Source organism: Kaistella palustris DSM 21579 (assembly GCF_000422265.1).
In the GTDB taxonomy this organism is placed as follows: Bacteria; Bacteroidota; Bacteroidia; order Flavobacteriales; family Weeksellaceae; genus Kaistella; species Kaistella palustris.
This window is the reverse complement of sequence record NZ_AULL01000001.1, coordinates 1-57,671: the sequence shown is the minus strand read 5'-3', so window position 1 is coordinate 57,671 and position 57,671 is coordinate 1. Positions and strand designations below refer to the sequence as shown.

At 34.6% G+C, this 57,671-nt stretch carries 52 protein-coding genes (1 of these 52 running past the window's edge); 29 read left to right on the top strand and 23 right to left on the bottom strand.

The window, feature by feature from the left end:
• From H562_RS0100295 to xerA, 6 genes are all read right to left on the bottom strand, one after another.
• A protein-coding gene (locus H562_RS0100295; RefSeq protein WP_027375688.1) for a DUF6624 domain-containing protein crosses the window boundary here: on the bottom strand, positions 1 to 184 show its beginning. It extends 353 nt beyond the left edge of the window; the window shows 184 of its 537 coding nt (coding positions 1-184); the start codon lies at positions 182 to 184; its stop codon lies beyond the left edge, outside the window.
• Positions 185 to 480: 296 nt separating this feature from the next.
• The gene (gene merA / locus H562_RS0100290) at positions 481 to 2,133 is read right to left on the bottom strand and encodes a mercury(II) reductase (protein ID WP_027375687.1); all 1,653 of its coding nucleotides are present in this window, start codon (positions 2,131 to 2,133) and stop codon (positions 481 to 483) included.
• The gene (locus tag H562_RS0100285; RefSeq protein ID WP_027375686.1) at positions 2,130 to 2,489 is read right to left on the bottom strand and encodes a heavy-metal-associated domain-containing protein; all 360 of its coding nucleotides are present in this window, start codon (positions 2,487 to 2,489) and stop codon (positions 2,130 to 2,132) included. Before H562_RS0100285 ends, merA begins: the two co-directional genes overlap by 4 nt.
• Positions 2,490 to 2,536: 47 nt before the next feature.
• Positions 2,537 to 3,142: a mercuric transport protein MerTP gene (gene merTP / locus H562_RS0100280; RefSeq protein WP_027375685.1), complete on the bottom strand. Its 606-nt coding sequence runs from the start codon at positions 3,140 to 3,142 to the stop codon at positions 2,537 to 2,539.
• Positions 3,139 to 3,516, bottom strand: coding sequence for an ArsR/SmtB family transcription factor (locus H562_RS0100275; protein ID WP_027375684.1), 378 nt, complete (start codon positions 3,514 to 3,516; stop codon positions 3,139 to 3,141). Before H562_RS0100275 ends, merTP begins: the two co-directional genes overlap by 4 nt.
• Positions 3,517 to 3,821: 305 nt before the next feature.
• Entirely contained in the window at positions 3,822 to 4,862 is a 1,041-nt protein-coding gene (gene xerA, locus H562_RS0100270; RefSeq protein WP_027375683.1) for a site-specific tyrosine recombinase/integron integrase, read from the bottom strand.
• 606 nt (positions 4,863 to 5,468) lie between these two features.
• On the opposite strand from xerA, the gene H562_RS0100255 reads away from it, so the two are divergent.
• From H562_RS0100255 to H562_RS14375, 9 genes are all read left to right on the top strand, one after another.
• On the top strand, positions 5,469 to 5,756 hold the full coding sequence (locus H562_RS0100255; RefSeq protein ID WP_027375682.1) for a DUF6876 family protein: 288 nt from the start codon (positions 5,469 to 5,471) through the stop codon (positions 5,754 to 5,756).
• 57 nt (positions 5,757 to 5,813) lie between these two features.
• Positions 5,814 to 6,107, top strand: coding sequence for a hypothetical protein (locus tag H562_RS0100250; RefSeq protein ID WP_219729253.1), 294 nt, complete (start codon positions 5,814 to 5,816; stop codon positions 6,105 to 6,107).
• A 123-nt stretch (positions 6,108 to 6,230) separates the two neighbouring features.
• Positions 6,231 to 6,740: a hypothetical protein gene (locus tag H562_RS0100245; protein WP_027375680.1), complete on the top strand. Its 510-nt coding sequence runs from the start codon at positions 6,231 to 6,233 to the stop codon at positions 6,738 to 6,740.
• Positions 6,741 to 6,929: 189 nt separating this feature from the next.
• Entirely contained in the window at positions 6,930 to 7,688 is a 759-nt protein-coding gene (locus H562_RS0100240; RefSeq protein WP_027375679.1) for a ParA family protein, read from the top strand.
• Entirely contained in the window at positions 7,685 to 8,242 is a 558-nt protein-coding gene (locus H562_RS0100235) for a hypothetical protein (RefSeq protein ID WP_027375678.1), read from the top strand. The genes H562_RS0100240 and H562_RS0100235 overlap by 4 nt, the downstream gene beginning before the upstream one ends.
• A 326-nt stretch (positions 8,243 to 8,568) precedes the next feature.
• Positions 8,569 to 9,699, top strand: coding sequence for a hypothetical protein (locus tag H562_RS0100225; protein WP_027375676.1), 1,131 nt, complete (start codon positions 8,569 to 8,571; stop codon positions 9,697 to 9,699).
• Between the two features lie 1,144 nt (positions 9,700 to 10,843).
• Positions 10,844 to 12,514 (top strand): T9SS type A sorting domain-containing protein, encoded by a 1,671-nt coding sequence (locus H562_RS0100220; protein WP_027375675.1) that lies wholly within the window; start codon positions 10,844 to 10,846, stop codon positions 12,512 to 12,514.
• Positions 12,511 to 15,906: an RHS repeat domain-containing protein gene (locus H562_RS0100215; RefSeq protein WP_027375674.1), complete on the top strand. Its 3,396-nt coding sequence runs from the start codon at positions 12,511 to 12,513 to the stop codon at positions 15,904 to 15,906. The genes H562_RS0100220 and H562_RS0100215 overlap by 4 nt, the downstream gene beginning before the upstream one ends.
• A 4-nt stretch (positions 15,907 to 15,910) precedes the next feature.
• Positions 15,911 to 19,378, top strand: coding sequence for a DUF6443 domain-containing protein (locus H562_RS14375; RefSeq protein WP_051190339.1), 3,468 nt, complete (start codon positions 15,911 to 15,913; stop codon positions 19,376 to 19,378).
• Positions 19,379 to 20,063: 685 nt separating this feature from the next.
• Here the strand turns inward: H562_RS14375 and H562_RS0100200 are convergent.
• Positions 20,064 to 20,468 (bottom strand): hypothetical protein, encoded by a 405-nt coding sequence (locus H562_RS0100200; RefSeq protein ID WP_027375672.1) that lies wholly within the window; start codon positions 20,466 to 20,468, stop codon positions 20,064 to 20,066.
• 28 nt (positions 20,469 to 20,496) lie between these two features.
• On the opposite strand from H562_RS0100200, the gene H562_RS15725 reads away from it, so the two are divergent.
• Both H562_RS15725 and H562_RS0100185 read left to right on the top strand, forming a co-directional pair.
• Entirely contained in the window at positions 20,497 to 20,643 is a 147-nt protein-coding gene (locus tag H562_RS15725) for a helix-turn-helix domain-containing protein (protein ID WP_219729252.1), read from the top strand.
• 166 nt (positions 20,644 to 20,809) lie between these two features.
• Entirely contained in the window at positions 20,810 to 21,703 is an 894-nt protein-coding gene (locus H562_RS0100185; protein ID WP_027375671.1) for a DDE-type integrase/transposase/recombinase, read from the top strand.
• A 41-nt stretch (positions 21,704 to 21,744) separates the two neighbouring features.
• Here the strand turns inward: H562_RS0100185 and H562_RS0100180 are convergent, their stop codons facing one another.
• Together H562_RS0100180 and H562_RS0100175 are read right to left on the bottom strand one after the other, a co-directional pair.
• Complete coding sequence (locus H562_RS0100180; protein ID WP_027375670.1) at positions 21,745 to 22,257, bottom strand: DDE-type integrase/transposase/recombinase; 513 nt, start codon at positions 22,255 to 22,257, stop codon at positions 21,745 to 21,747.
• Complete coding sequence (locus tag H562_RS0100175) at positions 22,238 to 22,687, bottom strand: hypothetical protein (protein WP_027375669.1); 450 nt, start codon at positions 22,685 to 22,687, stop codon at positions 22,238 to 22,240. Before H562_RS0100175 ends, H562_RS0100180 begins: the two co-directional genes overlap by 20 nt.
• 263 nt (positions 22,688 to 22,950) lie before the next feature.
• Between H562_RS0100175 and H562_RS0100170 the strand changes: the two genes are divergently transcribed.
• The 3 genes from H562_RS0100170 to H562_RS0100160 all read left to right on the top strand — a co-directional run bounded on the left by H562_RS0100170 (position 22,951) and on the right by H562_RS0100160 (position 25,654).
• On the top strand, positions 22,951 to 23,502 hold the full coding sequence (locus H562_RS0100170; protein ID WP_027375668.1) for a recombinase family protein: 552 nt from the start codon (positions 22,951 to 22,953) through the stop codon (positions 23,500 to 23,502).
• Positions 23,503 to 23,749: 247 nt separating this feature from the next.
• Positions 23,750 to 24,751 (top strand): PDDEXK nuclease domain-containing protein, encoded by a 1,002-nt coding sequence (locus H562_RS0100165; protein WP_027375667.1) that lies wholly within the window; start codon positions 23,750 to 23,752, stop codon positions 24,749 to 24,751.
• A 132-nt stretch (positions 24,752 to 24,883) separates the two neighbouring features.
• Positions 24,884 to 25,654 (top strand): hypothetical protein, encoded by a 771-nt coding sequence (locus tag H562_RS0100160; RefSeq protein ID WP_156831933.1) that lies wholly within the window; start codon positions 24,884 to 24,886, stop codon positions 25,652 to 25,654.
• A gap of 184 nt (positions 25,655 to 25,838) precedes the next feature.
• On the opposite strand, the gene H562_RS15265 is transcribed toward H562_RS0100160, so the two are convergent.
• The 4 genes from H562_RS15265 to H562_RS0100140 form a co-directional block, all read right to left on the bottom strand.
• The gene (locus H562_RS15265; protein ID WP_027375665.1) at positions 25,839 to 26,513 is read right to left on the bottom strand and encodes a hypothetical protein; all 675 of its coding nucleotides are present in this window, start codon (positions 26,511 to 26,513) and stop codon (positions 25,839 to 25,841) included.
• Positions 26,510 to 29,491: an HsdM family class I SAM-dependent methyltransferase gene (locus H562_RS0100150; RefSeq protein WP_027375664.1), complete on the bottom strand. Its 2,982-nt coding sequence runs from the start codon at positions 29,489 to 29,491 to the stop codon at positions 26,510 to 26,512. The genes H562_RS15265 and H562_RS0100150 overlap by 4 nt, the downstream gene beginning before the upstream one ends.
• A 151-nt stretch (positions 29,492 to 29,642) precedes the next feature.
• A complete protein-coding gene (locus H562_RS0100145; protein WP_027375663.1) occupies positions 29,643 to 30,428 on the bottom strand; it encodes a DUF2971 domain-containing protein in 786 nt (261 codons plus the stop codon).
• 2 nt (positions 30,429 to 30,430) lie between these two features.
• Positions 30,431 to 33,550, bottom strand: coding sequence for an Eco57I restriction-modification methylase domain-containing protein (locus H562_RS0100140; RefSeq protein WP_027375662.1), 3,120 nt, complete (start codon positions 33,548 to 33,550; stop codon positions 30,431 to 30,433).
• Positions 33,551 to 34,802: 1,252 nt separating this feature from the next.
• Here H562_RS0100140 and H562_RS0100130 point away from each other — a divergent pair.
• The 14 genes from H562_RS0100130 (at position 34,803) to H562_RS0100060 (ending at position 48,500) form a co-directional block, all read left to right on the top strand.
• Entirely contained in the window at positions 34,803 to 35,771 is a 969-nt protein-coding gene (locus H562_RS0100130; protein ID WP_027375661.1) for a zincin-like metallopeptidase domain-containing protein, read from the top strand.
• 369 nt (positions 35,772 to 36,140) lie between these two features.
• Complete coding sequence (locus tag H562_RS0100120) at positions 36,141 to 36,701, top strand: hypothetical protein (protein WP_156831932.1); 561 nt, start codon at positions 36,141 to 36,143, stop codon at positions 36,699 to 36,701.
• Entirely contained in the window at positions 36,701 to 38,101 is a 1,401-nt protein-coding gene (locus H562_RS0100115; protein ID WP_027375659.1) for a DUF5712 family protein, read from the top strand. The genes H562_RS0100120 and H562_RS0100115 overlap by 1 nt, the downstream gene beginning before the upstream one ends.
• 2 nt (positions 38,102 to 38,103) lie before the next feature.
• Complete coding sequence (locus tag H562_RS0100110; protein ID WP_084466278.1) at positions 38,104 to 39,738, top strand: type IV secretory system conjugative DNA transfer family protein; 1,635 nt, start codon at positions 38,104 to 38,106, stop codon at positions 39,736 to 39,738.
• Positions 39,739 to 39,814: 76 nt separating this feature from the next.
• The gene (locus tag H562_RS14365; protein ID WP_051190337.1) at positions 39,815 to 40,105 is read left to right on the top strand and encodes a hypothetical protein; all 291 of its coding nucleotides are present in this window, start codon (positions 39,815 to 39,817) and stop codon (positions 40,103 to 40,105) included.
• 20 nt (positions 40,106 to 40,125) lie between these two features.
• Entirely contained in the window at positions 40,126 to 40,389 is a 264-nt protein-coding gene (locus H562_RS0100100) for a hypothetical protein (RefSeq protein ID WP_027375657.1), read from the top strand.
• Entirely contained in the window at positions 40,379 to 42,784 is a 2,406-nt protein-coding gene (locus H562_RS0100095; RefSeq protein WP_084466277.1) for a TraG family conjugative transposon ATPase, read from the top strand. The genes H562_RS0100100 and H562_RS0100095 overlap by 11 nt, the downstream gene beginning before the upstream one ends.
• Position 42,785: 1 nt before the next feature.
• Complete coding sequence (locus H562_RS0100090; RefSeq protein ID WP_034690249.1) at positions 42,786 to 43,268, top strand: Sec20 domain-containing protein; 483 nt, start codon at positions 42,786 to 42,788, stop codon at positions 43,266 to 43,268.
• On the top strand, positions 43,268 to 44,068 hold the full coding sequence (locus tag H562_RS0100085) for a hypothetical protein (protein WP_027375654.1): 801 nt from the start codon (positions 43,268 to 43,270) through the stop codon (positions 44,066 to 44,068). The genes H562_RS0100090 and H562_RS0100085 overlap by 1 nt, the downstream gene beginning before the upstream one ends.
• Positions 44,069 to 44,071: 3 nt before the next feature.
• Complete coding sequence (locus H562_RS0100080) at positions 44,072 to 44,776, top strand: hypothetical protein (protein WP_027375653.1); 705 nt, start codon at positions 44,072 to 44,074, stop codon at positions 44,774 to 44,776.
• Positions 44,773 to 45,795, top strand: a complete 1,023-nt coding sequence (traM, locus tag H562_RS0100075) for a conjugative transposon protein TraM (protein ID WP_027375652.1) — start codon at positions 44,773 to 44,775, stop codon at positions 45,793 to 45,795. The genes H562_RS0100080 and traM overlap by 4 nt, the downstream gene beginning before the upstream one ends.
• A 1-nt stretch (position 45,796) precedes the next feature.
• A complete protein-coding gene (locus tag H562_RS0100070) occupies positions 45,797 to 46,435 on the top strand; it encodes a DUF4138 domain-containing protein (RefSeq protein WP_084466276.1) in 639 nt (212 codons plus the stop codon).
• Positions 46,436 to 46,453: 18 nt separating this feature from the next.
• Positions 46,454 to 47,023 (top strand): hypothetical protein, encoded by a 570-nt coding sequence (locus H562_RS0100065; RefSeq protein ID WP_156831929.1) that lies wholly within the window; start codon positions 46,454 to 46,456, stop codon positions 47,021 to 47,023.
• A gap of 10 nt (positions 47,024 to 47,033) precedes the next feature.
• On the top strand, positions 47,034 to 48,500 hold the full coding sequence (locus H562_RS0100060; protein WP_156831928.1) for a hypothetical protein: 1,467 nt from the start codon (positions 47,034 to 47,036) through the stop codon (positions 48,498 to 48,500).
• Between the two features lie 89 nt (positions 48,501 to 48,589).
• On the opposite strand, the gene H562_RS0100055 is transcribed toward H562_RS0100060, so the two are convergent.
• From H562_RS0100055 to H562_RS14355, 4 genes are all read right to left on the bottom strand, one after another.
• On the bottom strand, positions 48,590 to 49,483 hold the full coding sequence (locus H562_RS0100055; protein ID WP_027375648.1) for a hypothetical protein: 894 nt from the start codon (positions 49,481 to 49,483) through the stop codon (positions 48,590 to 48,592).
• On the bottom strand, positions 49,422 to 49,979 hold the full coding sequence (locus H562_RS0100050) for a hypothetical protein (protein ID WP_027375647.1): 558 nt from the start codon (positions 49,977 to 49,979) through the stop codon (positions 49,422 to 49,424). The genes H562_RS0100055 and H562_RS0100050 overlap by 62 nt, the downstream gene beginning before the upstream one ends.
• Before the next feature lie 265 nt (positions 49,980 to 50,244).
• The gene (locus tag H562_RS14360) at positions 50,245 to 50,919 is read right to left on the bottom strand and encodes a hypothetical protein (RefSeq protein WP_034690243.1); all 675 of its coding nucleotides are present in this window, start codon (positions 50,917 to 50,919) and stop codon (positions 50,245 to 50,247) included.
• Positions 50,920 to 51,099: 180 nt separating this feature from the next.
• Positions 51,100 to 52,032, bottom strand: coding sequence for a lytic transglycosylase domain-containing protein (locus tag H562_RS14355; RefSeq protein ID WP_051190336.1), 933 nt, complete (start codon positions 52,030 to 52,032; stop codon positions 51,100 to 51,102).
• Positions 52,033 to 52,195: 163 nt separating this feature from the next.
• On the opposite strand from H562_RS14355, the gene H562_RS0100035 reads away from it, so the two are divergent.
• Complete coding sequence (locus H562_RS0100035; RefSeq protein ID WP_027375646.1) at positions 52,196 to 52,441, top strand: hypothetical protein; 246 nt, start codon at positions 52,196 to 52,198, stop codon at positions 52,439 to 52,441.
• Positions 52,442 to 52,767: 326 nt separating this feature from the next.
• Here the strand turns inward: H562_RS0100035 and H562_RS0100030 are convergent, their stop codons facing one another.
• The 6 genes from H562_RS0100030 to H562_RS0100005 all read right to left on the bottom strand — a co-directional run bounded on the left by H562_RS0100030 (position 52,768) and on the right by H562_RS0100005 (position 57,534).
• Positions 52,768 to 53,262, bottom strand: a complete 495-nt coding sequence (locus H562_RS0100030; RefSeq protein WP_027375645.1) for a hypothetical protein — start codon at positions 53,260 to 53,262, stop codon at positions 52,768 to 52,770.
• 167 nt (positions 53,263 to 53,429) lie between these two features.
• On the bottom strand, positions 53,430 to 53,894 hold the full coding sequence (locus H562_RS0100025; RefSeq protein WP_027375644.1) for a DUF2628 domain-containing protein: 465 nt from the start codon (positions 53,892 to 53,894) through the stop codon (positions 53,430 to 53,432).
• 640 nt (positions 53,895 to 54,534) lie between these two features.
• A complete protein-coding gene (locus H562_RS0100020) occupies positions 54,535 to 55,041 on the bottom strand; it encodes a hypothetical protein (RefSeq protein ID WP_027375643.1) in 507 nt (168 codons plus the stop codon).
• Between the two features lie 155 nt (positions 55,042 to 55,196).
• Entirely contained in the window at positions 55,197 to 55,841 is a 645-nt protein-coding gene (locus H562_RS0100015; RefSeq protein WP_027375642.1) for a hypothetical protein, read from the bottom strand.
• A gap of 161 nt (positions 55,842 to 56,002) precedes the next feature.
• Positions 56,003 to 56,683 carry a hypothetical protein gene (locus H562_RS0100010; protein ID WP_156831927.1) on the bottom strand — a complete coding sequence of 227 codons (681 nt, stop codon included), beginning with the start codon at positions 56,681 to 56,683 and terminating at the stop codon, positions 56,003 to 56,005.
• A gap of 407 nt (positions 56,684 to 57,090) precedes the next feature.
• Positions 57,091 to 57,534, bottom strand: a complete 444-nt coding sequence (locus H562_RS0100005) for a hypothetical protein (RefSeq protein WP_027375640.1) — start codon at positions 57,532 to 57,534, stop codon at positions 57,091 to 57,093.
• Between the last annotated feature and the right edge of the window lie 137 nt (positions 57,535 to 57,671).

The window sequence follows — 57,671 nt, the reverse complement described above, 5'->3', positions numbered from 1 at the left end:
TGATTTTTGTAACAATTTTAGTATTATTTCTGTCAATTGCATTTTGTTTCTCAGGAATATATGGATTTCTAAATTTCTGGTCTTCAATTAAAACTTTTTCCAAAGTTTTTCTTACTTCAGTATATTTTTCTTTCTTTTTACAACCAATGATAAATAGAGCCAAAATTGTTAAAATTATCTTCATTGTAGACGATTGTTTTTTGTGAGATAGCAGGTAACGGTTTCGTGTATGAGCAGTAGCGGATTTGAAAGTACAAACCTTTCAGTTTAGCACAAAGCTTATTAAAAGCACAGACCTTGATTTTACCACTTCACCCGCTATTGCTTATACACAATGTTGTGCGTTCGCCCTTTATTTTCAGTCGGTTTAGTCAATTTTCAAAGGTAGGATTTTTTGGGGTAGGGAAGGCACTCTCTCTTGCAAGTTTTGGTCAAGCGTTGGCTGGTGCGACTTGCAAGAGTGTGTGCCTTTGGGGCGGATTAACTGGCACAGCAACTTAATTTTGATACGTCTTTTCCGAAAGTTATTGCTGCTAATTTTATACCTTCTCCCAAAGTCAAATAAGGGTAGAAACTGTCTGCTAAGTCTTTCACCATTATTCCGTATTTGATTGCCATACTTAATTGTTGTATGAGTTCTCCACCTTCGGGTGCGACTACTCTTGCACCTATAAGTTTGTCAGTTTCCGAGTTACGAATGAGTTTGATGAAACCCCTTGTGTCGTTGGCTGCTATGGCTCTCGGTACGTCTTTCAATTCCAATTTTGACACTTCAAACGGAATGCCTTTTGATTCTGCCTGTGCTTCATCTAAACCTGCCCCTGCAATTTGTGGGTCAGTAAACACCACCCAAGGTAAAGAAGAATAATCGGCTTTATTATCTGTTCCTGAGAACGCATTTTCAACGGCAATTTTACCTTCAAAAGCGGCTGTATAAACAAATGCAGGGGTGTTGGTTACGTCACCTGCTGCGTAAATGTTAGGTAGATTGGTTTCCATTTTTTCATTCACAGCGATATGTCCGCTTTTGGTGAGTTCCAAACCAATGTTATCTAACCCTAATTGGCTTGTATTGGCTTTTGTGCCTGTGGCAATTACTACCTTACCTTTTTCTATAATTTGCGTAAATGAACCGTCAGGACATTTACAGTGAATGATGGTTTCATTCGCTTGTTTCTCGAATTTCACGGCTCTGAAATTAGGTAAGATTTCAATGCCTTCTTTTCGCATTTGGGTTTCCAATGCTTCACTGATGTCTGGGGTTTGTGTCCGTAGAACACGGTCGGTAAATTCAATGATTCGGACTTTAACGCCTAAACGATTGTACGCCATTGCAATTTCCAAACCTATGTAACCTGCTCCCATAATGGTCAAGCTTTCGGGTTTTTCTTCCAAGTCGAAAAGGGAAACGTTGGTCAAGTAGTCAATTTTGTCCAATCCTTCAATAGTCGGAATGTTGGTCGTAGCTCCCGCAGCAATTAAAAATTTGAAGGCTTTGTATTCCTTGCCATCAACCAAAATGGTTTTGTTGTCTTTGAATTTTGCCCAACCTTTTAGCATAGTCAGGTTTTCAAAATCGCTTACCACATCCATATATTTTTTCTCTTGAAGTGTGGCTACTAATTTTTTCTTGTCTTTGATGATTTGAGCGAAATCAATATCAACTCCTTTTGGCTTGATGCCTTCAAAGTTGGAATGTGTAGCGTGATAAGCCGACTCGCCTGCACGAATAAGATTTTTAGAAGGCACACAACCCACGTTGACACAAGTACCGCCAAAGTCCAAACCACCGTTTACCATTAAGGTCGATAATCCTAAACTTTCGGCTTTGATTGCTGCCGAAAATGCAGCCGAACCGCCACCGATAATGATTAAATCAAATTGATTAATTCCGCTGTTTCCATTATCAGGGATTTCACTTTTTACACGATAGTTTTTTGTGCCGTTGATGGTATTAATGATTTCTTCTTTGCTGGTTTTGGTAGGGTCAAAAGAACATTCGCAAGTAGCTTTTGGATAGCTCACATTAGCTTCTTTTACACCTTCATTTTTGGAAAGTAATTTTTCAATGCCTGTTGCACAATGGTCGCAGGTCATTCCTATGATGTCAAGTTTTATTATTTCTTTGTTCATAATGATTTCTCTTTTTGATTTTCCTTAATGATTTCGGCTTTATAGCCTGTCTGCTCAATAACCTTGATGATAGCGTCAGGATTTGTTTTCTTTGGGTCGTATTGGATGGTTGCCAAATCGCCCGGATATTCCACTTTGTGTTCAATAATGCCGTCCACTTCTTTGAGGGCATTTGAAATATGGTTGGAACAACCTGCACAAGTCATTCCCGTGATTTTCAGTTGCAGGGTCTTACCTTCTTGCTGTGTTGTATTTGCTGTTTGTGCTTTATTGTCAGTCGGTTTGCAACATTGTGCATTGAGCTGAGCAATTCCAATTAGGAACAAAGCACTCAATAGAATTAAATTCTTTTTCATTGTGTAATTATTTAATTAAGTTCTTAAATACAAAAGGCAAAAAAATACTATTTCTTGCCAACCACTTTGTAACCTGTACCGTTGATGGCTTCTTCAATTTGAGCGATACTCACTTTGGTTTGGTCAAATTCTACTTTGGCAATCGCTTCTTCATAAATCGCATCTACCTTAACAATGCCTGGCAATTTGTTCACATCATTTTCTACGTGTGAAGCACAACCATTGCAAGTCATTCCTTTTACATCAAAAGTTACCGTTTGGATGTCAGAAGCATTGACGATTACAACTTCCTTGTTGTCGTTTGAAGGATAGAAAATGTGTGCATAGTTTGGAAAAGCGAGCATCAAGGCTGCAAACACGGTTACAATTCCCAAGAATGTTTTGGTCTGCATAAAGGGTTTTTTTTCGTCTTCTTCGCAATCACATTGGATTTCTTCGGCTGTTCGTGGTTTGAGTTTCTGATACCAAGCAAAGCCCAATACCAAAACGGTGATACCGATTAGATAAGGTCTTGCTGGTTCCATCCATGAAAAGGTAGATGCCACTCCTGAAGCTCCTGAAATAAGAGCCAATACAGGTGTAATGCAGCAAAGTGATGCTGCTACTGCCGAAAGCACACCCGCTCCGACAAGTCTGTTGTTTTTCTTGTTCATACTGTTTCCTTTTTTGAATTGTTTATGATGTGTTTAAAAAATGGACGAAGTAAAGTAAGTTGCTCCTGTTTCAAAGAGTAGAAAATGGTTTGTCCTTCTCTTCTACCTTCAATGACGTTTCCGTCTTTTAGTTTTCTGAGGTGTTGCGAAACGGCAGGGATGCTCATTCCGAGAATGTCTGAAAGGTCGCAAGGACAAAGTTCGTTTTCTTCTTCTAAGAGAAATAAGATTTTTAACCTTACTTCGTTTCCTGCCAATGCTAAAAGTCCACTCAGTTGACTGAATGCCTTGTCGTTGGTTTGAAGTATTTCTCTACAATTGTCTATTTGAACCTTGTCGGCAAACACACGGATACACGATTGATTGTTTTCCATAATTTCCTTGTTTAGGATTTAATAACGCAGCAAAAATACAAATAGTTTTCTTATTTAAGCAAATACTTAATTATAGTTTTTAACAATTCTTCTTTGTCAGCGGTGGGTGATTTAGCTCTTTTGGTTTTTTAGCGTTGGCTTTGAGTGTCGGAAAAACCAAATGTGCTAAATGTGCGGTGGGTTTTTAGGGTGACGCACAACTCGTTTATATGTCTTACTTCGTCAGACAAATACAACCTTTTTGGTAGGGATTTGTCTGATTATGGTAAGACTTATTTCTAGTCACTAAGATATCTATTTTTTCGTTATAAATCGTCAAACGGACTTTTTATCTGTTGTAAGCTTTTTGTGCTTACGTGGGTGTAAATTTCAGTTGTTCTGCTGCTGTTATGTCCAAGTAGTTCTTGAATGTAGCGTAAATCAGTTCCACCTTCTAATAGATGAGTAGCGTAACTATGGCGAAGCCAATGTAAGGTCACGGGCTTTTTGATGTTGGCTTTTTGCAATGCTTGTTTTAATACACTTTGAAGGCTTTTGGGAGAATAAATAGTACCGGGTTCTTGACCTTCAAATAAATAGGTTTTTGGTTTGTAAAGCTGATAATATGTCCTCAATAATTCTAAAATTTTTGGAGATAATGGTGTAATTCTGTCTTTTTTTCCTTTTGCTTGCTTGATCAGAACAATATTCCTTTTAGAATCGATGTCAAGTGGTCTTAATTGGAGTAATTCGCTGCATCGCAGACCACAACTGTATATCAAGGAAAGCATCATTTTGTGCTTTATATTGGCATGTGCATCCAAAATATTCTTTACTTCTTCTTTACTCAAAACATTTGGTAATGTTTTAGGCTTTTTTGGACGGTCTATTTTATCTACTTCTATTTTGGTTTTACGTACTGTTCTAAAGTATAACTTTATAGCACTAATCACTTGGTTCTGGTAAGATGCAGATAATTTATTTTTCAAAATGTAATCATTATTATAATCAAGTACATCTGCATTAGTAATTTCACAAATATTTTTCGCCTGGTTATAAACCAAAAAGGATCTTAATGCGTCAGAGTACGTTTTGATTGTATTTGGACTATATCTTTTCGATGAGAGCCAACGAATGAACTGTTTCAGATGTTCTTGCCCCTCTTGTGAAATCTTGGTGTCTTTCTGAATGATGTGGAAACGTTCTCTGTTTTCTTTTGTATCCGGGACGTGCCAAAGCTTTTTTTGTTGACTCCATCTTGCACCATGAATAAGTTTTATCCGCTGGATCAATTCTTTGTCCTTCTCGAATTCTACCGCAATTCGTTCTTCATCTCTATGGTTAATTAATTTTGCAGACCAATTCATAATGCTCTGATTTTGAGAAATAAAGATAATCAAATTTACAATAACAAATATTTTTATATGGTTTTCTATTTTGATTTTTTTTCAGATAAATAGTATACAACGTTTCGCAAAATTCATGTTCATCTTAGGTAAAACCGAAGGTAAATTTTTAGCTGACATTAGGTTTAAAATATAGGAGAACGAATCGGCTTTTCTTCCCTCCTATTTCTGGCGTTTTTCTGTATGCAAAATTAAAAATGGAAGTCTTCCTAAAAAAATGAATTTGGGAATCCATCAATATCTAATCTTCGATTAATTTAAATATTGACGAACCCACCTCCCCTACTGGCAAATTTATTTCTGGCTTTCACGATGTTTCAGTTTTAGAAATCATTCCTTTTTTAAAATCATTTAGCAAAGAAAAAGACACCTCAATTATACGAATAAAGATAATAGCGCAGCGTTCATTTATATTTTTAAAAGCCTCAAATTTTTCCATCTAAAGGTTAATTTAAGAGCATTATAAAAAAAATAATGTAAAAGAAAGTATCCTCATTACCAAATAAATAACTAATCAATTAAACACATTAATAACTAAATAAATAATTAACTTAAAAAATATCGATTATGAGAAATCTATTTATCACCACTACCCTAGATCTTTACTTAAAGTCAAAAAATGCCTTTGCAATTGTTGACCAAATCATAGAACTGCAAAAAAATCCAGAAGTATTCAATGAAGATTTTCAAGTTTGGAAAATTACAAAGATTGATGAAATTACATTTTCTATGGAACTCCAAAATGGAAATCTGAATGTAATTATTATACATTATTTTCAGTCGACTGCAATTAAAATTTTTGAGCTCACAGTTTGGTTTGAGAATTCAACATTATATTTTCCTAGTGAACGTTAATATTATAAATTAAATGACGTAAACAATAAATAATTAAATAACTAAATAAATAAAAATATGGACTTTGCAATGTACAAAGCACTTGAACAAGACTTGAAAAATTATGTGGTTTTACAACGTGGTTATCTTGGCTATCATAAAAAGACAAAAACCCCAATGATTATTTTTTCTATTGGACGATTTCGAGAAAGGTTTGATTACCGATGCAAAATATTCCAAATTGAAGGGAAAGAACAAAATCTATGTGATGTTATTTATTCGGAAAACGAAGTTGATCTTACACCTATTAAACTTGAAGATTTTATCAAGTATTACAATAAGGTACAAGGTGAACAGCTCTCCCTATTTTAACGAAATAACTAAATATGTTATTGAAGTAAAAACTAAATATTTGTAAAACTAAATAATTAAACGACTAATCAAATACAGTATAATCATATAAAAATCAGTTATTTTTATAGATCTAAATTTACTATGAAAACATTTGAAGTATTTACAGAAAAGAAAAGAACAGAAAACGCAATTTTAGTTTCAGCTTTTGTTGATGAAGTAGGTAAGGAGGAAACTTTCTTTGTCCCCCTATCTAAGTTAGAAATTCAAGACAAAAAATTATTAATCGATGATGATTTTTGGAGCAGTAAATTAAATGACATCAAAAATCCTGCACCAGAAAAAATGATTACAATGATTTCGGCATTATATGATAAAGGGGAGAAATCAACTAAAGTTGCGGTTAAGGCGAGATTAAAAAGTTTTGACAAAGTAAATGAAGTTTGGCTTTTCTTACCTAACAGTAAGATTTCTTCGATGGAGGAAATGACCGAGATTGAAGAGGAACCGCAGTATAAAATTACTTTGCCCGAATGGGTCTATAATAGCGCTTTAAAAAGTGCTTTAGAATATCAGCTAACTAATTTCTGTAATAAAGATTTTGCGGATGATCAGAAATATAGCGTCGAGGATTTTACAATATTGGAAGATTAGAACTTTTAAAAAAAAAAGAAGATATAATAGTCTTCATTTTTTTTAATAAATAAATAACTAAATGAATAAAAAAAGTAATGAATACTTAACTAAATTTATTATATTTACTGAACCAAAAGATAATTGGTTCAGTAAAGCCTTATCGATAAAGGGGAATTGTCGCCAATTGCATTAAAATTAATACCTTAAATGAAAACAAAAGTTATATCCGTATTAACACAAAAAGGTGGAGTAGGGAAGACCACAACCACCATACACTTAGCAGCCAGTTTTGCAAAAAAGGGGAGTAAGGTTTTGGTGATTGATTTTGACAGTCAGAAAAATCTTTCATTAGGCTACAAGCTCGATGAAGATTTTCCCTACACGGTTGTGGATTTTTTGGAACAAAAGGAAGGTTTGGAGTTTACTCAAAAAAGTGAACATAATAACGTGTATGTTTTGGCAGGTTCCGAAAAGCTTGAAAGTTATAAAATCGACCGATATGCTTTAAAGGAAAGTCTAAAGCTATTAGAAGATTATTTTGATTATGTTCTGATCGACTGTCCACCTAAACCGCTTAATGATGCACTTAGTTTAGGAGAGGTAGCTGTTTGTGCCTCCGATTATGTTTTAAGTCCAATTAAGGATGATGAATATTCTTTAGCCGGAATTACTTCATTAATTCCATCATTGCTAAATCTTAAAGCCAAACATGATCTGGATTTTGAATATCTAGGATTCTTCTTTAATGCTGTTTTGATTAACTCTAGTGATTTCCGTTCTTATTATAATGACTTTTTAACCAATGAATTTACGAGAGATTATTTATTAAAAACTTTTATTCGGCAAGATGTCAATATTAAAAAAGCAATAAAAGAAGGAAAAACAATATTTCAAATCGATAACAAAAGTAGAGCAAGTAAAGATTTTAAAGACCTGGTAAAAGAATTAAAAAAGAAGATGATATGAAAGATAAAGTTTTGACAAATTTTGGTAAAAAGAAAGAGAGTAGTGGTCAATCTTTAAAGCTTCAAAATGTATTTCAAAAAATGCAGGTAGAACCTGTAGAAAAACAAATTGAAGTAATTGAAGAAGTTATTCCGAAGCCTGATAAGAAGTCAAAGGTAAAAGAGAAATCATTTAATTTTTCTTTTGTCTCCGAAGCCGAAAACATCAATTATATCCGAAGATTGGAATTCGAGAAAAGAAGACAAGGTTCTGAATTTTCCTACTTTACTTCCTCTGATGTAGTAAAGGAAGGAATAGCATTGCTGAGAAAGAAAGGTCCGAAATTAAAAAATCGACCTGAAGGCATGATTCCAACTCGTCGAGGACGCGTGTCAAATGGGACTGAATTGAAGGATAAAGTTACCACATCATTTAGCTTAATTAAGGACGAAGTGGATTACATTTACGATTACATTTATACCAAAAGTGGTGACATTTTGGGAAGCTTCACCAAAGAAGCTTTTATGAATGATATGATTAAGGTATTAAAGAGTAAATACGGAGAATTAGAATAAAAAAGGACACCTGATAAATCAAGCGTCCTTAAACATATTTCTATGTTTTTTCCTAAATCAAAGATACATAATTTTATGAAAACAAGCGAAAGTCAAGGCTTTTTCTGTGTAGTATATTTTACCGACACCAAAAAGACAGCCTATTACCATAAGGTATATACCCCATCAAAACTTGCCAGTACTCTTCAGAACTGGTTATGGATTAAGGTTTTTATAGATAAAAGTACCTATTATGCGAATACTAAAACAACGGATTATCACTGTATTTTTGATAAAAATAACCCCGTAACTGAATTTTCCTTCCGACCATTTTTAAAAAGATCTTCATGAAAGCGAAAGATAATAATAAAAGCGTAACCAAAACTTTAGATTCGTATGAAGCACAATTAGTAACGCTCTATCCGAATGAATTAATAGACTTTTTAGGTGGGGTGGAACCACTTAAGAAAATTAACATCTTCGGCCATCGTATTATTTTCGTAATGATGGAGATGATGAAGTCTGCACAGGTCCACAAAATAAGTATCGACGAAGCCAAAGAAATCATCTCCAATGATATGGTTTATAAGGATGGAAGAATTACATCTTTGGAAGATATTAAAGCAGATCAAATTGAAAAAAGAAGAATATTAGAATCCGGGAAGAAACTGGCCGTAATAGAAGAAAGTTTTTTTGCGGATAATTTCAGCATGCTTCAAATGATCATTCCAACGCAGGCACTGAATGATAACGGAAATATAAAAGTAAAAGATAACAGCGTTTTTCATGAACAGCTAAAAATTTTAAAAACGTTGGGAAATCACACGGTGAAATCAAATACCGGTGGAGAGGTATTAATAACTAATTTCATAGAAACACCAATTTTTAACAAAGGACAAAATTATATACGCTTCTACATATCTAAAGCCACCTCCAGGATGCTGCTTAATAATATTGACGGATATTCTAAAGTGTATAGGAGTATTTTATTTTCAACTCCATCGACAATGCCTTTAAACATTTACCTTTATCTAAAGAAAAAGTTTGGGAAAATGAATGGGGGTAATATAAAAATCTCAAAGTTTGTAGAAGACCTGTCATTAGCAAATCATTATTTAAAAAAGTCCAAGCTGACCATTTTCTTAAATGGCATCCAGAAAAAACTAAACGAAATCGGGAACATATCTTTTGGTTATAAAATTACAGAGGACACATTAACCTTTTCTCTTTATGAAACTAAAAATACGGTCTTCATCGAATATCCATCTGCAGATGATTACCGCTCAAAGAATGCTTTAAAATACATCAAAAAATCGAGAAAGCTAAATGACAAGCAGCTGGTTTATATTGAAGGTAAGTTTAAAGAGCACAGTTATGAAAAAATGAGTGAAATAACGAGGAGCCGATTAGACAAAGGTGTTGTGGGTAATGAATATTTAAAGTGGTTTGTAGATAAATGTAGTGAGTTGGGGCTTTAACATTATTACCCCCACTCAATGTTCCAATACACTAAAAAAGGCAAAACAAGCGGAATGCATCATTAACAGGGAATATCTTATAATACCCCCACTGTCTGTCCCGATCGAATAAATAGTACATATGAATTGAGTTTACTTGTAACAATAAAGCTGATTAAATTTCGTGAGAAGTAAAATATCGTATTTAAAGATTAATGAATGGCAAAAATTGATACTGTAGAATTGCCTGGATTAAACCGCATAATTAATTAAAACTCAATAGTAGTGCGGCGTGCACGCGTATAAGTAAAATTAATATACCAAATAAAGAAAAAATATAATAGTAGAAAAATCCTGTTAATGATAGTATTACCCCCATCCAATGTTCCTAACAATCGTACCCCCACCGAATGTTCTTAACAATAATTACCCCCATCAGATTTCTTTAGTGCTCCCACCGAAAGTTCTATTACTCCCACTCAATGTTCTATTACCCCCACTGTACTTCCTTAATACCCCCACTCAATATCACCATTACCCCCACCGTATTTCCTATTTAAAACTGAGAAATATAGGATTTATAGGCGTTTAGAATGATTTTGTGGGATTACTAATATTATAATGTATTTAATACTATTATCTATTAATTTAAAATAAGGAGTTAGCCCTAGGCTAACCAATTTTTATTTGATCTAAACTTATTTTTATAGTCGGAAAAAACATTAAAATTTATTACGCTTGTAAATTTAAAAGAAAAAGTTGCGAAAAAAAGAAAAAATGACCAAATTCCTCCTCGCAATAATGCAATCGGTGCTCATATTTCTAACACAGAATATTTAGAAGGTTTTCAATATATTACTATCATAAATTTTGTCGCACAAGCATTTAAACAAACTGATGATAATATACTATCGGCAAACACTGCTGGGGAAGAAGAAGTATTTGTTAAAAGTGAAGAATTAATAATTACATCAATTCATTGAAAATTAAAAAAAAGAAAAAGGCAGCTAAAAGAATTTTCACATGTGTATTTCCAGATTTAATATGCTATCTATCCAGCACACTGTTCATTTAATCTTAAGGAATTAGTAACTTATTTAACATTTATTAAATAAATATAGTTTATGTCATAAGATTTGTTAACTTTACTTTTATAAATTAGAATATGAAAAAACTTTACTCCGCATTATTTCTTGTATTTATTCTCTATACTATTTCCGCCCAAGATGTTCTGTGGCAAAAAGATGTACAATCCTCTACACAGGACTTTCTCTCAACAATGTCCACTACTTTGGACAGGCAAATTGTACTTTCCGGAAGTGTAATTCAAAAATCAAAAATATCAGGGGTTAGCTCTGGTGGAGCAACTGCTACAAATGCAGGATATGATTACCGCTTACTCAAACTTTCACAAGAAGGAAATATTCTTTGGGATAAACACTTTGGTGGATCAAAACATGATTATTTAGTTTCGACTACAACTACCAGAGAAGGTGGGTTTTTATTAACCGGAACTTCCTATTCCAACCAATCCCTTGATAAAATAGATAATAATATCGGAGGTTCAGATGTTTGGTTGATTCGGCTGAATGAAGCAGGACAAGAACTGTGGCAAATAACATTAGGAACAAAAAATAACGATGAAGCTTCGGCAGTGACACAATCTTTAGATGATGGTTTCTTTGTCGCCGGAAATATAAATTCTAATAAAAATTTGTTCGGTTCAAAAGATGTTTTTATTTCCAAATTAGATAAAACGGGAAAACTCATCAATACCACTATTCTTGGAGGAAATTCTCTAGATGAAGTACAAGAAATGATTGCGACTCCGGATGGAGGGAGCATCCTTTTGATATATTCCACCTCGGGGAAAACAGAAAATAAAATTTTCAATACTTTAGAAAAAGACGAACCAAATACTGAAAATAAAGCAGTTGATTTATTGACTTCTCAAAAAGGAGAAACAGAAGCCAAAACTATTATAGGTAAAACAGAAGAGAATTTTGGCGAGGGAGATTACTGGATTGTAAAATTAGACAAAAACGCAAATGTTGAATGGCAAAAGACTTATGGTGGGAGTGCTGACGATCATCCCAAAACCATAGTATTTACTGACAAAGGATATTTAATTGGAGGAGAAAGCAGAAGTAATTCTTCAGGCAATAAAAGAGAAAACGTAGAAGAAGGCACAGATTTGTGGTTGATCTCTTTGGATATAAATGGAAATGAGTTGTGGCAAAAATCATACAGTTTCGGAAACCGAGATGTGTTAATGAGTGCTAATGTCATTAGAAAAACAAACAAAGACAACTTTAGCGAAGACAGAGGATTTTTATTAGGCGGTTACACCCAAGCGGAAGGAAAAATAGAAAGCGATGATGAGAAGTTCTGGATGCTTTATATCAATGCAGACGGAAAAGAAGAATGGCGTAAACATGTGGAAGGAAAATCTAAAAAGAAAGAAGAACGCTTGGTCTCAGCGAAATTACAGACGGATGGAACATTTCTCTTGGCTGGAACAAGTGCGGAAGAATTGGGACAAGAAAACTGGAAAATTATAAAACTGGGTGATAAAGATTTGGATAATCTTACTGAAAAGCAAGAAGTCCGGATTTACCCGAATCCTGTGGAGGATTATTGTTATGTAGAAATTGGTTTTGAATTTACAGGTGAAGCGGAGATTACGCTGTATGATATAAGTGGCAGACAACTTCAAGCAATTAAAACAATGCATAAAATTACTAAAATAAATACTAGTGTCTTGCCGCAGGGAGTTTATATTTTAAAAGCACAAACTCCTAATAAATCTGTTAATTCTAAAATTGTAAGGAAATGAGAAAAATAATTACTGCTTTTCTACTTGTAATCTTATCTACTAGCGAGCTTTTTGCGCAAGGTATTCCACCTGCCCCTATTACTAAGACGATTGATATGTTTCCTAAGACACCTGATGTGGCAGCGTTAACTAAACATATAGATATTCCTCCGGGCAATTTTACAGGTGTTGCAAATTTTACGATTCCGATATATACGATAAATATTGACGGTGTTAAAATTCCTATTGAATTACTCTACACTACAACGGGTATTAAAGTTGGTGAAATAGCTAGTAGAGTTGGTTTGGGCTGGGCTTTAAGCACTGGTCCATCTTTAACACGACAGGTCATTGGTAGCTTGGATAACACGACAGAAAAACCCGTATTCCAAAATATAAATCAAATACCGTTTATGTGTGCTTACGATTACAATACAGGCAGTTATTCTTTTAATAGTCCCTGTGGGATAGCATTAAGCGCTTTAGGTTATTATCCATATTTGCAGCCCATAAACCCAGATTCTAATCCTGATATTTTCTCATACAATTTAGTAGATAGTAGTGGACGATTTATATTAGACTATAATGGTATAGCGGGAATACCTATGCCTTACAATTTGACTAAAATAACACCCCTTTTATACTATGGGAAGATTAATGGGATGAAAATGGTTGACGAAAAAGGAGTAGTCTATAAGTTTAAAGATGATATTGTTACAAATGCGCTACGAAATACATCCACCTGTAATCTTTTTAATGAAGAAGATGCTGTACCAAATATGAAGCTCGACACCATTACTACACTTTCGAATAGAAAAATTATTTATAATTATAATAAACCTATAGTCACAAATTATATAACATCAATTTCTGAAAATAAGATTATAGATACAAATAGATCATCAATTGGTGGTTTTTCAGCCGAATATTATCCTGCCCAACGTTGTATAAATAAAACTGCTTCTACAGAGCATGTGCTTTCTGATATTATTTTTGATGGTGGCAAAATATTATTTTATTATAATAATGATGCAGAGGGTTATACTGAAAATATAAGACAAGATTTAATAGGAGAAGTTTATTTAACCCGCATAAAAGTAATGAGTGAAAGTAATAAAATTATTAAGGACTTCACCTTAAATTATTCTTATTTCGATTCATCAAATGACTTCGCTCCGGAACTTTATGCAAACATTTTGTCTAATTCTCCTGAAATTTTTAAACGATTAAAGCTTATAGAAGTAAAGGACAACCTTAATGCAGCTCAATATACATTAGAGTATTACGAAGAAGACAATTTACCTAACAGAATGTCTTTTGCTCAAGATTATTGGGGAGTATACAATGGAAAACATGAGAATCAAAGCCCCCTTCCTACGATCAAGACACATGATTTACATAGCAATAAAATAAAAGTGTTTTTAGGTGCAGACAAAAACCCTGACATTACTTTTGGGGTAATAGGAAATTTAGAAAAAATAACATATCCTACGGGAGGCTTTTCTAAGATTACTTACGAGGCTGATGATTATATAAAGAAAATTTACGTAGATCCAGTTTATAAATATACAAAAGACTCAATTAGAGCAATTGAAGGTGAAGGCGCGGTGGCGTTTGAAATACCAACAGACACAACTTTTAATAAAAGAATTACACTTTTTTCTCCAGGTAAAGATGAGATTCCCCCTAGACCTCATACTCGATCTTCTTGCGGCTGGAATTTATGGAAAAAAATTAATGGACAATATATTAACATAGAACAGAATCACTTCACAGATGAAGATAGAGTTGACGAGCCTGGTTTCTATAAATTAGAAATTCAAGTAAACACAGGTGCTAAACAACCGCCAGAAAAATGTGAGGTTCAATATGATTGGATTACCGAACAAGTGATCAATAATTCTGAGACTGTAAAAACAGGTACTATACGAATAAAGCAAATTGAAAGTGAATCGGAAGACAACGGAAAAATAGTTAGAAAATATTTTTACGTAAATCCTTCAACAAATCAGTCGAGCGGTATAAATAGGGGAGAAGAATTATTTGCTTCAGTTTCGTACAGTGAAGTTAATGTTGGCCCAAGCCTACCAGCGATGTACGGTGTAGGAAGAACTTTGAAAGTTTTATCTATCAGTAACAATCCAGGGTGGCAAATTAATACAGTTAATGGTAAAGCAATTGGTTACGAATATGTACAAGAAATTTATCAATCATATTTAGATCCTACAAAAAATTATAAAAAAAGTTTTAAATTTAACATTGCAGAAACATCTGTTATATATCAATATGAGCCTTTTAGTCCAGTAAATATTTCTTGGCCTCAAAAAAATTTAGATGATGGACTACTACTCGAAGAAAAATTTTTTAATAATGTTGAAGATACAATTCGTCTAGTTAAGAATGAATATGAATACGACTCTTATTTTAATCAATTTGCTTCAATGAATCCTTATCCTACAGCATATAATTCACTGATTGCTAAAGGAATGGATATACGAATTAAGCGAATTGATACTGATTATTTAGGTGGACAAATTATTCATTTTAATCGTAGAGATTTTGATATAAGAAATATGTGGATTAAAAATGTAAAAAGTACTACAACTGATTACGTAAATAATCAACCAACTATCTCTACCGAGCAAACGACAGCATATTCAACAAACACAGGACAAAACAGGCACACTTTTCCCGAAAGTCAAACAAGTACAGTGATAGGTAGCGGGGATATTTCAACATCGAATTTCAAATATCCTTCGGATTTAGCATCTACAGATACGGTAGTTGCACAAATGGTTTCAGCCAACATAATCAGTGACCCATTGGAAAAAGAAATAATCAAAAACGGAAACGTAGTTTCTAAAATAAAGACAATTTTTGCTAAAAATACAGAAACAAATAATTTGATATTACCTGTTGCAGTTTTCAGTAAAGATTTAAATTCATCAACGATGGAAAGTCAATTCACTTACGACCTCTATGACACCAACGGCAATCTTCTCCAATACACTACAAAATCAGGAGTCTCCACTGTAATTATCTGGGGCTATAACCAAACCCAACCCATTGCAAAAGTCGAAGGGGCAACTTATCCAGGTCAAGTTCCATTAAAGACAACAGATATTGCGCAATACTTAATTGACGCTATTGTTAATGCTTCAAATTTAGATGATGCTGACCCGTCTGAAGAAAGTAACTTTATTATCGCTCTGGATAATTTTAGAAAGAATGAAATATTAAAAGATTATCAAATTACGACTTATACTTATGATCCATTAATTGGAGTAACCAGTATTACTCCACCTTCCGGAATTCGTGAAATTTACAAATATGACACCGCCAACAGATTGCAATCTGTAATAGATGTGGACGGCAATATTTTGAAAGAATACCAATACCATTACAAACCATAAAATTATGCAGAGAATTTTATCCCTTTTTGGTTTATTGGTGATGGGAAGTGTGTCTTTCGCTCAATTATCACAAACCGAAAATTACGTTTACAGCAAAACAAATCTCCGTGCAGACGGTTCTAAAAAGGTAGAATCCGTCACCTATTTCGATGGTTTGGGAAGACCAAAACAATCCATCGCCATCAAAGCTTCGCCTACTGGAAAAGATGTAGTGATGCCAATAACTTACGATGGTTTTGGCAGACAAGTAGATTCTTGGCTTCCTGTACCAATGAGTTCCCTAAGTGGGACTATTCAAAATGGCGTAGAATCTTCGGCTACTGCATTCTATCAAAATTTAGTGAATGACAGTTCTCCCTTTTCTCACAAAGTTTTAGAAAACTCGCCCTTAGACAGAATTACCGCGCAAATAAATCCCGGCGCAGCTTGGGCAAACAAACCCATCAATTTTTCCTATGAAGCCAATGCCACAAACGAGGTCATCAAATTTACCACAGCCACCACTTGGGTGGAGAATAGAACCAACTCGGTTTTAACAAATTCTGGATTTTATGCGGAAGCAACTCTATACAAAAACACGGTACAAGATGAAGACGGTAACACAACCATAGAATTTAAAAACGGCGAAGGGCAAACATTATTAGTACGAAAAATGCTTAATGGTACTCCCGTAGATACTTATTACGTGTATAACGAGTATAATCAACTTGCATTTGTGCTTTCACCGTTAGCGATAAGCATTATAAGTTTATCGGATACGTTAAATGATCTCTGCTACCAATACCGCTACGATGGACGGGGAAGATTAGTTGAGAAAAAACTTCCCGGCAAAGGTTGGGAATATATGGTCTATGATAAAGCCGATCGACTGATATTGACCCAAGATGCATTGTTGCGCGCGAACAGCAAATGGCTGTTTACAAAATACGATCAGTTTGGACGTGTTAGCTATACGGGTATGATCGAGGGGGGAACAAGATTGAGTCATCAGGATGCAATTAAGGATTTAGTGATAGTGGAATCACGTGATGATAATGGTGGATTCACTCAGAATGGAATTACAGTTCAATATACCAAAGGATATTATAGCAATATTGCTACGGTGCTTTCCGTTAATTATTACGATAAATATCCCGCAGGTACACCCTTACCTTCGGGAAGTCAAATCTTTGGGATTGATATTCTAAAAGATACTTTTCCTACCGGAGTTACTCAATCCGCGCAATCCCTGCCCACTGCTTCCATGGTAAAAAATATAGAGAACGATGGCTGGACAAAAAACTATTCCTTTTACGACCGAAAAGGAAGACCCATCGGAAGTTACACCGCCAATCACCTCGGTGGTTTTACCAGAACAGAAACCGAATTGGATTTTGCCGGCCTTCCTAAAAAAACCTATACTTTTCACCAAAGAAAATCTACTGATGCCATTCTACAGGTGAGGGAAAGATTTGAGTACAATCAATTTAATAATGCGTTGATCAATCATTACCATGAAGTGGTGGGGAAATCGCCCGAAGAATTGTTAACCCACAATACCTACAACGAGATCGGGCAACTGGAAAAGAAAAACGTAGGCAACAATATCCAGGAAATAGATTATTCCTACAATATTCGTGGTTGGATGACCGGTATTAATTTAGATGCCAATGAAAATCTGATTGCGACCAAACTTTTTAGTTATAAAATCAAATACAACCTTATCGCGCCATCATCTCCTGTCTTGCCGAAATTTAACGGTAACATAGCGGAAATTGATTGGATTAAAAAGGATGGTACTGCAAAAAGGTACAGTTATAATTACGATCAGTTAAACCGGCTTTTAGATGGTATTTATCAGGATCCGGACGATGCCTTACCGCTAACGTATATAAATAGTGAAAGTGTAGAATACGATGTTAACGGTAATATTACTTATTTATACAGAAATGCTAAACATGGAAAAAGGTATACTCCTATTCAAATTGATAATCTAACATATCAGTACGAAAATGGAAATAAAAGCAACCGCTTGCAAAGCATCACAGACGCTACCCATAACACAATCGGTTATGAAGGCGGGGGTGGCGCTAACCTATATGACGTAAATGGTAATATGACTAATATGCCGGATAAAGGCATTACCAATATTGCGTACAATTTCCTAAACCTGCCTAAAACGATTGTACAAAAAGGCAACACCAGCAGTTTCCTTTACCGCGCAGATGGTGTAAAATTGAAGAAAGCGTACACGTTGGTGAACCAAAGCGGAACCCACCTGATCAACACCGAATATTTAGACGGCTTCCAGTATTCCACGCCGAATGTTGAACCTATAAGACTGGCTTTGGAGGAACAGGATGACAGCACGGTAAGTATGTCCAGAGCGGGGAATGAAGAAACTTTTTCTGCTTTGGAGGAAAGAACAATTGCAGTTCCCGGTTATCCGCAGCAGGAAAATATGATCTTATCCTTTTTCCCTACCGCAGAAGGATTTTACGATTATGAAAATTTTAGGTATATTTATCAGTATAAAGACCACCTCGGAAATGTGCGGGTGAGCTATGTGAAAAACAGCGCAGGCGAAATTCAGGTGATGGACTCTAATGATTACTATCCTTTTGGGATGAGTTTCATTAAAAATAATTCAAATTCCTATTATGATCCAATGGCGATACCGTATAATTACAAGTTTCAGGAACAAGAACTTCAAGAGACTGGGTTTTATGCATTTAAGTGGCGACAGTATATGCCGGATGTGGGAAGATTCTTTAATATTGATCCTGTGGCAGAGAAATACAATACTTGGTCACCCTACACTTTTAGCGGAAACAGAGTAATTGATGCGAGAGAGCTGGAAGGACTTGAGCCCTATATTGTTACAGGGCGTGCATTTATTCCAGATAGAAAAGTTCCTAATCCAAAACCATTTTCGAATACTAAATCTTTTTCGGGAGATGACAGAAATTCATATAACGTAAATGCAACTTCATATAGAACAGAGCAGAAAGTAAGAGTTGATTTTGATAATAATAAGGTTACGTTATTAAATAATAAAGCAAGTGGCTCTACAGGATTTGATAAAAACGGAAAAACTGTTGAGCATTCTGAAGCTGGCAAAGCGGGACCAACACCAACTTATACTCCTGGAACTATGAAAAAGGGTTCAACAACTATTCATATGGAAGTAGATGCATCAAATAAACTAGTTGATGGAGCGCCTGCAATAAACTATGATGTAAATGTTACTTTAACCCAGCAAAATAATGGTTCATTCAATTATAATATTGAAGGTAAAACAGATGGTTTTCCTGCTTATGAATTTTTTATTACTGATGAAAAAACAAATAATTCTTATTTAATACACGGCAGTAATCCTGCTCAAACAGGAGATACACCAGTTTCATTATTTCCTCCAATGGAAAAAAAGGTTGATAACGCGGGAAATAGTAATTATACGACACCTACTGACGAAAAGAAATTTGGAAAATGATAAAAAAGAATCTGATTATAAAACTTTTAGGAGTATTATTTTTTATTGCAGGAATTATTTTAAATATTAATATGTTTCTAAAAGAAGCGTGGGCTACTTACTATTTTATATTAATCTGCTTATTAGGAATTGTCTTAGTCTTAATGTCTTTCTTTGCAAAAAGCCTATCATATTTTATTCAAATTATAATAGGTTTAATCTCAATTATAATAGTTCTTTATTTACTGTTATAGATTTTGAAAACGGCGGCTCCGTCTGATAGCAGTGATTTTAATCTTCTTTTTCTAAATTTTATAAAACGCAGTATTAATAAGGGTTTGTAAACATGAAATTTCTTTAAAAGGAAAAACGAAATAGCAAAAGCCAACTTTTAGGAGTTGGCTTTGTTTATAAAAGATTTTCATTTTTCAGAATTTCTGTAATATCTTTTTGCGGGCTCCGTTTGATAACAATAAATTTTAATCAATTTTTCTAAATTTTCTAAAAAGGCAGTATCAATAGATGTTTATAAACTAGTAAATTCTGTAAAAGATAAAACGAAAATTCGTTTTTGGTAATTTTCTAAACAAAAATGAAGATTTTCATTTTAAATATTGGCTTTTTTTAAAAATTGTAAAACCATTTTGAAAAAGTTACTTCTTAAACATTTGAATGAAAGATTAGTGAAATTGCCCGTTTCATTAGTTTATGGGCACACTTTACCACAAACAAAGGCTTTATTGGCTTCTATTCTTTCTATATTTAATTTTGAAAAGAAGATTTTAGTATCTTTTAATTCGGGGTTTCCATACACTTCATCGGGTGTATAAATTTTGTGAAAATAATGTGGCTTTTCGCTGTTATATTCTGTAATAGATTGGCTTATGTAATCTTCTAATTCAATAGAACTTAACTCTATATTTTTCAAATAGGTCTGTTTCAAAATCCTATTATTTCCTTCTATCAAGCTGTTAGAAAACAAAACATCTTTTAAAGCAATTTTTTTGTGAACATCAATTTGGCAATTCTTTATAAAATTTTGAACGGTAGAATTATTATTTTCACTTCCACCATCTACAATCCTAATAGCATACTTAATACCTGGACACAAAATATAGTAATAACATTAAATTTGTGTCATGAGTTTACACCGAAAGAATTGGGATCAGAAAGAGAAAGAAGAAATACTGCTGTTTGTGCAGCAGCACGGCATCAGCCGGGCCTCGCGGGAGTTCAATGTTTCAACTGCTGCGATTTATAACTGGAAGAAAAAGTTTGAGAGCTGAACGCAGCGGGTCTGGAAACAGGGGCCAAAACTGCTGTGGAGCGAGAACTGGCGCAACTTAAAAGAGAAAACAGCGAGCTTAAAAAAATGGTCGCTGAGCGCGAACTGGCCATCCGCGTAAAAGATGCGCTTTTAAAAAAAAATGCATTTCTAAAGAAGAAAAAATAATGGTGCTGGATGATTTTCTTGAGCAGGAGTTCCCCTTAAGGCCCCTGCTGCGTATTTTAGCTCTGCCCAAAAGTTCGTATTATTATAAACCCACCGGCAACAAGGCGGGAAAGCGGCCTGTGAACTATTTTTATAAGCAGGGCGATGCGGTAAGCAAAGAGCAGCTGGTGAGCGACATCAAAGAGCTTCTCTCGCATGAGTTCGTGGATTATGGCTATTACAAGACTTATATTCACTTAAAGCAGGAGCTGGGCTATGCAATCGGTTCCTCCAGAACCTACCGCATCATGAAAGAGCACAATTTACTGAAGTTCCAAAGAGATCAGATTAAAAGAGTCAACCGCAACTGGGTAAAAGAGCTGGTGCCAGTGGTCAGCAAAGCTTTTGAGTTTCTGGAGTTCGATATCAAGTTCGTTTATATACAGGGGAAAAGAACCAATGTCATGGTGCTGACGGTGCTGGATGTGTTCAGCCGCTGGAATCTGGGACAGTATATTGCCTACCGTATCCGAAAACAGGATGTGATTACGCTCTTTCAGCGCATCATACAGCAGTATCCCATGCCAGGGCGCTTTATTGTGAGAAACGATAACGGAAGCCAGTTCATCGCGGCCGAGGTACAGGCCTATTTTGCAGAGAAAAACATCATCCAGGAGTTCACCAAGCCTGCTACACCGCAGCAAAATGCACATATTGAAAGCTATCACTCCATCATGGAAAGTGCTGTATGTCAGCGGTTCGAATTTGAAAATAAAGAGGATTTCATTAATACACTCAGCCGGTTCCGGGATTTTTATAACTTTACCAGAATCCACGGTGGCCTCAAATATCGCTCACCTGCCAGTTTCCTGCAGAAACAAGGATATGATCTTGCTTCATTAACAGCAATATAAGAACAAAAAATATTTAGAAAAAATAGTCCAGGTTTTGGCGTTTAAGACACAATCAGATCCAAACTTTGCGTACCAATTTTTAAATCTTCTTTCTGTAAATATTGCTCATCAATGGCTCGTTTCAAACTCTCTAATCTTATTGCTCCAGAAAGTTGTTCACAAACATCCCAAGCCAAAACCTTTCTTGAAAAATTGTCCATTACCGTATAAATGAACATCATTTTATTGTCCGTGGTTTTGTATCTGGTAACATCCATATGCCAAATTTCATTCGGCTTTGCTGCCCTCACGGAAACTCTATTTCTTTTTTTATAGAATTTCTTACGCTTCAAACCTAACCCCAACAATTTTGCATAATGATACCAACTTTGTCTGGACATAAAAATTTTGCCATCTTTCACCGCTTTGCCCCAAACTGAACCGCTGCTCCAATGCAAGTATCTTTTATCTGCCAATAATAACTTCATAACATTAATTTCTTTTTGGCTGATCTGTCGGCTTACTCGTTTATAACAAAGCCAAATGAGAGATTCTTTACATTCGTATTTCTTCATTTTTCTGCCACTGCCCAAATTGATTTGAAGATATTTTTAAGAATTTTAAAACTAACTTTTTATTTCCATAAACTTCTATCAATTTTCCAATAAGTGGAGTCAGAAAATTATAATTAGATTTAATGAATTTCTGAAATTTTTTCTCGCCAAAGATATTTAGGATAGTTAAATACAATTTGCAAAACGCTACAAATAGTTCTCTGCTTTTTTGTAAACGTAGATCGGCAATTATTTTCAAATCTTCCAAAGTGCATTGCGCCATTTCCTCAAATTCCGCACCAGAATAGTAATTAACATTTTTGTTTTTCCAGTAAACTGATGTGTTTGCAGGAATTTTTTCTAAATATGCTTTCGGAAATATTTGTTTCTCTATTCCCAAAGAAAAGCAAAGCTTGATGTTTGTGTGATAGGAGGTGTAGTTTTGCGGCATAAAATATTCGTTTGAATGTTTTGTAATACTATTATCAAATTTTTAACCTTTGTGTGGAAATATATTTAAATGATTTTTATCCAAAATAATTTGGGGTAAACAGTCGCAGAAACCTTCATTTATGCAAGATGTTAGTGACTTAAAAGAAAGTACTCTGTAGCGGTTGCATAATTGTATCGCAAAATTATTTTGTTTTGCGATATATTTTTGCGAATTATTTCAGTCTTAAATTATAAATTAGCCTTTTAAAAATTTTTTAAAATATGCTGATAGGTTACGCGCGAGTTTCAACACAGATCCAGGATAATACGATACAAATAGAAGCTTTAAAAAATATGGGGTGCGAAATGATTTTTGAAGAAATTATTTCTGGTGGAAGATGGGATCGCCCAAAATTACAGGAGTTACTAAATTACATAAGAAAAGGAGATACTATTGTCGTTTGGAAATTAGACCGGTTATCTCGATCTCTAAAGGATCTTCTGTTTATTATGGAGCAGATTGAAAGAAAAAAAGCAGGTTTCAGAAGTTTAACCGAGTCAATTGATACTACAACGTCTGCCGGGAAGATGATGATGCAAATGGTGGGCGTATTTGCAGAGTTTGAAAGAAATATATTGAAAGAAAGAACTCAAAGAGGTTTGGAATATGCGAGGAAACAGGGTAGAGTAGGCGGTAGAAGGCCAAAATTAAAACCAATCCAAATGCAAGAAATTATTCAGTTGCATGCTGCCGGAAAATCAGCTCCAGAACTTTCACAATTATTTAATGTTCACCAAGCGACCATTTACAGATTAATTAAGAAGAAAACATAATTAATTTGACTTGAAAAAATTTCGTAAAATTCCAATTTGAATTCTGGTTGGGTTTTTTCTATGTCTTTAAATGATGTTTTTTTCGGCGGTTTAACGATGATATTTAGAAGTCAATTTATCTCTTCTGTAAGATTTAATCCTTACATTTGAAAGGATTAAATTAAATTGTCATTGTTACTAAATTGTTGTTGAAGATTCTCCTCCAGGGAATCTTCAATCATTATTAGATATTTTTTTAGCAGAAATTATGGTTAACAGAACCCCCGCAAAGACGGATAAAGACTTCGAACATTTGCTGCAGTTTATTAAGCAGAAACAACTTCAGGTATTTCAGAAAGTTAATACTGCCCTTATTGATTTGTATTGGGATCTTGGGCAAACCTTAAGTAAAAAAGTAAAGAACAATGAGTGGGGTAAAAGTATAGTAACAGATTTCGCTAAATACATTACTTCAAATGCTCCGGATATTAAAGGTTTCAGTGATAAGAACCTTTGGAGGATGAAGCAGTTTTACGAAACCTATGTTGATCACCCGGAACTCTCAGCGCTGCTGAGAGAAATCCCCTGGACACACAATACTATCATTTTTTCCCGTTGCAAAAGCGCGGAGGAAAGAATGTTTTATATTAAACGTTGTATTTGTGAAAATTATTCTACCAGAAATTTAGAAAGGCAGATTAATGCCTCGCTATATGAAAGAACACAATTGGGAGATGAGAAACTCTCAGCAGTGATGAGAGAATTGGAACCCAGTACAAAACACATTTTTAAAAACAGCTATGTATTGGAATTCTTAGGACTGCCGGAGGAACATACCGAGAATGATTTGCAGAAGGAGTTGGTAAAGCAAATTAAGAAATTCATTATCGAGTTGGGAAAAGACTTTCTGTTCATCGACCAGGAATATAAGCTACAGGTGGGTAATAGTGACTTTTATATTGATTTGTTGTTTTATCATCGCGAATTGCAATGTTTAGTAGCATTGGAACTGAAAACGGACAAGTTCAAACCAGAACATATGGGCCAGCTCAATTTCTATTTAGAAGCGCTGGATCGGGATGTACGAAAACCTCATGAAAATCCGAGTATTGGTATTTTATTGTGTCGAGACAAAGACGAAGAAGTCGTTGAATATGCACTCTCTCGAAATTTGAAACCCAGTATGGTTGCAGAATACCATTTGCAGTTACCTGATAAAAAAATGTTGCAGGAAAGGCTCCATCAGATCTTAGATCGTAAGGAAAGTTAGTGAGTAGGGAAGATTAATGGCTACTTGAAAATAAGTAAACCCGATCGATTGTGAATTTCTAAAATAGAAGCTTAGTCAGTTACGTTTTTATACTAGATGAGTTATAATTTATTTAAAGTTGGGGTAAATGACATGATAGAAAAAGAAAAAATATTTCAAGAAATTGACGAAATTATAAGAAGCATTGATCAGTTTAAAAGTTCTTTGTTTGAGGGAGAACTCCACAAACGCCAAAATAAATTATTTTCTCCTTTTTTAAATGATGATGAAGTTTTAAAGAAGCTTTCATACTTAATTGCATACAGTCAAAATGCAAATTCGGAACTCGTAGAGCAAGTTTTGAAAACCGGTAAGTTCGACGAGGCCTTTCGAAGTTTTAAAATTGACGAAGTTGTCAAACTTAATCCTTGTGATATTGCAGAAATTCACTGGACTTCTATACAGGGAATAAGACAACAGGCAAAATTATTTCATATTGTTAGTTTGGCCCGGAAAATTGAAAAAATTGGTTCGTTCTCTGAAACTTTGAATAATAACCAAATCCCCAAAACCATTAATAGCGAAAACGATATTATACAATTTTGGACTGGTTTTGACCAACTCTTGAAAATCCTTAAAACTAATAAAATTCCATTTTTTCAATCTACAACTTCCTTGCTTCATCTTTTACTTGATATTGGTTACGATTGTGTAAAGCCAGATTTGGTGGTAATGAAAGTTGCTAAAAAATTGAATATTGTTGATAGCGTTGCCGGAGACAAGAATTTCAGGAAAACCGTTCGATTTATTCAGGAATATTCAATAAGTCGAAAAATTAGACCGTCTGTTGTTGACTTTTATTTTCTAATTGATGAAGGTCAAATGGGAGCGAAAAAATTTGTGACTGAAGATTTTTATAGATAGAAATTTAATACTATAATTAATTCCACAAAAAGTATTTTATTTTTCCGATTAAAGTGCTTCAATAAAATAATGTAGACCGTTTAATATTATTTTCATTTTATATTAGAAGTATATTAGTATAAATAGGTTATATGTATCTTTATCAAATTCGGTAATTGAATTATTAAATTTATTATACCTTTATTTATAATATTTTTATCCAAAAATGATCAAGATAAACAGTATCTGCTATTCTTTTCGCTTCGGATTTATAATGATTGTGATACAAATGCATTTCTTCCAATTTTAATAATTCGCTTTTTTCCCAGGTCGGAAAAAGTTCTGTTATCCAGATATTGACTTTTTCAAACCAATCTTGGTACTCATTTTTTTCTATAAAGCCTATCATACCACAGTGCGTGTGTCCCGCCCCATGTTTTCCTAATTTAAAGCGTTCTATTCCTCCATTTGGGTTGCCATCAGATGTTTTACCTATTACGTATTCCTTTTCACGATCTTTGGATGGCGTAGGTAAACGTTTTGCTTCCATTATAAATGTCGGTCTATGATCTTTTCCTTCTTCTACTATTGAATAAAAAATATCAGGAATTCCTCTTGTACCGTCATGGATATCCCGATATTGTGCGGCCGCAGTTAGAGATAAAAACAGTTTTTGCAGTTGAAAATTATTTTGTCCAATAAAAACCTGGGTCAAACTATCTTCATTCCACTTTTTTTTGTTGTGACTGCTAATCGCATTTGTAAATGGTTCAGCTGTATCAGCAATACTTTTTAATATCTTCTCATGTAGATCTGCCGGAGATACATTGATAGTAAAAGAATTTCTAGGAAATTCTTGGGGGAAATCATCAACTATCATTGCACTTCCTGATTTAATAACAGATCACCAAAAGTCTTGTCTGCATCTCTATAAGCAATATGAGAAAGCCAGTATCTTTTTTGATTTGGTTTTACAAAAACAATGGTATTATCAGAATGGTAGTACCGTAGAATTCTTTTTGAATTTAATCTGCTCGAAATTTCAAATTCTGAAATGACATCAATATTTTCTATAGTATCTTTTTTCCATTTGATATTCTTTTTTGTGGCCGTCTTTTGAAATTTGAAAACTACACAGATGTAGGAACTATCATATAACTCATTAACTTCATGCAACTGAAATGTTTTTTCCTTGTCGTGCTGCATTTCATTTAGTAATCTGCAGTAAGCATCGCTATAAAATTCTATACTATCCTTAAATTCTTTTTCAGCAATTTTATTTAAGATTTTTGAGCGTTCGCCATGTCGAAGAAAGTCTTGGTAATATACATTGACATCATTAATTATATTTAAATCTATTTCATTCAGAAACTCATCCCTATTTTCAATATAAGGTAATTGCATGTAATCCTTTTTGAGTATCGCAGTATTTAAATTTATTAATAACTGACTACTTGTACTATATATGAAAAACCGATAAAAATCTGAATTAGATTGGAAATTCAAATAGATACTTCTTAATAGATCTTTATTATTACTATTACTTTTTATCGAAATTAATTTATCTTTGAATGTGAAGGATTCTTTAGTATTCAAAAAAACTGGTAATTTTTCATCACCAATATTTTCCCAGATAATTAAGTTAGGTATTTCAAAGAAAAATTTTTTAGGAACTTTTGAAAACACAACATCACTGTCTATTACATCTAATGCTCCGTAATCAATTCCATTCGATGTAATCCCTGAAGTAGGTAACGTTTTAAGTGAATACATGTATTGTGGCTGTATTGTTCCTTCATTTGCTTTTATATATCCTTCAACAGATTCACAATCATTTTTTTTAAGATATTCCTGAAAAGAATTTAATACATTTGATTTGCTGACTAAACTTATTATTCTTCCACCTCCTAAAAGATTATTTTTCCAAATAAAGGGATTATTAATAGCATCATTTCTCTTTACAAAATGAAAATCATAATCGTCCACTTCAAAGACGATGCGTTCTTTTACGGCTTTCGTTCTTCTGAATACAAGATGTAAAATATTTTTGCTAAAATTCGGTTTTTCATTTCGAATAAAAATAGCGGCACTGGCTACATCTGCTCCATCCCAAAGACTATTATTTCTACCAAGTGGTGTGAAATCAAGGATTTGTAAAACATTGTAGTTTGAAAATAATTTTTCTTTATATTCTATAGAACTACTATTGTATAAGAGACTGGAAGATTTAATTATTAAACATTGCAAACCTCCCACCTCCAAAAACTCCAATGCTTCTGATAAAAATTTTAAGGCTATTTGTCCTTGTGGAATTTCTATGTTTTCCCTCTCCCACATTCTACTATAAGCATCAAGGGCACCTCGATCAAATGGTGGATTTCCTATAATTCTGGAAAACTTTTTATTCCTTATTTTACTAAAGGCAGATTTCTGTTGCAGTAGGCTTTCGGTTAAATTTTCTTTTTCAAGAAGGTGTTCTATAAAAAAATCACAATGTAAAACTTGATTTTCTGTAAGATCTGTAAATTTTAATTCATCAATAATTTGTTTCGGCGAGAGTTCATCACATAAGGCTAAACAAAGGCTGAATGCCGCCAATTTCGTGGCTTGGTATTCCTTATCAACACCGTATATACTGTTGAGTATATTTTTAAGAGTTTTTATTTTAGGTTTTTTCAGATCGTTTTGCAAACGCCACCATTGTACTAATCTCTTAAATGCCAAAACCAAGAATATTCCAGAACCGCATGCGGGATCCAAAACTGTAAATTTCTTAATGTTTACCTTATTATAGTCGTGTAAAGGCATTATTTCATCAACCAGTAATTGCGCAAGATGAGACGGTGTATAGTAAATTCCTTCTTGCTTCTTTTTTTCTTTCTGATTAAATAAGGCATCATCTCCACCTGCTAAAAATTCCTCATATATTCGGCTTATCAGTTCCACTGGAATATAACTGAATTCGTAAAATCGAATCAATTCCAGTACCTGATTATGGCTTTCTTCTGGTCTTTTGTATGCTTTTAATGCTTCCACTAAACTATTTAAATTTAGACCAGGAATTATTTTTTTTTCTTCAGTATTCCAGTCAAAGAGATTTCCATTTAGATCCCGTTGAAGATCTTCTAACAGAGCAACAAAATTACCATTAGATAAAACATCTACAAACTCTGAACAATTGCCATACTTTTGAAAATATTTCTGATTAAAAGAACTATTACCGTCAGGATCTTTTCTTTCTTCCAAATATTTGATCATTATCGATTGAATAATGATTTTTTTTATAACCTGTTCGTCAGCATCAGAATTTGAAAAAGCAATTTGCCGGGTAATTTCTCTTATCCATTGGATAAGAATATCATAAGAAGAAGCATTGAATTTAAAATCATTTTTTACACTGTTTTCAGCCCAAAATGCTCCAGTTTTAATTTTTACAGCAAAATTACTATTATAGAGTTGTTGTGCTTTTACAGCCAGTTTTATGGTTGCGAGATAAACTGGCTTATTTCTTGCCGTTGTATGTTGGGTACAATCCAGAATGATAACCTCTGTTTTATGGAATACACAAACTATCGGAACCGCGCCATTACTCCAGACTTTTTTTTGAATTTCGCTCAAATGATTTTCGCTCAAATCTGCGTGAGTACAATCATAGATATATATTTGTGCTTTTTGCCTACTAACTTCATTTCTAAAAAAAACTGCTGTAGCATCAAATTTATGAGCCTTTTCCAATTGTAATTTAATTGACGAATCTTCAATTGCAGTATAATTATCCGTAAAAAAAAGGCACTCGTTTATCTCTTGATGAAAACCAAGAGAATCAAGTCCGTCCTTAAAAGTTTGAGATAAAATCAAAAATATAGATTATCTACAAAGATAGAATTTTACATTACATGTTGACCATCTCGGACAATTCTGTTTTCCAACTATTTACAGGATTCTGTTCATTCCCAAAGGTTATTAAAGACTCGATTTAGTGAAGAGCGTGTCAATATGTATGTACTATTTAAAAATTAACAATTTTAAGATTAAAAGTTTCAGGATTTAATTGAGCGCGTTTCAGTTCAATGTTTTTAAATGGAATTTTATTTAATCGTAATTTAGATAGAATCTTATTTATATCTTTAGTTTTAAGATTACAACCGAAAACCATTTCCTTTAGAAAACTTGCATCATATTTAATCGATTCATAAAAAATGGATGTTTTATCAGATTTTAATATGGCTCTAAATTCTTTTTCATATTCCCAATCAACAGATTTGCTTGTTAGCCAATGCCTAATTATTTTACCCGACTCACTTTTACCCTCCACTTCATGAATTTCTTTTTCATATCTTACAGGTTGGATAGAAAACTTACCATTGTCTATTGGAAACTCAAACCCACAACACATTCCGCTATGTTTATCTGCATAATGAGACCACATTAAAAGATTGTCGTTTTTTTCGGAGAAACAACAAATTTTAAACTTGTCTCTCTCTTCTCTCATTATTGCATCTTGTTGCAGACGAAGTTTATTAATATCAAATTTTCTTTTTTCTTTTCTATTGAATTTAAGGTTAACAATTGTTTGTTTTAAAGTACAATCATCATAAATGACTTTTAACATCTTTTCGCTACAATCAAAGGGATCGTTAAATTTTATTGGATTAGTAAAATTTAAAGTACCTTCCATCAGAATATAATCAACAGTTGTGCAACAGTTTGAATAATGGTAAAGTCTTTTCCCTTTTAAAACCTGGCTAAAATCTTCGGTTTGTCTTTTATCTAAATCTTTTTCTGTAATTATCATAATCAACTATTTTCAACTATTTTAATTTCCTCCTCACTCAACCCGTAAAGTTCATAAACCATACGATCTATTTCCTGATCGGTAGAAGTGATTTGAGATTGGATTTGTATTGCTTTATTTTTCTCTTGGTCAAAGTACTGTTCCCAATCTGCCTTTTGGGAAAGGGAGAGTTCTACCTTTTGTTTTTTTAGTTCTTTTAGGAATTCATCATAAGATAAATGATACCAACTTTGTAATTTTTTCGGTAGGATTTCTAATGAAAATTCTCTTTTTAAATTTCTTTGAAATTTAGTTTCTTTTGAATTAAGCTCTTCTTTTAAATTAATTATTTTCTCTACAAGTGGTGTAATCAAATCCTCTATGTTTTTTGAATAAAACTTAATTGGTAATCTGCGCATGTAACTTAAGCCATATTTTCTTGCATCTCCCATTTTAATTGGGCATACATCCTTAATTATCCATGATAAAAGTTTTGAGTTAAGTACTCCTAAAATGAACCTAATTTTTTGCTCATTTTCAAAATATATTGAGTGGCTTGTTCCACCTCCAAAACTTAACGACTGATTATCGTAAATAAAATTTGGATGATTACCAACATCAAAAAATATTAGTTTTTTCTTTCTAATTTCATTTGGTGGCACTCTTCTCATTATTGAATACCATTCGATACCTTTTTCTTTAATTGTTGTTCGACTATCTTTACGATTTTCTAAAATTTCTTTGTTTTTATGTAAATAGGAATAAGCATTTGGATATTTACTCTTTACTTCATTTTCAAGTAAAATGTTGTTTTCAGAATCGTAAGGATATATAATGTACTTATCAATGTTTTCAATGCAATATCGCTTATAATTTTCAGGCTTGACGAATGGAAATATTATATCATTTTCAATCTCATGATTTTTTACTTCTTCAGCACTAAGAATAAAACTATTATCATTTCCTGTAATGATTCCATAGGTGAAGTCAGCGACATTCTCTAATAGTTGGCTGTCTTTATAAATCTTATCTTTTAAAGGTCTGTCTCTACTAAATTCCCATGGTTCGTCAGTATAATCAGAATAACAAAACTTATCCCATTTAATTTCATTCACCACCGAATCTGTATTTTCAACTTCTTTATATTCAAATATTAAAGAATTCGATTTACTAAAGTTTAAAATTGAGACATAAGTAGATAATCCTTCGAATACAGTAACTTTTGAAAGATCAAGATTTCTTTTCAGTTTACCATGAATTAATTCTCTGATTTTTCTCCCATATTCGGCTTTAAAAAACTGATTTGAAGTAATGAAACTAATAACCCCCCTTTCATTTATTAATTTTAAGGATTGTTCGATAAATAAAATAGAAATATCTACTCTTTTAAATGCAGAACTCATGTTACTTTTTAACCAGTCAATCACGGAATAATCTAAATTTTGTACCCTTACATAAGGCGGATTCCCAATTACGACATCAAAACCACCTTTCTCAAAAACCTGGGGGAATTCTTTTTCCCAATTAAATGCTTTGTCGCCGGCAACTTCAGGATCGTTAATTAATGAGTTTCCACACTTGATGTTATCATTCAAACTATTGAGTTTCCTGTTGGGTTCTGCGGTTCTTAACCAAAGAGAAAGTTTCGCAATCTCAACTGATTCTTCGTTTAGATCGACACCAAAAAGATTGTGTTCTAAAATACGCTCAGAATGATAACTAAAAATAATTGGAACGTTGAGTAATTTGGCTTCCAACTCGTCAACATATTGGTGTTCTTCAATCAGAAAATTCAGGGCTTCATTTAGAAATGCACCCGAACCACATGCAGGATCTACAATGGTAATTTGCAGTAACCAATTACGGTATTGATCTAATTTACTTAAAAGGTTTTCCTTTGTTTTCTGTTGGCGTTTCTTATCAGTGAAATATTCTTCTTCTACAATTTGAAATTCGGTTTTCTTTTCCTCACAGAGTTTACCAACCGTATTTTCGACAATGTATTTGGTGATGTATTTTGGAGTATAGAAAACTCCGTCCTTCTTTCTTTTGGTTTTGGATTTGTCTATTTCCGTTCCTTCCAACTGAGCCTTAATCTCATCTATTTCATTGAGAGAGTTTTCGAAGATATGTCCAAGAATATTGACATCTACTTCACTCGCAAAATCGTATTGAGATAATCTGAAAGTGTGTTGGTAGAGTAGGTCGTCATCAATCTTAATCTGATCTAAGATCTCATCTTCTTTGAATAAACCACCGTTGTAAGCAAAGACATCGTGATTCTTTCCTTTGAAACCTGTATTCAGATATCCAAAGTATTTTTTATAACGGTTATAAAGGGGGTCGTAAGCGTCTAAATCTTTCAGTTTATCCCACTGCTCCAAAATCTGTCTTACAGAGTTGGGTGGGAGTAAACCCCGATCTTCTCCAAACAATAAGAACAGAAATCTATCTAATAATTTTTGTGATTTCTGAAAAAGGAGTAAAGGATCATATTCAGGATTAAGCAGTGTTAAGTTTTGAAATAATTCCCTTTTGAAAACAGAGTAATCTTTGTACAGTTTCTTGGTAACAATATCTTCCTGATTAAGAGATTCATCTTTTAATTTCTTGGGGATATCGTTTTTAATGTTGTCGAATGATAGGAGCAGATAGAGGAGATTAAAGTCATCCTGTTGAAGGGTGAAAAGATTGAATTCTACGAACCTTACCGAGTCATCAATATATAATCTCAGTTTCTCGAAATTAGATGTTATAACGTACTTACATCCTGTTTGGTTGTTTTTGTAATTAAACGCCTGTTCTTCGACCTTTCCAAGATCCGTGGTATTCGTTCCTTTCAGTTCTATAACACCAACTACGTTTTCATCAATGATAATTGCACCATCCGCCTTTTTACTATCTTTTATGTTTTTGTATTCCGTTGTAAGATTGAAACCAATGGTTGGGTTTAAGGTGTAGCCGAATATTTTGACGAATAAATCTCTCAGAAATCCTTCTTGATATTGTTCCTCTTTAGAGTTCCGAATATTTTCCTGTATCTCAGGATTATGAAAATGAGCACAAAACAAATCCCACTGCTGGATGAGATTTTCTTTGTTCTGCGTCTTTAGGTATTTGGAAATGATCGTTTTCTGAAACATAGTTTAGTTTAGACCTTAAAAATAAACAATCGGCAATCCTTCAACAACTTAATAATTGAAAAAAAGGAATTTCTTGACCATTTCATCAAAAAGCAGAATGTAAATCGTATTTAAGTTGTAAAAAATTTTAAACAGGGGTCCAAAATTATTATTTAGGGGGTTAGAAAAAATGCACATGGAACTACATAAGTGCTTGGGCTAATTTTATAGGTAACCTTGATGAAGCGAATTCTGAGATCCTTGTCGCGAGTATCAAATCTGAAGGCCACTAAAAATTAAAAATCTGAAACATTCCATTGAACCCTGTCGGGAACATTCCATTTATTCAGACTTTTAATTTTGTTTTTCACTCATTATTCTATTTTCATCACACTTCAAAAACATTTCCCTACCGCTTTGCTATCGGTCAATACTTTTTCAGCTAAAAATAAAATACTTTCGGAAAAAGTGCCAAGGCTTTGCCCGCGCTCAAAAAAATTGCAGATTTAAAAAAGCAATAGATCTAAAATATTCTGGTTCCCGCCATTTATTTAGACCTATTGCTTTTATTTTTCACTCCCTAAACTATTTTCTTTACGTTTCAAAACCATTTCCCTGTCGCTCTGCTTTCGGTCAATTATTTTTCAACTAAAAATAATTTAGGTTCGGAAAAAAATTAAATCGCAATTTTTCTTGCCACTTCTTTGCCCGAGCTCTTCCACAATTTCATCTATTGTAATTTGAAAGCTTTAGCAGCTAATAGCTCTTCAACTGCTCCAAAATTGAATTTCTCTTTTGTTTGAAAAATTTTCCACGTACTGGAAAGTTGTCGATAGCGTTTTATACCAGTCCAAAACGTATAACTCATCTACTTTTCTTTCATCCCATTTCTGGTGTTTTTCTGTATGCAAAATTAAAAATGGAAGTCTTCCTAAAAAAATAAATTTGGGAATCCATCAATATTTCATCTTCGATTAATTAAATATTGACGAACCCACCTACACCCTTCGGGCAAATTCATTTCCAGCTTTCACGTTGCTTCAGTTTTAGCCATCATTCCTTTTTTAAAATCATTTAGCAAAGAAAAAGACACCTCAATTATACGAATAAAGATAAAAGCAGTGAGTTCTTTGACATTTTTGAAAGCCTTTAAAACCCCATAAAGAATAGCTCTTTCCAGTCCGCTATAAAATCTTTCAGTTTAAAAAAAACAAGTCCTCATTACCAAATAAATAACTAAACAAGTTTATAACTAAATAAATAATTAAATATTATGAATGCAACAGCCCCAAAAACCCAAAGTTCAAAAAGTAAAAAAAATCAGATTTCTAAAAAAGGTGAAGATAAATTTATCTCTAGAATTATTGAGAATTTAGACAATGTAAAGGCCCAGGATTGGGAACTTTACACCAATTATAAGTTTCAGGCACCTCGCAACCTTTTCAGCCAAAACGCCTACAAAGGTTTTAATTTACTCGCTTTGTATATTGACACTTTAACCAATGGTTTCACCAGTAGTTTATATGCAACATTCAACGCAATTTCAAAAGCAGGCGGTAGACTTAAAAAAGGTTCAAAGGGAGTAGTGATTGAATTCTTCACTTTTGTTTACAAGGATCAGGAGACTTCAAAAATTTATTCACTGGAACAAGTAAAAAAAATGGTTCCTGCAGATCTTGAAAACCTGGTAAAAATACCCGTTGTCAGAAATTATGTGGTTTTCAACTCTAATCAAATTGAAAATCTGGAGGAATTGAATCTAAGTATCGCAATAGATGAACCGGAAGAACTTGATTTTGTGGAGCGCGAGAACTGCGAGAAATTTATTCAGCAACTTACCGAAAAAGCATCTTTAAAAATTAAATACATCAAGACGGCGCACGGCAGTTATTCGCCAACTTTAGACCAAATCAAAATGCCTTTAAAACAGTATTTCATTTCAGAAGAGAAATTTTATACCACTTTGTTTCATGAAATAATTCACTGGACCGGCCACGAAAATAGACTGAACAGAAATTTATTTGAAGGCTTTAATAACAAAGAAAAATATTCCTTTGAGGAACTAATTGCAGAAATGGGATCAATGTTATTAGCGCTACAATTTGGGATTACGGATGAACTTTTAAACTCGATCCGCTATCTTAAAGGTTGGTCCGATGTCAATAAAGAAAACCGGATTGAAAACATTAAAACGGCGTTCATCCAATCCAAAAGAGCCAAGAAATATCTCGAACAATTTTAATTCTAAACCCCTTACCAACGTGAGGGGTTTTTGCGTTCCGCAAAAAAATAAAAAAGATAGCAATGTGAGGTTTTGCTAATACCCATTCCTAATAGCACGGAATCAATTTGCAACTCTCCAGGCTAATTTGTAATTTGTCCTTTTTGAATGATGTTTTTTCCGACTATCGCCGCAGCGGCAGTGAGCTAATTTTGCGTGAAAATGTTGGGTAAGGTAAGGAAAGCAAGAGGGAACGCGTCTATTAAAGACAACGTTCAGATAATCAGACGATTATTATTTATTTATTTGTTTTTTGTTATACCAAATTGTATAAAAGTTAAGATTAAATATCTGGTATAGAGTAAAGTAACGATAAAAAATGTTAGATAAATGAGTAAACGTAATACAATGATGCGTGTTTCGCTGCAGAATAGCGAGAACATGAAAATCCTGAAAAATGAATTGAAACTGCCCAGCTATGATGAAGTAATTTCACACCTTATTGAAGTAAATATGAAAGGGAATTCCGAGGTTAATTCTCTATTGGAATTGAAGAAATCTTTGGAAATGGGCTTGGCTTCAAATGAAAAAAGAACTGAGGCTGTCCACAAAAGATTGGGTCATTTGGATAAGTTCTATTTCACCAAAATTCTGGATACGCATAACCTGCTTAAGGAGTTTTTAGCAATTAATTTGAAGAAGGAAAGGAGCACTCTGGAGCATGAAGATGCTGGCGGGGTTATCGGGCAATTTTCGGGAGAAGAACACAAAAAGCTTGAGAAAGAACTTGGGGAAGTTTGGGAAAGTCATCGGGAAATGGAGCGTATTAATGAATCTTTGAATGCACAAATCAATAACATTAAAAATAGATTCAAATTCGAAAGTGGAGCTTTTTCTAAAAATTATAAAGCCGTTTTATCGGTGCAGGATTATGAAGAAATTTTTAAGTGATGCATATTTCATTTACAAGACATGATCCGGATATTTCACAAAGTTGTAAAGCAGTAACCGAATATTTGGATAAGGAAAACTCTTCCCGTGAGAAGGAATATGAAATTTTTGTAGAGGATTTCGAAAATCAGGCACTCACCGGTTTTGATGAGCAGGTGGAACAGCAGAATCTTTTTTTCAGTCAGGGTAAGGATGGTGAACAAGTGTTTCTGGATCAGAATTCTGCTACGGATCTCATTGATGCTAATATATCTTCCCGCGCAAAAGAGAGGGAGAGCAAATTTTTTATTTTAAATATCTCGCCCAGCAAAGATGAATTGGAACATCTGAATGGTATCGTGGTAATGGAGTTGAAAGCTGCCGGAATAGGAGAAAAAGAAACGCAACTTTTGCAGCAGACGGATCAGGGGCAAAAGCAACTGGAGATTATGCGAAATGATCTGATGCACCAATGTCTGCGGGAATACGCCAATGACGTAATGAAAGATTATGCAGAAAACTTTAATCGTTATGTCTATAACAGTCCACAAAATTTGCCGACACAGAAGGAAGAACAATATATCAACAAGGAAACGAAGACAGCGCTTGCCGAACGCGGTATTGATAAAAAAGATCCTGTTTATGCGGAAGCATATCGGGAAACTCGTGAGAAACTCGCTGCTAACTTGGGCCGGGATCTTAGCGTGCGAAAAATGACCGCGAAAGATATGGTGTGGGTGGCAAAAGTGGAAGAAAAAAGAACCTATAAAGGCAATGATAAATGGGTTATCGAGAACAGAAAAATTAAGCGCGAAATTAAAAAACTTGAAAGTGCTCAGCACCCCGACGCCTCAAAGATTGAACAGTTAAAATCTGAATTGCACAAAGATCGGGCAACAGGTGAAATTGTTCGGGAAGGGCTTAAAAAAGGCGGTCAGCAATATCACATCCATGTTGTTGTTTCACGGTATGATAACTGTCCAAATGCGCGCTACAAAGGTTCAATTTCACCTTTGGCGCATCACCGCAACTCGAAGATGGCGGATAAGACAGCTCAGGTTGGTTTTAACCGTGATACTTTCTTTAAAAAGGCTGAGCGAAGTTTTGATCAAAGATTTCAGTACCATCGTCAGTACAGCTATGAGAAATTTAATGAGCAGAAGAAGATGCGTACCGGAAAAAAGGAAAGGATAGCCAAAGTAAGTGGCAAAGCACTTTCTGTCCTGGGCCAACCTGTTACCAAAGAACTTTATAGCAAGAGTGGAGTGGAAGAACTGCATAAGTTAAGTTTAAGAAATACGGTAAGTCGTGAGCTGGGGTTTCGTGTTCCTCTAACAGTTCCTAAAACTCCATTACAACTTGCGGCCAAAACATTACGTTCAATTATATCCAAGATTAATGATACTTCAAAAGGGTATTAGCTATGAAAATTTTAGATCTTACGTTGCGCAATTGGTTCATTCTACTTGCCGCAGTTTCAATACTTACATTTCTCCTTACGATTATCTTTAAGGCCCGAAGCAAAGTCCTTAAATTCGTTTTTCTCACCGTAATAGGGTTTTTGACCCTGATAGGAGCACAAATGCTTAATTATAAAATTATAGGTCTCTATTTGCTCCTACCCAGCATAATCTGCAGTAGCCTAATTTATTTATGGATCTATGAGAAATCTGCAGATCCTGTTTGGGATGTTGAATTTAAGACCAGCCAGGGCAAAAGGATTATCCGGGGAATACAGCGTGGTGTTGCAGTATTTGGTGCCGCAGGATCCGGGAAAACGATTTCTGTGCTGTATAATATCTTACAGCATTTTGGCAAAGCCGGCTTCGCTGGAATTATTTATGATTTTAAAGATGGCGAACTTACTGAGCTGGCCACAGCTATTTTTGAAGACAGACTAAAAGTGGTCGCAATTCACAATCCAAACATCAGCTATCGGGTAAATCCCATTGCACCGGAATATATTACGGGAGAGAAAGATGTCAATCAGCTGGTGAAAGTACTGATGGATAACCTCATTAAAAGCGGAGCAGGAAAAGGCGACGACTTTTTCAAAGATAGTGCGTCGTCTTTATTATCGGGCGTCATTCTAAAATTTTGGTTTGATCATCGTGATATTTGTACACTTCCGCATGTAACTGCTTTTATCTTAGGCGTTGATTTTAGTCTGCAAAATGATAGCAACTTAGAAAATAATGCTCAGGAGGAATTTGCAAAACTAAAGCATTTTTTAAATGCAAACGAACGTGTTGCTATTCAAGCCAGCACTTTTATTCTGGGGTTGGCTTCGGCGAGGCAAACGGCTTCTGTCATTTCTACCTTAGCTAACGGTTTACGAAAGATGGCTTTTCCCGAAGCTTTTTATGTGTTGAGCGGCAATGATCTTGATTTTAATGTAAATGCTGCTGAAATCAACTCTGTAGTTTCGGTCTTGAATGAGCCTAAATCGGCCGAATTTTTAAGTCCCGCAAATGCGGCTATAATTCATTCCATTACCAAACAAATGATGGTCCGAAACCGCAAGCCAAGCTTTATCATGCTGGATGAAGCTCCAACCCTGCAACTCTTAAATATGGCGCAGATTCCGGCAACTATGCGAAGTTTTGGGGTAGCTGTAGTTTATTGCGCACAGGATTTTGTGCAAGGGGTCGTGCAATATGGGCGTGACGGTTTCCGTGAAATTGTGGCTAACCTTTCCACACAGTTTTTCGGTAAATCCAATGATTCTGAAACCTCGAAGTTTTATGAAAGTTATTTTGAGTTGGTCAATATTAAAACCAAATCGATATCGCGTAAAGGCAGTGAGGGGAATCTACTTTCCTGGGGCGAAAGTTCTACCACTACCGGAGAACGAGAAGTACATAAACATCGAGCAAGTGAATTCAATCGGCTTTCGGTAGGACAGTTTGCTTTTCTTTCTGATGGTAAAAATGAAATCGTCAATATCAACCACCCACAAATCATTTCTCGAAAAATTGAAAATCAACGGGTAATTACTACAAAAATGCTTGATAATCATTTTAAAAAGATAATGGTGGAGGCCAGATCTCTGCTCTAGCTTAACATAATTGCCCCTTCAAAAAGTAGTGTATATTGGGAAAAAGTTTTTATATTTGGTCTATAAGATATCGCTTATGGACAATCAGAAATTAAAACTCTCCGGTTTCTTGACGTTATTTTATACTTTGGCTTCTGCCCAAAGTATTAACCTGAAAGGACCTGCCCAACAGTTGGCAAACGAAATTAAAGGCATTTTCCCCTATGTCGCCGTCAGCATTTTCATTGTAGTTATTTTCGTCAATCTTGGTCACTTTGTAAAAGACAATGGTGATTGGAAAAAAGGCGTCACCAACATTGTGATTTTTGCTGCTATACTAGGCGCAGTCGTTGGACTTGTAAATTACGTGGGAAGTATCAGTGTCTAAAAAGAAGTAATTGTGGCACCATGCGGAAGGTAAAAAATTTAAAAGGTTACCGCCAAAAACCCACTATTTACGGACTTAATACGACAGGCTTTATCATTACTACGATTATCTCGGTTTTGGCACTGCTCAGTTTTCTGGGCGGAATTACCGTGCAGAAAGTGGTTTTGGTAACTGCTGTTATTGCCGTGACTTATTTTACGTCACTTCTTCTGGCCAATAACAAGTCCATCAACGAGTGGCTTTTTGACGAGAATTTGCCCCAAAAGTTTTCCAATGATGAATAATCTGTTTTTACATATCGAAAACAATGCGGTCGTAGGGACTAATGGTGCCTATGCGATGGGTTATGAAGTGCAGCTCACTGAGAAATATTCTTTGGGGCAGGAAGATTATCAAACCATTAATGATTTGTGGAATCGTGCTTTAAAAGATATGCCTTCCGGTTCCATTTTCCTTAAACAGGATATTTTTCATGAAGCCAAATTTGAAACCGGTCAGCTGCCCGATCAAAACTATTTACAGCGCGAAACCAAGAAGTATTTCCACGGACGACCTTTTCTTGCGCACAAATGTTTTCTTTTTTTAATCCTGCCGGCCGGTGACACTTTTACTACGAAAATAACCAATCCTTTTAAGCGCTTGAATAAAAAGAAATTTGAGCGTTTTGATGATCGAATAAATTCCTTCAAAAACACCGTTGAACAGGCCATCAACTTTCTGCAGGGAGGAAGGATCAATACAGGGAAGGCTTTCCAGATTCGTGCACTGCGGGCAAAGGAAATGAAGGAGTATTACGACTACTACTTTAATAATTTTCAAAGTGAGTTCGTGACAGACAGAATTTTAAAGGGTGGATATATTCAGATTGGAGACCGGCTGCTGGGAGCGGTTTGTACGCGGGATGAAGAGCATCTTCCGGAAACGTTGCCGGAACTTCAAACCGATAAAAACTTCAGTACCGCAAAGTATAAGTTCTTTCAAAATATCGGGGATCTGCTCAGTTTTGAACTTCCTTTTGATCATGTCTACAATCAGATTATTTATTTTGAAGATAATCAGAAGCAGTTGGCAGAGCTTCGGCGGCGGCATGATCTGCTGAAGAAATCAGCCACGTTTGATCCACAGAATAAAGTGAATGCCGGGAAACTGGAAAACTTAATTGACGAGATTGCTTCTGATATTGACAGTGAAAGAATTGTACGGACTCACATCAACGTTCTTTTCTACGGCGACAGTGAAGAAGAAATTAAAAGCCGGCGAAACCAAATCACAGAAAAGTTTAAGTCAGTTGACATCAAATCCCGGCAGCCGATAGGCAATTTCCTGAACTCTGTCTATTGCAATTCCTTCTACCTGTTTTCCGGAAACTTCTCGGATAAACAAATGTTCTATGGAAATTTAAGCCTGGCAACTTTATTTATCAATAACTGCACGAACTATAAAAATGACGCGCGGGGTGTTCTGCTTAATTCACGCATTGCAAATATTCCCGTGGTGGTGGATACCTGGGATGAAGAGAAGCGCTACGTAAGAGCGCGCAACTTTATGATCTTTGCGCCTACCGGCTATGGAAAATCGTTTTTTGCCAACCACTTGTTCCGGCAGTATTATGAAGAAAATGCACGGATGGTATTGGTAGATCTTGGTGGCTCCTACCGTAAACTGGCAGCCTTGTACCCAGATGATACGGCGTTCATTCATTATCGGGAAGGCACCGCCATTGGGTTTAATCCTTTCGATCTCCAAGGTGATGCGCTCACCGCTTCCAAAATCGAAGATCTGACTGAGTTTTTGATAACCCATTATAAGAGAGATTCTAAAGCCTCTGAAAACGAAAAGACTGCCCTGCGAAAAATTATTGAAGGTTATTATTTACAAGGAGGAGAACAAAGCCTTTTGCAATTCATCAGCGCAGTGCGCGAGCACAAAGAAACGCTTCTGGATGAGCTTAACATCCGAAAGGAATTTTTTAATATCGAAGAGTTTCTTTTTGCCATGAGTGAATTCGAGCCTGGAGGAATTTATGATTTTCTCTATGCCGATGAAAGTAACGAAAATCTGTTCCGCCTAAAGGATAAAAAGATTATTGTTTTTGAACTTGATGAAGTGAAAGACAATCCACTCCTGCTGGCCATCATGCTGCAACTTATTTCCTCTGTCATCCATGAAACGGTGTGGAAAGATAAATCTACGCGTGGGTATATTTTCTTTGATGAAGTGGCCAAGCAATTTAAATTCAAAGGCGTTCTGGAAAAAATTGAATATTTCTTCCAAGCGGTCCGAAAGCAAAACGGTGCCATTGGTATTGTACTTCAGGCCGTAAGCCAACTACCGGAAACGGGTGAATTCGGTCAGATCGCAAAAACGATCATCGAGAATACACAAGTCCTATATGTTCTGCATGCAAAGGATTACATTGCCCTGCAGCAGCGCTTTGGAATGAGTGATCATGCCTTTCATCAAATGAGTTCGCTTACCTCGGATTTTGAGGGTAAAAATAAATATTCAGAAATTTTTGTGATGCGCGGAAACCAACATCAGGTGTATCGCCTGGAAGTTCCGGAAAAAGTTTTTTGGGCCTATCAGACGGAAGGCGCTCAAAACCAAGAATTGATGAATCTGTATGAAGAAGTTGGAGACATGGAAACAGCAATTAATCAATACATCAAAATCAATTAAAATGAAAAAAATTTTTTTTGCCTTAAGTCTGATGATAGGATCCTATACTTTCGCCCAAATGGCGGTTGTGGATGCTGGCGCGAATCATCAAATGGCCAAACAAATAACGCAGTCAGCCGCGCAGATCAAACAGCTGGAAAAGTCTTATCAACTGATGAAAGACGCCCAGGAAAAATACCGTCAGGTAAATGGCTATGTACAGCAGATGGGTCAGCTGCTGAACATTATAAATCTGCAAAAGCAGGCAGTTAACAATTCAAACAAAATTTTGCAGAAAGCGCGAAAAGGAAAGTTTGATGTGAGCAGCATTGAAGCACAACTGTCCCAGATCTCAGGGAGTATCAAAACCGTTCAGGCTTTATTGAATAACGGAATGTTTAATATGAGTGACAGTGAACGGATTACCCTGCTCGAGAATGAATATGATAAAGTAAAAAGTGCAAACGCAAAAATCAGTGTAAAGCTCATAAAACTTTCTTATTAATGGATTATTCCTGGCTTACAGAACTGAATCAAGTCATTTCACAAAACCGGATTTTTTCCTTTACCATTATTGGAGCCAAATCGCTGGCAATGGTCTTATTGATGTTTAAAGTAATCGGGAATTTTCTACAGACCGGTGAAAATTCGGAGGCACCAAAAATAGGAGGTATTATCAGCATCATTGGTTATGGGCTTTTAATTATTGGAAGCGACTGGGTAGTAAACGCTATAGAAACTATGTTTTCTTCCGTAGATGTATCCGTAGCAGCCCAAAAACCCTTGCAGGATGACGGTTTAAAAAAGTATTTACTGGAACTGGATAAGATTGCGGATCAATACAGCGGCTTGGATTATATCGGGTTCTATTTGTCATTAATCCCGCTTTATCTCACCACCGGCCTGATGACTTTCACAAAGCAAATTCTGGAAGTATTGGACATGGCCGTAGTTGGAATGTATTTGATTCAAAGGGTGTTTCTGATCCAACTTTTCAAAGTCATTTTTCCCTTCGCTATTGCCCTGTCTACTACCAAAGGTTTTGAAGATATGTTTTCTCGCTGGGTGAAGATTTATATAGGACTTTTTGTGCTTGGCATCGGCTATACAGGGATTATGAAATTCTCTGAGATCATTTACAGTTTTGTGCAAGGCAAAGTCAATCTGCAGATGTCTGACATTGGATATGAAACCCATTTAGGAGTCATTTTCGCCTATACGGTGGGCGCATTACTACTGTCCTTTTTAGTGAAACTGGGTTTGTTTGCGATGGTAACAAAAGAAATCCGTGGATATTTTAGCTAAGATATGAAAACAGAAAAAGCAGAAATAACAGTAGGAAAAGATATTTACTCGGAACTCAAGAAGAACAGCCGGGTGGTTTGGGGCGTGGTGGCAGTCAGCGTTATTTCCATAGTCGCAATTCTCTATTTGGCTTTGGTCATTTACGCTGATAGTACGAGTAAGATCTTTACGATTAATAATCAGGGCGATCTTATTCCGCTCAGTCTGGTTTCGCAAAAGGCCGACAAAGTAAAAGTGATAAAGGCCAATGCCGATTACTTCACCAAGCAGTTTTACGATCTCGATCAGTATTCAATAAAAGAAAAGAAAGAAAATGTTTTGTGGCTAATAGGCGAACAACCGACCAAGTTGATCAAGGATAAGGATAACAAAGGATATTATTCCAATTTTCTTTCCATCAACGGGCTGGTGCAGAAATCGGAGATCGTCCCGAACAGTTGGAAAATCCTCGAGGTAGACGGAAATCCGACCGTCAGTTTTTCGGTGTTGGTCAAGAGAATCAACGGAGCTGCAGAAGATTTCTTCCAGGCAGATGTTCAACTGCGAATGACCAAGGTGAATATTAATTATCCCTATAATCCCTTTGGCTATTTGATCACGAATTTCACTGAAAATCTTTATCGGGTAAATAAACCGACGGACGAAGCAGTAATTGTACAAGACAGTTTGAGAAGAGAAAACATTAACCCTACGATTGAAATAAAATGATGGAGAAGCTAAGGGAATTTTGGAATTATAAAAGCGGCGAAGAGCGACGGAAGATTGTGGTGTACAGTATAGCAAGTGTGACCGCAGTTTTATTACTTGGTGGCGTATATTTTATTAACAATGGAGAGCGTATTCAACAGGTCGATGAAATATCAAATCCTGATGCGAAAGAAGCACAGAGATACAACAGCCGCACTGAAGCTAACCAGCTTGCTAGAAAAGACAGCAGCGGCCTGAATACGGCACTGGATAATCTTTTTGGAAGCTCGGGACCTACCTCGAAAACGGAAGATGATCAAGTGACTGCGGATGCTGTAGGATATACAGAGCCGGTTTACACAGAACCCAACTATTCGCGAAGCGCGCCAAGCTACGGCGCGGAGAATAGTTATAACAGCCACTCTACGTACGGTGACTACTCCATGTGGCAGACTGAGGAGCCAAAAAACAATTCTATCGGCTACACCGAAATCCGAAATGTTCCGACAAAAAGTTCAAGTCCTCTAAGAAATAAAAAAGAGATGATGGATTATGCAGAGCCAGTGTACTCTTTTCCCGAGAGCACCATCAAGGCGGAGCAGGGAATTGCAAACGGCAAACAGATCCGTGCCAAGTTGCTTTCAAAAGGTTATTTTCAACCGGGACGCACCTTATCCTTCGTGCTGCTGGAACCTACGGAGATAAGCGGCATTAAAGCGCCAAAAGGACAAATAGTGACTGGAGTGGCAATGGAGCAAAATAACCGCCTGACGGTCAATTTTTCTACAATTAAAATTAAAAACAAAATCATCCCTGCTAAACTGAAACTGTTTGGATCCGACGGCATGAGCGGACTTCCAATTGCGGGTGGAAGTCAAGACACTGGAATGGACGTAGAGAGTCGCATCCTAAGCGAATCAAGCCGTATACCGGTGGTGGGTGGAATTGTTGGAAATATTTCGGGTGTCGTAGGAAAACAGCCAGATAACCGGATTCTACTTACTTCAAATACAGAATGTATCATCGTTAATTATAATTAGTATGAGAAAACACCTAATAATCATATTTTCAGTCCTAAGCGTTCTCGCTTATTCTCAGCAAAGTAAGCGTAAGGTTGCTAAAAAACCTGCTAAAAAGACATTGAATAAAACTGCTGTTTCTAACTCTGGTAAAGCTATGAAATTCGTGGAGGCCAAACCCGAAATGGGCGAAGAGACCGAAATGCAATATGCAGAAGCACCTGCGGAACATGAAGCTATAGCACAACGGCTCTTGAAAAAATCCGGTTGGATCCGAAACCGGAACTCGTCAGTAGTGCGTGGTATCGAAGGCTATATAAAAGGAGTATATGTGGGCAGCGGAAAAGTTTACGTTTTGATCGAAGTATTGAACAGGACGAATATTAACTACGATGTGGAAAGTGTGTCTTTTATTACAAGCCCTATCCAGGTGACGAACCGCCAGATCGAGGCGGAAGAGAAAGTATTTACTCCGGTATATTCGATACAGCCTGAAAACATTGCAAAGAAATCCAGTCAGAAATTGATTTATGTTTTTGACAAGTTTACCATTGCGGACAATAAAAATCTCCTGTTCATCATGACAGAAGTTGATGGTGAGCGAACGCTTTCGCTGGACATTAAACCCAAATACATTGTAGGAGCTGAATATGTTAAATAGATTATAAAAAGAGTAAAAATGAAGAGAAATGCTTTAGTACTGTTCGCGCTGTGCTTTTGTGTAATGATACAGGCACAGGGCAGAAGAAAAAATCAGTCTGCAGTCCATGGGGAATATGGATACATGCTGAACAAAGATGATCAGAAAGGAGGCTTTATGGCTAAAGTTGGTTACAGTAAAGTTTTTGGCGATAAGGGATTACTTGGGAAAGCCGAAGCTTTTTATCAGGATTATGAAGTCACCTATCTGGATGATCAGCTCCTACCCTATCAGAAATATGGATTAAACGTGAATGCAGGCTACAGTTATGAAGGATTGGCACCAGTATATTTGAACGGCTGGCTTGGAGGCTATGCCGCCTATGAGACAATAAATAACGGAAATACAAGGGACCCAAAATATAATGCTGAATTTTCAGTACCGATAGAAAACTTTGTCTATGGTCTCTCCGGCAGTGCTGAAATTGAGTTTGCTTTTGCGCGCCGCTTCTCGCTGCTGGCTAACTATACCCAGTTTTATGATTTAAAGAGTGATTTTTCAAAATCAAATTTTGCCCTTTTTGGCGGTGTTAAATTTTATATCAATTAAATCTTAAATTATGAGAAATTTTATAGCAATCATATTTAGTGCTCTGTTATTAATGGTGGTAATGAATTCCTGCCGCGAGGACGGGGAATGGGGTAATAATGAAGGCGGACAGTTTGGCTTTAGTATTGAGCGGGACAAAGACTTTATAGAAAAAGCAGTTGGGGAAGAAAATCAGCTTAAATTTAATATTATTCCCAAATATGACTTTGGTGCTGTGAAGACCGTTTTTAAGTTTACGACTAATTTAAATGGGGTTTTAAAGCTCAATGATGAAGTTTTAAAGCAAAATCAAGAATACAGCTTCACCTCAGAGAAGAATACCTTTCAGTATACCGGTAATATCAGCGGTGTTCACGAGTTAAAAATCAGTGTAAAAAATGATAAAGGCGCCGCGGGGGAAGAAGTTTTCTCGCTGCCGTATGCAATTTCGGAATTTACGCACACATTTAATGGTGGCACGGGACCGATATTTCAAGGTGAAGAGACAGCCTATCTAATGAAGATCATTCCCGGATCCGGCCAGCCCACCACAGGGTATCAAATTAAATTCAATACCTACCCGGGTGAAGTTAAATTAAATGGCATTTCGGCTTCGTTAGACCAGTGGTATCCACTTAATAATATTGAAAGCTTTACCACCTCTCTTACAACGCATAAAGCGGGTCAGGATAAACTCACCTACTCGATCCGTAACAGCACGATCACCAAGGATTATGAGATCCAGCAAAACGTTCAAGCTCGTACTATTACCATCGAAAGCTTAAATTACAGTCCGGCAGATATTGCTGTAAACAGCCAAGTTCAGATCTCCGGGATTGTCAATAAGTCTCCATCCAATACAAATACAACTATTCAATATAAAACCTGGATTTCTTCTGCTTCCAACTCTAATCTAAATGGCATCCAAAATACCAATAATGCGTACGTTACCTATGCGCTAGGAACAAACGGGTCTTTGTTATTAAACATATCTGCGCTTGCAGCGGGAATTTACACCTATAATATGCAGGTTAAAGATGAGTTTGGAAATGAAAGCGAGGTGAAAAGTTTTGAAATTAGCGTAACCGCTCCTATATATTTTGACGACAGTATAAATAAAGAAGGTACTTTAAAAATGAAAATTCCGGCTCCAGTTGGTGGATGGAAGGTTTACCAACAAGGATTTAGCAGAAAATTTAGAATTCTTACAGGAGGTATTGCTTCGGTCAAATCCATAACTTACGAATTAAATTACGATGTTACCACCCTAAGTTCGGCCCAGCATGTCACACGAAGTTACATGGAGAATATTGCTCCTGGTACGAAGATTTTTGAGAGAAATCACGAAGTATGGCAAACCTTGGGAGATTTAGTAGCTCACTTGCCCGGTGCTAATGTAAATGTTATTAATCCGACTATGAAGATTACGGCCGTGGCCAATACCGGTGATACCGCCAGTGTAACGATAGTCCCGGAGCTGGAATACACGATCAATTAGCTTAAAGTCCCGCTGGAGCGGGACTTTACTTTCCGGGAGTATAGCCATAGAATATGTTACCTGCAGTGTTTTTTGAATTGCTTTACATATTATTGAAATTTGTGCTCATTAAGATTCATACTGTATGTTTTATTTGCAATCCTACTTATTAAGTTTATGAATTGTATTGGGAAATCTGTTAATAATACGACTGAATCATTTTCAGGTTGAGAATAATTTTGAAATGCTGAACTTTTTAAAAGGACATTTTTTCGGTTATTTCTACAAATCAACACTGCATCTTTATAAAGATAGTAATCCACAATTGATTTCAAAGTTATTTCTTTTGTAGTATTTTGATTATCTTTAAAAATTAATCTCTTATTTGTGATGTATACTTGTCCGATTCCAATTGGTACTAAATCTTTTACATCGTTTGCAGAATAAGAAAGATTACCCATTCTTAATGGTCCATAGTTAACTCTAACTCCTGAATAATTTATGTTTCTTCGAACGGTTTTTTCTTCAAGATAATAAATACTATAAAAGAAATCGGAAAATAAAACCTCATTTTCTTTTAAAATAATTTTGTGCTTATCAAAAGCATCTTCTTCAATCCAAATTTTATCATTTGCAAGTGAATCTCTTTTCGAAACTTCCAAAAAATACGCTGTATACAGATCTCTTGCCTTTTCATCAGTGAAGCCAAGGTAATTATTTATTTTTGCGGAGTCTTTTGAATATGCAATTTCTTTTGGAACTCCGACATGAGTCATAAATTCAAATGCATGATAACTTTCGCCATTATCAAAAAGGAGTTTTGCTTTTTTCAAAATATCTTTCGCTTGTGGATTTCTTTCTCTTTCTATAAGTTTTAGAAAGTATTGATTGTTTAAATCATTTATTTTTGATTCATCATCCATAATTTTATCTTTTGAAGATTTAGATGGTAGAATAATTACAAAAAGCAGAATTGCAACTACAATGATAATTGGAACAGTCATAAATGTGTATTTTAATTAAAATTTCGATTGATTTATTAATTTCTTTTAATTCAATTTTAATATTATCAAAATTTTTTCTCATTTCTTCAAATATTTTCAGTCGAAAATCATCTGGAGCATTTTTTGATAAATAAATTTGCAGATTTCCAATAAATTTATCTAAGTTCATAATATTGTCATTAAGTTCTTGAAGTGAAGCAATGGAATAAGTAACCACATTTTGAGTATAACCATTGTTGGTTAATTTTGGTTTTCTCAACTCGAAATTGTTCACATTTCCTAATGCATCACCAGCAAAGAAAGTTCCATGAGCCAACTCATTTCTAATTTCAATTGCCTTAATAAATTGTTTTCTAAATATCTCTATCAATTTTGAGACTTCAGGATTGTCGTAAATATTGGTTGTTTTTAAAATACTTTTAAATTTTGAAATTAGTGGACTTGCGGTTAGACCTTCAAGTAATATGTCTATCCGTTTATCCTCAATTTTGAACATGCAATCGTTGGTACAAATTTTTCTGATAATATTACACATTTGAAAGTTGATACTTTCAAAATGTATTATAGATTTTCCATATTCTAAGTAAAATTTGTGCATTCACTTCTTGTTAAGGCGTGTTTTTTGTCAACATTGCTGGTAACGGTTTCGGGCTTTGCGTTCGGGCGGGTTTCGGAGCACAAAGTTTCAATTTATTACTAAAGTTTATTAGAAGCACAAGGCTCCAAGTTTGCACGTCACCCCGCCTGACGCAAAACCCGTGTTATAGGGCGTTTTTCTCATTCGGCTCGTATTTTTCTCTTACTTGGTCTGCCCAAACTGCAACATAATTATCTGCCCAATTTTCTCTTTTTTGTTCTGTAGCCTTGCTCCAATATCGTTTATAAAAACTGTCGATAGAGTGTCCGATTTCGTGAATTAATAAGCTCTCCAAATAATACTGTTTTATCTTTTCTTCCGTCCACTTTAAAAACCAACCATTTTCGTCCTCTTTCAATTCTGTCGTAAAGTCTTTATAATAGTTTAGAACTTTCTTTAACGGTTTGTTCTTTCCTAATCTCATTTTGTTGTCTTTTGGAAATGGATTAAGAACAATTAGGTAAACTCCGCTTCCACAAATAAATGAACCTTGAAAAGTTTTTCCATCCAAATAGTCCGCCTTTTTGATTTTTTGAAGCCAAACGTGTGTTAAGTGGTCTGTGTGGTCTTTTGGAAGTCGGTTAAGCATTTCTTTTACTTCGTTCACTGTCACAGGGAAATAAAAGTCCCGTGAAGGATTGTCTAAAATGAAAATTGGTGTTTCTTGTCCTTCGTTTGGGGCAGTCAAGTTGTGTTTTCTATTAAAAATATTGTCCGCCAGTTTGGGTCTTTTGCGTCCACCCATTACGTCACCGAATTTTCGGTTTTTTTTCCAAGCTGTATGTTTTCTTGTCTGCACGGTGTCGTTTTTTAAAATGCCCTATAACTCTCAAATATATGCAACTTCTGACATTAAGAATCGTTTTTTAGTGATTTAATAATCAAATCAATATCCGTTTATAAACGTTTATAAACAGATAAGTAATGGTAGTAAATATTCAAATTGCGCAATTGTGGTCAAAATGAAATTAAAATAGTTTTACATTTCTTTCACATACACAAGACTCCCGGCTGGAATCACTTCACTTACAAACTGTGGATTCGCAAACTTTAAAAGGGAATAATCAAATATTTTAGCCAACTTGCGGAAAGTAGTCGTCTTTTCTATCCTGATCATCTTTAAATCAAAAAAATTATATCTGAAATACTGTGGCTTCATTTGATGTTCTTTGTAGAAGTTGAAAAGATAATTTACAGCAACGAAACTTGGGACATACGCCTGCGTTTCTTTTGGCAGATATTTCCGTAATTTCCAGTAGTCTCGTGTTCCTGCCAGGCGAATAGCTTTATTCAAGTTTCCAGGTCCGCAATTGTATGCTGATATGGCCAGGTTCCAGTCTTTATACATTTTGTACAGATCCCGCAGGTACCGGGCGCCTGCATCGGCATTGCTTACAGGATCATAAAAGGTATTGATATATGGGGTTTTTCTCAGACCATACTGCGCGCCGGTTGCTGGCATAAACTGCCACAAGCCGCTGGCTCCCGCCCTGCTGCCTGCCCTGGGATTCAGGGCGCTTTCTACCACAGCCAAATATTTCAGTTCGCGTGGTACACCGTACCGATCCAGTTTGCTTTCAAACAAAGGAAAATAATAAGCGGAAAGCCCCACTACCTTGGGATACCACCGGTAGCTTAAAAACTTTTTGACATAGGTATAGGTAATGTCATTATAATCGATATTGAGCGCTGTATTGGCGTTGAGAAAGGCGAAACGGTTCCGGTATGTAGAAAGATCGAGTTTAGAATTAAAGTGTTCGCTGCCGGAGCTGAGTGAGGACAACTGAACTAAATACTGCTGATCAATTTTAATAAAGTACTCCCCTTCTTCAGTTTGAATAGTGTTTTGTGATTTTAATTTGCTGCTTGCAGACGATAAAATGACCAAACACCCCAGAAAAATGTTTTTCATTTCATAAATTTAAATAAGAAAATCAAATTACTGAATATTTTTTTACCTTTAATCCGGATTTGCAAAATGAAGAAAGTATTTAAATCAACAAAGGAAAACTACACACGAACAATTTTTCAAATCTGGCTTCGTGATTTCTACACCATAATTAGAACAGTCAGAGATGAGTTTAAAAATTCGAAAAATTTTCGGTATTAAGGAAAATCTACAGGAGTTTACCAAATACATTGGTTGTAATCCGAAAGGGATCTATTACATTGAAAGCAACACTATCGAAAATAAACATGTCCGGTATTTTTTATTTCTGCGTAAGAAAGGCTATAATATCAACGATATTATGGACAGAATTATTGAAGAGGAACATAAAAATACCAATAAATCTTCTGCTTTAAAATCAAAACTTCTTTAATTAACTTTTCAATTCCAAAGTTTTATCTATTATTTCAATAGATAACGAATAAAATTTATTCCCTGCAGATTTCCATCTAAACTTTATGATTGTTTTTTTCGACTATTATTTTTAACATTAAATTTGAGATATCATTTTACTAATTCATAATCAAAAGAAATCAGTAAATATTTCAGAAATTACATCACTGATTAATCCTAAAATCGGTTATACTATAGTTTAATTCAGAGATGCAAAATCGTAGAAAAATACTATAGTTTGCTTTCAAAATACTGTAGAACATTTTTTTCCAGACTTTGTCATAGAATATGTTAGCTGTAGTTCTTTTAATACTCAATTCTTAATGAGTCGATTCCAAATTCCGATTTTGGTAAGAGAAACTCAGTTTTTTCTTTTGTAAATTTAAATTTTGAATTAAAACCTAAACTCTTTAGTTCACTTTCAATTGGTGATGATTTAGCACCTAATTCAGATTGAAATAAATTTCCATTAATAATTTTGAAAGCCTTTTCTCCGGTTGAAATTGGGGTCCCAACGTAATTATTATCATAATTTATTGACAAAAACTTATAGGATTTTGCATTTGGAAAATATATGATTTTACAGTTTGATTTTTCTTTATCCCAGTATTCTTTTTGATCAAATATTTTAATTTCATTATCCAATTTTCCATTCGCATAAATTTTTACAGGAATTGCTTTGCCAATATTTCTTGCATCGCGAAAAAAATATTTTATTAGAATAATATTTTCTGCGAAATAAAATATAGTAATTCCAAAAATTAAAATAAAAAAAATTAAAAGTTTCTTTGGAATCTTCATTTAGCAATTTGTTGGTGAGAATTACAGCTAACGTTTGGGTATTTCTGTTGGCGGGGACTTTTTATAACTAGTTTTTGTAAATATAACAAATTGAACAATTAGCGAAAATCTTGATGATAGGAACTTCCGACCCGCTAATAGAAATACTTTGTTAGCAGAAGTTTTTTTTAATTCAAGAATACTGAAAGAATAAGTAGAAATAGTAAAAATGTTATATAAATATAACTTGTTCCTCCTTTTTTAGCGATATATTCTTTCTGTTTTTCAATTTCAGAATATTTCTTTTCAGCATTTTTTAGTGTTCTATTCGTTTTTTTGATATATAAATTATTTCCAATAATTCCTAAAGTTATTAACAAAACAATTGTAACAGAAAAATTCACAACTTTTGTTTGCTCCATTCCAATAAGTTTTGTTAAAACTACATTTTCAAAAATTGTTTCCAAATAATAAAAAATGAAAATGATAAAAAATTCCAGATACATTTTTCTATATAGAAACCAAAACACACCAAATATTAAAGCGGAATAATTAAATCTCCATTTTTTTCCTTGCTCATAGTATTTTAGTTGCTCCTGATAATAAGAATTACTTTTTTGAAAGAAGGTTTCGTAAAGTTGAATTTTGTCCATTAAATTATTTAGTGATATTTCGTTAAATTTTATCTAGTTTCGATTTAATGAAAATGTTGTTTAAAATTTCTGCTAACGGTTGGGTATTTCTGCAAACGGGGATAAATATACCATAATTTTATACTTGCCGGAAATTAAATTTTACGTAAAAATCTTCGATGAAAACTTCCGCCCCGTTTGTATAAATACCGTGTTGTAAGCAGCGGCATTTTCTCCAAAACATATTCTCAACAACAGGGGAGACCCGAAATTATTAAAGTGCTGTCCAGAAGATTACCGTCCGCGCCGTTGCTGACAACGGTTTGGTATTTCTGCAAACGGGGATAAATATAGCAAAATTTTATACTTGCCGGAAATTAAATTTTACGCAAAAATCTTCGATGAAAACTTCCGCCCCGTTTGTATAAATACCGTGTTGTAAGCAGCGGCAATTTCTCAAAAACATATTCCCAACGAAAGGGGAGATCTGCAATTTTTAAAGTGCTGTCGAGAAGATCACCGTCCGCGCCGTTGCTGACAACGGTTGGGTATTTCTGTTGGCGGGGACTTTTTATAACAAGTCTTGGTAAATATAACAAAAAGAACAATTAGCGAAAATCTTGATGATAGGAACTTCCGACCCGCTAATAGAAATACCGTGTTAGCGGTAGTTGTTTCTAATCTCAAAGTTCTTTAAAAATTTCCTTTCGAGTGCGATTTTAGATTTTTTTAGATAGAGTAAAGGAGAAAATAAAAATGCTTCTAATGCTATGAAAATTAATAGAAATTTAATTGCAAAATTTAAATTCATTTTTTCAAACGGAAATTCAGAAATATTAAATATAATAATTGTTAATAGAATTGTATTTGTAATAATAGGATACATTTTCATCCAATAATATCCGAATTTTAATGGCGAAATTTCATATTCTACATCTGTGAATTTTCCCTCCTTTTTGAATTCTCCACTAATTAAAAATGGCGTGAGAAGAAGATTTGCGTTTTTTGTAATATAGAATTCATGTTTTTCTAATCGTCCGTAAAAAATTTTATTCGAAAAATTAATTGACAATAGTGCTAATGGAGATCCTTTAAGAAGTGGATTTCCATCGACAGTTAAATCAGTTAATTTATTTTTAAATTCGATGACATTTAATTCTGATACCATATTTTTACAATTACCGCTAACGTTTTGGCGCTTGGCGAAGAAGCGGATTTCGAAGCACTAAACTGTCTGCCAGTACCGAACTTGATACGAAGCACAAAGCTTCATGTAAGCACTGAACCCGCTTTTTTGCCAAACGCCTGTTACCAGTTGTTTTTCTATTTCTCATTATTCTTGATTTTTTGTTTCATCTGTTGTCCGTATAAATACAATTGTGGCATGAATAACAAAAACAAAAATAAGTATCGTGAATTAAAACCTTTCATTATTATAAAAGTGGTCACAAGAATTGTCGCTAATACAAGTATAACTGTGTTAATTCGATATGCTGCTTTTATGTATCCCTTGTCAGCCCATTCATCCCAACTGTCAATTTCTCTTACATCATTTTTTTTCGTTAAAATGCTGAGTTGATAAATGAATTTGTTTGCGTCTTTTACTTGAACTTTTGCATTATTAATTTTTATACTCCTGTCAGCAGTTATTATCTTTCTCAATAATTGTCCGCTGTCAATTACAATAGTTTTAATGTCAATGATGTTTAAAGGTTCTATTTCGTCATAGTTAAATATTAGTTTTCTTGTCCATCTGAATTTTAATTGTTCATCGTCAATAGATACCGTTAAATGTCCAACAACAAAGTAATAAACCGTCAAAAGATAAACAGCGAAAAGCAATAGTCCTATAAATATGTTGTTTAATTCAGCACCTAAAATAATAAGTCCAATTAATGCAATTGGTGATAAAAAGAGTCCAACTAATACTCTTGATTGTCTGAAAATGGTCAACTCAAATTTCTGCATTGTCGGCTTTCTAAAATTACTGGTAACGGTTGGGTATTTCTGTTGGCGGGGACTTTTTATAACAAGTCTTTGTAAATATAACTTATTGAACAATTAGCGAAAATAGTCATGATAGGAACTTCTGCCCCGCTAATAGAAATACCGTGTTAACTGCAGACTTTTTAATTTACAGAATCTTTTACAAAAAAATAATTCTCTCCAATCTTATTTGAACTCTTAGAAATTTCACGTTCAGTAAATACTGCGGTAAAATATTTCATATTCTTGGTTAAATCTGTCGAAAAAAAGTAATAATTTTTGTTATTTCGTTTTAGTTCAATATTTTGTTTGGTAATTATTTTCAAATTTTTATCTTGAAATGCATATATAAAATTCACTATCAATTTGTTTTCGAAATTAAATGTAATTGGAGTGTAAAAATTATAAGTGATTTTTTTGTTTTCTATATTTTTGTTGAAAAACTTACTTTTAAGCGTGTCAAGTTTATTATCCTGAAAGGATTTAATTTGATTTTTAAAGTTTTTTTCTCCATTAAAATGAAATTGAATTTCATATAACTTCTCGTTTGTATTTAAATCTGTAAGTTTCCACCAATCTAATTGCTCGCTGTCTTTGCTACTTAATTTGCCTTGTAATTCATATTTTTTATTTCTGTAAATTACATATTGAATAGAATCGTTAATGTGTTTTATAGAAACTTTTTTGTAAAGATTGGTATTAAATAAGTTATTAAGAATTTCAATGTCATAAAGATTCATTTCATCTTTAACCTTTTGTTTCTTTTTCGTACAATTAGTAACAGAAAAAAGTAATAACATCAGAATAATTAATCTTAGTTTCATAAACGAAATAGTGGTTAGTTTGCAGTTAACGGTTTGGTATTTCTGCAAACGGGGATAAATATACCAAAATTTTATACTTGCCGGAAATTAAATTTTACGCAAAAATCTTCGATGAAAACTTCCGCCCCGTTTGTATAAATACCGTGTTGTAAGCAGCGGCAATTTCTCCAAAACATATTCTCAACGAAAGGGTAGACCTGAAATTATTAAAGTGCTGTCGGGAAGATCACCGTCCGCGCCGTTGCTGACAACGGTTGGGTATTTCTGCAGGCGGGCTAAAAATACGAAAACTTTCTACTTGCTAAAAAATTGATTAATCGCGAAAATCTTCGATGAAAACTTCATACCCGCTTGTAGAAATACCTTGTTAGTTGCAGGCGTAATTGCCAATTTTTGTATGTATTATTTCAAAATTTATTTTTAATAAAATTAATAAAATCACAAAATAAATTGCTATTAATTTCATTAATTTCCATTTTACCTTCTATAACTTCAAGTTTCCTGTTCGGAATTATAAATGGTGAAGCACTGCTATAAAAAAGCAATGAATAAAATATATATCTTACAAGAAAAATGTAAAATATAATATTTACGTTCGAGAAGTCAAAAATATTTCCAATGTTCTTTTTTTCCTGTAAACATTTGTAAGAGCAGTAAAGTAGAATAAATATGTTGAATACAAGTAAAACATTATTTATTTCTTGAGATAAATTTGGAATAAGTCCTTCAAAAAAGCTAAAAATAAATCCTAAAAAAAGTGAATAAATAAAAAAATAACTTGCCCATTTTAGCTCGATATTAAATTTTTCTTTAACATTTTCATTTTCGATTTGCATATTTTGAATTGACATTGTATAGTGAATTTTAAAGTCTCGTTTGTGAACGCTTGCAACTAACGGTTCGGGTATTGCCGAAGTGGCGGATTATTAGTACAAAAGCTCAATAGAACTACTGCTGTTGAACCTTGCACAAATGTTTCATTGTAGCA

Excerpts from the sequence above, each read along its gene's own strand:
- merA (WP_027375687.1), bottom strand. The coding sequence starts at position 2,133 with ATGAACAAAGAAATAATAAAACTTGACATCATAGGAATGACCTGCGAC.
- H562_RS0100285 (WP_027375686.1), bottom strand. The coding sequence starts at position 2,489 with ATGAAAAAGAATTTAATTCTATTGAGTGCTTTGTTCCTAATTGGAATT.
- merTP (WP_027375685.1), bottom strand. The coding sequence starts at position 3,142 with ATGAACAAGAAAAACAACAGACTTGTCGGAGCGGGTGTGCTTTCGGCA.
- H562_RS0100275 (WP_027375684.1), bottom strand. The coding sequence starts at position 3,516 with ATGGAAAACAATCAATCGTGTATCCGTGTGTTTGCCGACAAGGTTCAA.
- xerA (WP_027375683.1), bottom strand. The coding sequence starts at position 4,862 with ATGAATTGGTCTGCAAAATTAATTAACCATAGAGATGAAGAACGAATT.
- H562_RS0100255 (WP_027375682.1), top strand. The coding sequence starts at position 5,469 with ATGAGAAATCTATTTATCACCACTACCCTAGATCTTTACTTAAAGTCA.
- H562_RS0100250 (WP_219729253.1), top strand. The coding sequence starts at position 5,814 with ATGGACTTTGCAATGTACAAAGCACTTGAACAAGACTTGAAAAATTAT.
- H562_RS0100245 (WP_027375680.1), top strand. The coding sequence starts at position 6,231 with ATGAAAACATTTGAAGTATTTACAGAAAAGAAAAGAACAGAAAACGCA.
- H562_RS0100240 (WP_027375679.1), top strand. The coding sequence starts at position 6,930 with ATGAAAACAAAAGTTATATCCGTATTAACACAAAAAGGTGGAGTAGGG.
- H562_RS0100235 (WP_027375678.1), top strand. The coding sequence starts at position 7,685 with ATGAAAGATAAAGTTTTGACAAATTTTGGTAAAAAGAAAGAGAGTAGT.
- H562_RS0100225 (WP_027375676.1), top strand. The coding sequence starts at position 8,569 with ATGAAAGCGAAAGATAATAATAAAAGCGTAACCAAAACTTTAGATTCG.
- H562_RS0100220 (WP_027375675.1), top strand. The coding sequence starts at position 10,844 with ATGAAAAAACTTTACTCCGCATTATTTCTTGTATTTATTCTCTATACT.
- H562_RS0100215 (WP_027375674.1), top strand. The coding sequence starts at position 12,511 with ATGAGAAAAATAATTACTGCTTTTCTACTTGTAATCTTATCTACTAGC.
- H562_RS14375 (WP_051190339.1), top strand. The coding sequence starts at position 15,911 with ATGCAGAGAATTTTATCCCTTTTTGGTTTATTGGTGATGGGAAGTGTG.
- H562_RS15725 (WP_219729252.1), top strand. The coding sequence starts at position 20,497 with ATGAGTTTACACCGAAAGAATTGGGATCAGAAAGAGAAAGAAGAAATA.
- H562_RS0100185 (WP_027375671.1), top strand. The coding sequence starts at position 20,810 with ATGGTGCTGGATGATTTTCTTGAGCAGGAGTTCCCCTTAAGGCCCCTG.
- H562_RS0100180 (WP_027375670.1), bottom strand. The coding sequence starts at position 22,257 with ATGAAGAAATACGAATGTAAAGAATCTCTCATTTGGCTTTGTTATAAA.
- H562_RS0100175 (WP_027375669.1), bottom strand. The coding sequence starts at position 22,687 with ATGCCGCAAAACTACACCTCCTATCACACAAACATCAAGCTTTGCTTT.
- H562_RS0100170 (WP_027375668.1), top strand. The coding sequence starts at position 22,951 with ATGCTGATAGGTTACGCGCGAGTTTCAACACAGATCCAGGATAATACG.
- H562_RS0100165 (WP_027375667.1), top strand. The coding sequence starts at position 23,750 with ATGGTTAACAGAACCCCCGCAAAGACGGATAAAGACTTCGAACATTTG.
- H562_RS0100160 (WP_156831933.1), top strand. The coding sequence starts at position 24,884 with ATGATAGAAAAAGAAAAAATATTTCAAGAAATTGACGAAATTATAAGA.
- H562_RS15265 (WP_027375665.1), bottom strand. The coding sequence starts at position 26,513 with ATGATAGTTGATGATTTCCCCCAAGAATTTCCTAGAAATTCTTTTACT.
- H562_RS0100145 (WP_027375663.1), bottom strand. The coding sequence starts at position 30,428 with ATGATAATTACAGAAAAAGATTTAGATAAAAGACAAACCGAAGATTTT.
- H562_RS0100140 (WP_027375662.1), bottom strand. The coding sequence starts at position 33,550 with ATGTTTCAGAAAACGATCATTTCCAAATACCTAAAGACGCAGAACAAA.
- H562_RS0100130 (WP_027375661.1), top strand. The coding sequence starts at position 34,803 with ATGAATGCAACAGCCCCAAAAACCCAAAGTTCAAAAAGTAAAAAAAAT.
- H562_RS0100120 (WP_156831932.1), top strand. The coding sequence starts at position 36,141 with ATGAGTAAACGTAATACAATGATGCGTGTTTCGCTGCAGAATAGCGAG.
- H562_RS0100115 (WP_027375659.1), top strand. The coding sequence starts at position 36,701 with ATGCATATTTCATTTACAAGACATGATCCGGATATTTCACAAAGTTGT.
- H562_RS0100110 (WP_084466278.1), top strand. The coding sequence starts at position 38,104 with ATGAAAATTTTAGATCTTACGTTGCGCAATTGGTTCATTCTACTTGCC.
- H562_RS14365 (WP_051190337.1), top strand. The coding sequence starts at position 39,815 with ATGGACAATCAGAAATTAAAACTCTCCGGTTTCTTGACGTTATTTTAT.
- H562_RS0100100 (WP_027375657.1), top strand. The coding sequence starts at position 40,126 with ATGCGGAAGGTAAAAAATTTAAAAGGTTACCGCCAAAAACCCACTATT.
- H562_RS0100095 (WP_084466277.1), top strand. The coding sequence starts at position 40,379 with ATGATGAATAATCTGTTTTTACATATCGAAAACAATGCGGTCGTAGGG.
- H562_RS0100090 (WP_034690249.1), top strand. The coding sequence starts at position 42,786 with ATGAAAAAAATTTTTTTTGCCTTAAGTCTGATGATAGGATCCTATACT.
- H562_RS0100085 (WP_027375654.1), top strand. The coding sequence starts at position 43,268 with ATGGATTATTCCTGGCTTACAGAACTGAATCAAGTCATTTCACAAAAC.
- H562_RS0100080 (WP_027375653.1), top strand. The coding sequence starts at position 44,072 with ATGAAAACAGAAAAAGCAGAAATAACAGTAGGAAAAGATATTTACTCG.
- traM (WP_027375652.1), top strand. The coding sequence starts at position 44,773 with ATGATGGAGAAGCTAAGGGAATTTTGGAATTATAAAAGCGGCGAAGAG.
- H562_RS0100070 (WP_084466276.1), top strand. The coding sequence starts at position 45,797 with ATGAGAAAACACCTAATAATCATATTTTCAGTCCTAAGCGTTCTCGCT.
- H562_RS0100065 (WP_156831929.1), top strand. The coding sequence starts at position 46,454 with ATGAAGAGAAATGCTTTAGTACTGTTCGCGCTGTGCTTTTGTGTAATG.
- H562_RS0100060 (WP_156831928.1), top strand. The coding sequence starts at position 47,034 with ATGAGAAATTTTATAGCAATCATATTTAGTGCTCTGTTATTAATGGTG.
- H562_RS0100055 (WP_027375648.1), bottom strand. The coding sequence starts at position 49,483 with ATGACTGTTCCAATTATCATTGTAGTTGCAATTCTGCTTTTTGTAATT.
- H562_RS0100050 (WP_027375647.1), bottom strand. The coding sequence starts at position 49,979 with ATGTTCAAAATTGAGGATAAACGGATAGACATATTACTTGAAGGTCTA.
- H562_RS14355 (WP_051190336.1), bottom strand. The coding sequence starts at position 52,032 with ATGAAAAACATTTTTCTGGGGTGTTTGGTCATTTTATCGTCTGCAAGC.
- H562_RS0100035 (WP_027375646.1), top strand. The coding sequence starts at position 52,196 with ATGAGTTTAAAAATTCGAAAAATTTTCGGTATTAAGGAAAATCTACAG.
- H562_RS0100030 (WP_027375645.1), bottom strand. The coding sequence starts at position 53,262 with ATGAAGATTCCAAAGAAACTTTTAATTTTTTTTATTTTAATTTTTGGA.
- H562_RS0100025 (WP_027375644.1), bottom strand. The coding sequence starts at position 53,894 with ATGGACAAAATTCAACTTTACGAAACCTTCTTTCAAAAAAGTAATTCT.
- H562_RS0100020 (WP_027375643.1), bottom strand. The coding sequence starts at position 55,041 with ATGGTATCAGAATTAAATGTCATCGAATTTAAAAATAAATTAACTGAT.
- H562_RS0100015 (WP_027375642.1), bottom strand. The coding sequence starts at position 55,841 with ATGCAGAAATTTGAGTTGACCATTTTCAGACAATCAAGAGTATTAGTT.
- H562_RS0100010 (WP_156831927.1), bottom strand. The coding sequence starts at position 56,683 with ATGAAACTAAGATTAATTATTCTGATGTTATTACTTTTTTCTGTTACT.
- H562_RS0100005 (WP_027375640.1), bottom strand. The coding sequence starts at position 57,534 with ATGTCAATTCAAAATATGCAAATCGAAAATGAAAATGTTAAAGAAAAA.